Source organism: Novosphingobium soli (assembly GCF_042432915.1).
GTDB classification, from domain to species: domain Bacteria; phylum Pseudomonadota; class Alphaproteobacteria; order Sphingomonadales; family Sphingomonadaceae; genus Novosphingobium; species Novosphingobium soli.
The window spans coordinates 1-53984 of sequence record NZ_JBHLWK010000009.1 but is presented as its reverse complement, the minus strand read 5'-3'; the positions used below and the strand labels follow the sequence as shown (position 1 = coordinate 53984).

55 protein-coding genes, 1 tRNA gene and 1 other RNA gene (1 of these 57 running past the window's edge) are annotated in these 53984 nt (G+C 68.4%); 29 read left to right on the top strand and 28 right to left on the bottom strand.

What is annotated here, in order from left to right; genetic code table 11:
- From ACFFJC_RS05675 to ACFFJC_RS05665, 3 genes are all read left to right on the top strand, one after another.
- A protein-coding gene (locus ACFFJC_RS05675; RefSeq protein WP_379486530.1) for a TetR/AcrR family transcriptional regulator crosses the window boundary here: on the top strand, positions 1-382 show its 3' portion. It extends 323 nt beyond the left edge of the window; 382 of the gene's 705 nt are visible here — the last part of the coding sequence; the start codon falls outside the window, past its left edge; it ends in the stop codon at positions 380-382.
- A gap of 115 nt (positions 383-497) precedes the next feature.
- On the top strand, positions 498-1184 hold the full coding sequence (locus ACFFJC_RS05670; RefSeq protein WP_379486529.1) for an SDR family oxidoreductase: 687 nt from the start codon (positions 498-500) through the stop codon (positions 1182-1184).
- A gap of 11 nt (positions 1185-1195) precedes the next feature.
- On the top strand, positions 1196-1639 hold the full coding sequence (locus tag ACFFJC_RS05665; RefSeq protein ID WP_379486528.1) for a nuclear transport factor 2 family protein: 444 nt from the start codon (positions 1196-1198) through the stop codon (positions 1637-1639).
- A 25-nt stretch (positions 1640-1664) separates the two neighbouring features.
- Here ACFFJC_RS05665 and ACFFJC_RS05660 read toward each other — a convergent pair whose 3' ends face one another.
- On the bottom strand, positions 1665-2438 hold the full coding sequence (locus ACFFJC_RS05660; protein WP_379486527.1) for an SDR family oxidoreductase: 774 nt from the start codon (positions 2436-2438) through the stop codon (positions 1665-1667).
- Between the two features lie 154 nt (positions 2439-2592).
- Here ACFFJC_RS05660 and ACFFJC_RS05655 point away from each other — a divergent pair, with 154 nt between their 5' ends.
- The gene (locus ACFFJC_RS05655; protein WP_379486526.1) at positions 2593-2778 is read left to right on the top strand and encodes a hypothetical protein; all 186 of its coding nucleotides are present in this window, start codon (positions 2593-2595) and stop codon (positions 2776-2778) included.
- Between the two features lie 54 nt (positions 2779-2832).
- Here ACFFJC_RS05655 and ACFFJC_RS05650 read toward each other — a convergent pair whose 3' ends face one another.
- Both ACFFJC_RS05650 and ACFFJC_RS05645 read right to left on the bottom strand, forming a co-directional pair.
- Entirely contained in the window at positions 2833-3183 is a 351-nt protein-coding gene (locus tag ACFFJC_RS05650) for a PilZ domain-containing protein (protein WP_379486525.1), read from the bottom strand.
- Positions 3184-3291: 108 nt separating this feature from the next.
- Entirely contained in the window at positions 3292-5397 is a 2106-nt protein-coding gene (locus ACFFJC_RS05645) for a malate synthase G (protein ID WP_379486524.1), read from the bottom strand.
- Positions 5398-5683: 286 nt separating this feature from the next.
- Here ACFFJC_RS05645 and ACFFJC_RS05640 point away from each other — a divergent pair, with 286 nt between their 5' ends.
- A complete protein-coding gene (locus ACFFJC_RS05640) occupies positions 5684-5977 on the top strand; it encodes a hypothetical protein (RefSeq protein WP_379486523.1) in 294 nt (97 codons plus the stop codon).
- Positions 5978-6061: 84 nt separating this feature from the next.
- Here ACFFJC_RS05640 and ssrA read toward each other — a convergent pair.
- Both ssrA and mscL read right to left on the bottom strand, forming a co-directional pair.
- Positions 6062-6423: a transfer-messenger RNA gene (gene ssrA, locus ACFFJC_RS05635) on the bottom strand.
- Between the two features lie 18 nt (positions 6424-6441).
- Positions 6442-6912, bottom strand: coding sequence for a large conductance mechanosensitive channel protein MscL (gene mscL, locus ACFFJC_RS05630; RefSeq protein ID WP_379486522.1), 471 nt, complete (start codon positions 6910-6912; stop codon positions 6442-6444).
- Positions 6913-7099: 187 nt separating this feature from the next.
- Here mscL and ACFFJC_RS05625 point away from each other — a divergent pair, with 187 nt between their 5' ends.
- The 5 genes from ACFFJC_RS05625 to ACFFJC_RS05605 are packed head-to-tail and all read left to right on the top strand — an operon-like array spanning position 7100 to position 9951.
- Positions 7100-7705 (top strand): LemA family protein, encoded by a 606-nt coding sequence (locus tag ACFFJC_RS05625; protein ID WP_379486521.1) that lies wholly within the window; start codon positions 7100-7102, stop codon positions 7703-7705.
- Positions 7706-7711: 6 nt separating this feature from the next.
- Entirely contained in the window at positions 7712-8515 is an 804-nt protein-coding gene (locus ACFFJC_RS05620) for a TPM domain-containing protein (RefSeq protein ID WP_379486520.1), read from the top strand.
- A gap of 4 nt (positions 8516-8519) precedes the next feature.
- Positions 8520-9203 carry a TPM domain-containing protein gene (locus ACFFJC_RS05615; RefSeq protein ID WP_379486519.1) on the top strand — a complete coding sequence of 228 codons (684 nt, stop codon included), beginning with the start codon at positions 8520-8522 and terminating at the stop codon, positions 9201-9203.
- Positions 9200-9748 (top strand): NUDIX hydrolase, encoded by a 549-nt coding sequence (locus ACFFJC_RS05610; RefSeq protein WP_379486518.1) that lies wholly within the window; start codon positions 9200-9202, stop codon positions 9746-9748. Before ACFFJC_RS05615 ends, ACFFJC_RS05610 begins: the two co-directional genes overlap by 4 nt.
- Positions 9748-9951, top strand: coding sequence for a hypothetical protein (locus ACFFJC_RS05605; RefSeq protein WP_379486517.1), 204 nt, complete (start codon positions 9748-9750; stop codon positions 9949-9951). Before ACFFJC_RS05610 ends, ACFFJC_RS05605 begins: the two co-directional genes overlap by 1 nt.
- A 107-nt stretch (positions 9952-10058) precedes the next feature.
- Here the strand turns inward: ACFFJC_RS05605 and mmsB are convergent, their stop codons facing one another.
- The 6 genes from mmsB to ACFFJC_RS05575 all read right to left on the bottom strand — a co-directional run bounded on the left by mmsB (position 10059) and on the right by ACFFJC_RS05575 (position 16207).
- Positions 10059-10928: a 3-hydroxyisobutyrate dehydrogenase gene (gene mmsB / locus ACFFJC_RS05600; RefSeq protein WP_379486516.1), complete on the bottom strand. Its 870-nt coding sequence runs from the start codon at positions 10926-10928 to the stop codon at positions 10059-10061.
- Positions 10929-11025: 97 nt separating this feature from the next.
- Complete coding sequence (locus ACFFJC_RS05595) at positions 11026-11811, bottom strand: enoyl-CoA hydratase-related protein (protein WP_379486515.1); 786 nt, start codon at positions 11809-11811, stop codon at positions 11026-11028.
- Positions 11808-12851, bottom strand: coding sequence for an enoyl-CoA hydratase/isomerase family protein (locus ACFFJC_RS05590; protein ID WP_379486514.1), 1044 nt, complete (start codon positions 12849-12851; stop codon positions 11808-11810). Before ACFFJC_RS05590 ends, ACFFJC_RS05595 begins: the two co-directional genes overlap by 4 nt.
- 17 nt (positions 12852-12868) lie before the next feature.
- Entirely contained in the window at positions 12869-14011 is a 1143-nt protein-coding gene (locus ACFFJC_RS05585; protein ID WP_379486513.1) for an acyl-CoA dehydrogenase family protein, read from the bottom strand.
- A gap of 180 nt (positions 14012-14191) precedes the next feature.
- Entirely contained in the window at positions 14192-14695 is a 504-nt protein-coding gene (locus ACFFJC_RS05580) for a hypothetical protein (protein WP_379486512.1), read from the bottom strand.
- An 87-nt stretch (positions 14696-14782) separates the two neighbouring features.
- On the bottom strand, positions 14783-16207 hold the full coding sequence (locus tag ACFFJC_RS05575) for an aldehyde dehydrogenase family protein (RefSeq protein WP_379486511.1): 1425 nt from the start codon (positions 16205-16207) through the stop codon (positions 14783-14785).
- A gap of 384 nt (positions 16208-16591) precedes the next feature.
- Between ACFFJC_RS05575 and ACFFJC_RS05570 the strand changes: the two genes are divergently transcribed.
- From ACFFJC_RS05570 to ACFFJC_RS05560, 3 genes are all read left to right on the top strand, one after another.
- Positions 16592-17083 carry a flavin reductase family protein gene (locus ACFFJC_RS05570; protein ID WP_379486510.1) on the top strand — a complete coding sequence of 164 codons (492 nt, stop codon included), beginning with the start codon at positions 16592-16594 and terminating at the stop codon, positions 17081-17083.
- A gap of 120 nt (positions 17084-17203) precedes the next feature.
- Positions 17204-17956, top strand: coding sequence for an SDR family NAD(P)-dependent oxidoreductase (locus ACFFJC_RS05565; RefSeq protein ID WP_379486509.1), 753 nt, complete (start codon positions 17204-17206; stop codon positions 17954-17956).
- 55 nt (positions 17957-18011) lie between these two features.
- Positions 18012-18803: an alpha/beta fold hydrolase gene (locus tag ACFFJC_RS05560; RefSeq protein WP_379486508.1), complete on the top strand. Its 792-nt coding sequence runs from the start codon at positions 18012-18014 to the stop codon at positions 18801-18803.
- On the opposite strand, the gene ACFFJC_RS05555 is transcribed toward ACFFJC_RS05560, so the two are convergent.
- The 4 genes from ACFFJC_RS05555 to ACFFJC_RS05540 all read right to left on the bottom strand — a co-directional run bounded on the left by ACFFJC_RS05555 (position 18791) and on the right by ACFFJC_RS05540 (position 23971).
- Positions 18791-21145 (bottom strand): TonB-dependent receptor, encoded by a 2355-nt coding sequence (locus ACFFJC_RS05555; protein WP_379486507.1) that lies wholly within the window; start codon positions 21143-21145, stop codon positions 18791-18793. The two genes, ACFFJC_RS05560 and ACFFJC_RS05555, sit on opposite strands and share 13 nt — an antisense overlap.
- 72 nt (positions 21146-21217) lie before the next feature.
- Positions 21218-22075: an SDR family NAD(P)-dependent oxidoreductase gene (locus ACFFJC_RS05550; RefSeq protein ID WP_379486506.1), complete on the bottom strand. Its 858-nt coding sequence runs from the start codon at positions 22073-22075 to the stop codon at positions 21218-21220.
- A 77-nt stretch (positions 22076-22152) separates the two neighbouring features.
- Positions 22153-23484: a cytochrome P450 gene (locus tag ACFFJC_RS05545; protein ID WP_379486505.1), complete on the bottom strand. Its 1332-nt coding sequence runs from the start codon at positions 23482-23484 to the stop codon at positions 22153-22155.
- 151 nt (positions 23485-23635) lie between these two features.
- Entirely contained in the window at positions 23636-23971 is a 336-nt protein-coding gene (locus ACFFJC_RS05540; RefSeq protein ID WP_379486504.1) for a 2Fe-2S iron-sulfur cluster-binding protein, read from the bottom strand.
- Between the two features lie 295 nt (positions 23972-24266).
- Here ACFFJC_RS05540 and ACFFJC_RS05535 point away from each other — a divergent pair, with 295 nt between their 5' ends.
- The 8 genes from ACFFJC_RS05535 (at position 24267) to ACFFJC_RS05500 (ending at position 32846) form a co-directional block, all read left to right on the top strand.
- Positions 24267-25553 carry an amidohydrolase family protein gene (locus tag ACFFJC_RS05535; RefSeq protein WP_379486503.1) on the top strand — a complete coding sequence of 429 codons (1287 nt, stop codon included), beginning with the start codon at positions 24267-24269 and terminating at the stop codon, positions 25551-25553.
- Positions 25554-25575: 22 nt separating this feature from the next.
- The gene (locus ACFFJC_RS05530) at positions 25576-27006 is read left to right on the top strand and encodes an aromatic ring-hydroxylating oxygenase subunit alpha (protein WP_379486502.1); all 1431 of its coding nucleotides are present in this window, start codon (positions 25576-25578) and stop codon (positions 27004-27006) included.
- A gap of 77 nt (positions 27007-27083) precedes the next feature.
- Positions 27084-27839: an SDR family NAD(P)-dependent oxidoreductase gene (locus ACFFJC_RS05525; protein ID WP_379486501.1), complete on the top strand. Its 756-nt coding sequence runs from the start codon at positions 27084-27086 to the stop codon at positions 27837-27839.
- Positions 27836-29020 carry a CaiB/BaiF CoA transferase family protein gene (locus ACFFJC_RS05520; RefSeq protein ID WP_379486500.1) on the top strand — a complete coding sequence of 395 codons (1185 nt, stop codon included), beginning with the start codon at positions 27836-27838 and terminating at the stop codon, positions 29018-29020. Before ACFFJC_RS05525 ends, ACFFJC_RS05520 begins: the two co-directional genes overlap by 4 nt.
- The gene (locus ACFFJC_RS05515; protein WP_379486499.1) at positions 29007-30215 is read left to right on the top strand and encodes a CaiB/BaiF CoA transferase family protein; all 1209 of its coding nucleotides are present in this window, start codon (positions 29007-29009) and stop codon (positions 30213-30215) included. Before ACFFJC_RS05520 ends, ACFFJC_RS05515 begins: the two co-directional genes overlap by 14 nt.
- Positions 30216-30254: 39 nt before the next feature.
- Positions 30255-31175 (top strand): TIGR03619 family F420-dependent LLM class oxidoreductase, encoded by a 921-nt coding sequence (locus ACFFJC_RS05510; RefSeq protein WP_379486498.1) that lies wholly within the window; start codon positions 30255-30257, stop codon positions 31173-31175.
- Positions 31176-31275: 100 nt separating this feature from the next.
- The gene (locus tag ACFFJC_RS05505; protein ID WP_379486497.1) at positions 31276-31680 is read left to right on the top strand and encodes a Zn-ribbon domain-containing OB-fold protein; all 405 of its coding nucleotides are present in this window, start codon (positions 31276-31278) and stop codon (positions 31678-31680) included.
- A complete protein-coding gene (locus ACFFJC_RS05500; protein WP_379486496.1) occupies positions 31680-32846 on the top strand; it encodes a thiolase family protein in 1167 nt (388 codons plus the stop codon). Before ACFFJC_RS05505 ends, ACFFJC_RS05500 begins: the two co-directional genes overlap by 1 nt.
- Positions 32847-32899: 53 nt before the next feature.
- On the opposite strand, the gene ACFFJC_RS05495 is transcribed toward ACFFJC_RS05500, so the two are convergent.
- The 4 genes from ACFFJC_RS05495 to ACFFJC_RS05480 form a co-directional block, all read right to left on the bottom strand.
- Positions 32900-34087, bottom strand: coding sequence for an acyltransferase family protein (locus ACFFJC_RS05495; protein ID WP_379486495.1), 1188 nt, complete (start codon positions 34085-34087; stop codon positions 32900-32902).
- 204 nt (positions 34088-34291) lie between these two features.
- On the bottom strand, positions 34292-35503 hold the full coding sequence (locus ACFFJC_RS05490; RefSeq protein ID WP_379486494.1) for an MFS transporter: 1212 nt from the start codon (positions 35501-35503) through the stop codon (positions 34292-34294).
- A gap of 79 nt (positions 35504-35582) precedes the next feature.
- Complete coding sequence (locus ACFFJC_RS05485) at positions 35583-36065, bottom strand: VOC family protein (RefSeq protein WP_379486493.1); 483 nt, start codon at positions 36063-36065, stop codon at positions 35583-35585.
- Positions 36066-36145: 80 nt separating this feature from the next.
- Positions 36146-36928 carry an SDR family NAD(P)-dependent oxidoreductase gene (locus ACFFJC_RS05480; RefSeq protein ID WP_379486492.1) on the bottom strand — a complete coding sequence of 261 codons (783 nt, stop codon included), beginning with the start codon at positions 36926-36928 and terminating at the stop codon, positions 36146-36148.
- A 156-nt stretch (positions 36929-37084) separates the two neighbouring features.
- Here ACFFJC_RS05480 and ACFFJC_RS05475 point away from each other — a divergent pair, with 156 nt between their 5' ends.
- On the top strand, positions 37085-38326 hold the full coding sequence (locus tag ACFFJC_RS05475; RefSeq protein WP_379486491.1) for a CaiB/BaiF CoA transferase family protein: 1242 nt from the start codon (positions 37085-37087) through the stop codon (positions 38324-38326).
- 96 nt (positions 38327-38422) lie between these two features.
- On the opposite strand, the gene galE is transcribed toward ACFFJC_RS05475, so the two are convergent.
- The 3 genes from galE to ACFFJC_RS05460 form a co-directional block, all read right to left on the bottom strand.
- The gene (galE, locus tag ACFFJC_RS05470; protein WP_379486490.1) at positions 38423-39442 is read right to left on the bottom strand and encodes a UDP-glucose 4-epimerase GalE; all 1020 of its coding nucleotides are present in this window, start codon (positions 39440-39442) and stop codon (positions 38423-38425) included.
- Positions 39443-39580: 138 nt separating this feature from the next.
- Positions 39581-40363, bottom strand: coding sequence for an enoyl-CoA hydratase-related protein (locus ACFFJC_RS05465; RefSeq protein WP_379486489.1), 783 nt, complete (start codon positions 40361-40363; stop codon positions 39581-39583).
- A 27-nt stretch (positions 40364-40390) separates the two neighbouring features.
- Positions 40391-41371, bottom strand: coding sequence for an NAD(P)H-dependent flavin oxidoreductase (locus ACFFJC_RS05460; protein WP_379486488.1), 981 nt, complete (start codon positions 41369-41371; stop codon positions 40391-40393).
- A gap of 190 nt (positions 41372-41561) precedes the next feature.
- Between ACFFJC_RS05460 and ACFFJC_RS05455 the strand changes: the two genes are divergently transcribed.
- Positions 41562-42740, top strand: a complete 1179-nt coding sequence (locus ACFFJC_RS05455) for an amidohydrolase family protein (RefSeq protein ID WP_379486487.1) — start codon at positions 41562-41564, stop codon at positions 42738-42740.
- A gap of 12 nt (positions 42741-42752) precedes the next feature.
- Here the strand turns inward: ACFFJC_RS05455 and ACFFJC_RS05450 are convergent, their stop codons facing one another.
- Positions 42753-43382: a TetR/AcrR family transcriptional regulator gene (locus ACFFJC_RS05450; protein ID WP_379486486.1), complete on the bottom strand. Its 630-nt coding sequence runs from the start codon at positions 43380-43382 to the stop codon at positions 42753-42755.
- Between the two features lie 130 nt (positions 43383-43512).
- On the opposite strand from ACFFJC_RS05450, the gene htpX reads away from it, so the two are divergent.
- Positions 43513-44430 carry a zinc metalloprotease HtpX gene (gene htpX / locus ACFFJC_RS05445; RefSeq protein ID WP_379486485.1) on the top strand — a complete coding sequence of 306 codons (918 nt, stop codon included), beginning with the start codon at positions 43513-43515 and terminating at the stop codon, positions 44428-44430.
- Between the two features lie 37 nt (positions 44431-44467).
- Here htpX and ACFFJC_RS05440 read toward each other — a convergent pair whose 3' ends face one another.
- Positions 44468-45889, bottom strand: a complete 1422-nt coding sequence (locus ACFFJC_RS05440) for a DEAD/DEAH box helicase (RefSeq protein ID WP_379486484.1) — start codon at positions 45887-45889, stop codon at positions 44468-44470.
- A gap of 196 nt (positions 45890-46085) precedes the next feature.
- On the bottom strand, positions 46086-46688 hold the full coding sequence (locus ACFFJC_RS05435) for a hypothetical protein (RefSeq protein ID WP_379486483.1): 603 nt from the start codon (positions 46686-46688) through the stop codon (positions 46086-46088).
- Between the two features lie 150 nt (positions 46689-46838).
- Between ACFFJC_RS05435 and ACFFJC_RS05430 the strand changes: the two genes are divergently transcribed.
- Positions 46839-48269 (top strand): FAD-binding oxidoreductase, encoded by a 1431-nt coding sequence (locus ACFFJC_RS05430; RefSeq protein WP_379486482.1) that lies wholly within the window; start codon positions 46839-46841, stop codon positions 48267-48269.
- Between the two features lie 131 nt (positions 48270-48400).
- Positions 48401-49186: a SapC family protein gene (locus ACFFJC_RS05425; protein ID WP_379486481.1), complete on the top strand. Its 786-nt coding sequence runs from the start codon at positions 48401-48403 to the stop codon at positions 49184-49186.
- 271 nt (positions 49187-49457) lie between these two features.
- Here ACFFJC_RS05425 and ACFFJC_RS05420 read toward each other — a convergent pair whose 3' ends face one another.
- Complete coding sequence (locus tag ACFFJC_RS05420) at positions 49458-50411, bottom strand: N-formylglutamate amidohydrolase (protein ID WP_379486480.1); 954 nt, start codon at positions 50409-50411, stop codon at positions 49458-49460.
- 178 nt (positions 50412-50589) lie between these two features.
- On the opposite strand from ACFFJC_RS05420, the gene cpdR reads away from it, so the two are divergent.
- On the top strand, positions 50590-50964 hold the full coding sequence (gene cpdR, locus ACFFJC_RS05415; protein WP_379486479.1) for a cell cycle two-component system response regulator CpdR: 375 nt from the start codon (positions 50590-50592) through the stop codon (positions 50962-50964).
- Between the two features lie 99 nt (positions 50965-51063).
- A tRNA-Val gene (locus ACFFJC_RS05410) sits at positions 51064-51138 on the top strand.
- 252 nt (positions 51139-51390) lie between these two features.
- Here ACFFJC_RS05410 and ACFFJC_RS05405 read toward each other — a convergent pair.
- Together ACFFJC_RS05405 and ACFFJC_RS05400 are read right to left on the bottom strand one after the other, a co-directional pair.
- Positions 51391-51567 carry a ribosome modulation factor gene (locus ACFFJC_RS05405; protein ID WP_379486478.1) on the bottom strand — a complete coding sequence of 59 codons (177 nt, stop codon included), beginning with the start codon at positions 51565-51567 and terminating at the stop codon, positions 51391-51393.
- Positions 51568-51683: 116 nt separating this feature from the next.
- Complete coding sequence (locus ACFFJC_RS05400; protein ID WP_379486477.1) at positions 51684-52445, bottom strand: crotonase/enoyl-CoA hydratase family protein; 762 nt, start codon at positions 52443-52445, stop codon at positions 51684-51686.
- Positions 52446-52589: 144 nt separating this feature from the next.
- On the opposite strand from ACFFJC_RS05400, the gene ACFFJC_RS05395 reads away from it, so the two are divergent.
- Positions 52590-53813 carry an NADP-dependent isocitrate dehydrogenase gene (locus tag ACFFJC_RS05395; protein WP_379486476.1) on the top strand — a complete coding sequence of 408 codons (1224 nt, stop codon included), beginning with the start codon at positions 52590-52592 and terminating at the stop codon, positions 53811-53813.
- Positions 53814-53984 lie beyond the last annotated feature (171 nt).

Genomic DNA, 53984 nt, shown 5'->3' with positions numbered 1-53984 from the left:
CGTGGAGCGGCGGTGCGACGAGCCGATGATCGAGCTCGCCTGCGAGGCGCACTGGCGCTCGGTGCAGACGCGCGACTACGCGGCGTGGCTGGAGCTCGCCCTGGCGGCGCGCACCGATGGCGAGCTCGCCGCGATCTTCGAGCCGGCCGCGCGCCGCTACGACGCGGTCTGGACCAGCGAGATGATCGAGGCCTTCCCCCAGTGGCGCGAGGACTGGGAGAACCTCAAGCTGGCGCACGACTTCACCAGCGCCATCCATGCCGGCATGCTGCTGCACCAGCCGATCTTCGCCAGCGAGCCGCGCATGGACCGCCTGCGCCGGTTCGCGGCTCGCACGATGCAGGAACTGGCGGAGAGCAGCAGGCCCAGGCACGCGGGCTGAGAGGGCGAACCGGGCGACGTTCTCTCCAAAGTCACAGGTGTCCCCACGCGCGCCGCTCTTCCAGACTTGGCCCGACAGCGAATCCCGGGAAGCGGGACCGAATGGAAGGAACCTGATGGCGAACGTGGCAATCACCGGAGCGGGACGCGGCATCGGCCTCGAACTCGCCAGACAGCACTTCGACCGCGGCGACCGCGTCTTCGCGCTGGTTCGCAATCCCGAGAGCGCGCGCGCGCTGCAGGATCTTGCCGCCGGGGCGGGCGGGCGGCTGAGCGTGCATGCGATGGACGTCGCCAGCAACGCCTCGGTGGCGTCGGGGGCGGCCGACACCGGTGAGGCGGCGATCGACCTGCTCTACAACGTCGCGGGCGTGTCCGGCCGGACCGAGCCCCAGCTGGACGGCATCGACTGGGACGACTTCGACCAGGCGATCGAGATCATGCTCAAGGGCCCGTTGCGCGTGCTCAGTGCCTTTCTGCCGCGGCTGGGTGCCGGATCGAAGGTCATCAACTTCTCCAGCCAGCTCGGCGCTTCGACCTGGCCTTACGGCGGCTACTGGCCCTACGCGGCGACCAAGGCCGGGCTCAACCGGCTGATGCGCTCGGTCGCGTTCGACTTGCGCGAGCGCGGCATCGTCGTCGGCCTCGTCCATCCCGGCTACGTGCAGACCGACATGGGTGGCCCTGGCGCCGACATCACCCCACAGGAAAGCGCCGCCTCGATCGTCCGCCTCGCCGACGGCTGGACACTCGAGGAGACGGGCGAGTTCTACAAGTGGAACGGCGAAAAGCACGCCTGGTAGGGAGAGGCAGCATGGCGTTCACCGGCCCGCTGGAGGACCGCGTCCTCATCCGCGAACTGCTCGATACGTATGCCCACGGCGTCATGACGCGCGACGTGGAGACCTGGGCCTCCACCTGGGCCGACGACGCCTTCTGGGCCCTGCCCGAGTTCCCCGATCTGGGCGGGTTCTCGGGCAAGGCGGCAATCGTCGCCGGTTGGTCCGAATCGATGAAGACCTATGGCCTGGGCGGCCAGGCCGCGAAGCCGATGGTCTACGTCGCCCATCCCGGCGAGATCCGGGTGGAGGGCGACCGCGCGACGGCGATTTCCTACACCTCGGAGATCTTCGAGGATCCCGCCTCGGGCAAGACCCTGCGCCTGCGCGGCCGCTACGTCGACGAGCTGGCGAAGCAGGACGGGGCCTGGCTGTTCACCCGCCGCGAATACACGACCTTCGACGCGCGCGAGGACTGACCCCTCGCGCGCGTCGCGCCTTCGCTCACATCCCGAGCTGGTCGAACATCTGGGCCGATAGCCCGGTGAGATGGTCCATGAACTGGGCGTGGGTGCCTTCGGCCTCGGCCTTGCGGAAGCCCTGCACGCGCTCGACCAGGACCTCTTCCGGGGTGGGCTCGCGCGCGAACAGCGCCATCACCTCGTCCGCGAAGGCGTCCAGGGGTTGGTAGCCTTCGCGCGTGCGCTGGCCCGGGGTGAGGTCGGTCTGGACCGCGGGCGGCGCCAGCTCGATCACCTCGACCCGGCCGCGCAGCATCTCGCGAAGGGACTGGGTGTAGCTGTGCATCGCCGCCTTGGTCGCGCTGTAGGTGGGTGTTCCCGGCAACGGCACGAAGGCGAGGCCGGAAGTCACGTTGACGATCACTCCGTCGCCGCGCGCGACGAGGTGATCGACCAGCGCGTCGATCAGGCGGATCGGGCCGAGCAGGTTGGTGGTGATGGTCGCCTCGGCGTCGGCGAGGTCGCGCGCGCGGTCCAGCCGCTCGTAGCGCATGATGCCGGCGTTGTTGACCAGCACGTTGAGGTCGGGGAACCGCTCCCGCACTTGCGCGGCGAAGGCTGCGACCCCCTCGGCACTCTCCACGTCGAGCGCGATCGCATGCATGTTGGCGCGGCCGGCGCAGGCGGCTTCGAGCGCGTCCAGCCGGCGCCCGGCGACCACGACGGTGTTGCCCAGGTCATGGAAGCGCTGCGCCAGCGCCTCGCCGATGCCCGACCCGCCGCCGGTGATGAGGATGGTATTTCCGGTGCTCTTCATGGGACGCTCCCTTGGTTGACGCCCCCATGTAGCGCTGCGTCGCCGATCGGTAAGGAGGGGCCGGCCATATCCGGCGAATTTTTCATGGCTGGCAGGCGCGCTGGCGTATGAGGCGGACTGGTGTTACCCTTCGCCCGAGAACGGGAGCGAGATCATGCCAGCCAAGCACGTGTTCTTGTGGATTGCCACCGCCTTTCTGATCGCGTTCAATGGCGCCGCCGCCTTGGCGCACGCCCCCGACCTCACGCGACTCGCACTGGGGCTGACCGGGCTTATTGCCACCGCCGTCGTCCTGATCGGCATCTGGAGTGGCCTGCGGGCCATCCGCCCCGCCTCCTAGCCACCGTCGGACCCGCTGCTTTGCCGGCGCAGTTCGGGGCCAGCCAGGCCGCCCTCAGCCGAGCAGGCCGCGCAGCCGGTCCATGGCGCTGCGCCGGGCGAGGCGCTCGGGAACGAAGACCACCGGCACCGCCCTGCCCTCCAGCAGGTCGGCCACGCTGATCTGCTCCTTGAGCGCGATGCCGCAGCGGTCGGCACTGCGCCAGCGGACTTGGCCCCGCAGGACATGGCCGCCGATGTCGAGCTCTACCATCGTGCCGCGCGGCGGCGGCGCTTCCACGGCGGCCAGCACGCCCCGTGCCGAGGCATTGGTCAGCGTCGCTTCGGCGAGCCGGTCCCCGATGCGCAAGGTCGCCTTCACCGCGACGACGGTGCGCGTTTCCATGCGCTGCCTGTGAATGAACATGCTCGCCGTCCCCCATCGAACCCGTGCGAGCGTGCTAGGCGCGAGTACCTAATATGCCGTTAAGCCGCCGGCGGGAGCGCGCCCGAAGGCTGCCCCCGCCACGACCGCTCAGGCCGCCTTCTTGCGCAGTCGCCAGGCGTGGAGCAGCGGCTCGGTATAGCCGTTGGGCTGCTCGACACCCTTGAACACCAGCTCGCAGGCCGCCTGGAAGGCCATGCTCGTCTCCCAGTTGCCCGCCATCGGCTCGTAGAGCGGATCGCCCGCGTTCTGCGCGTCGACCTTGGCCGCCATGCGGCGGAGCGAATCCATCACCTGGTCGGGCGTGCAGACGCCATGGAGCAGCCAGTTGGCCATGTGCTGGCTGGAGATCCGCAGCGTCGCGCGGTCTTCCATCAGGCCGACGTCGTTGATGTCCGGCACTTTGGAGCAGCCGACGCCCTGGTCGATCCAGCGCACGACGTAGCCGAGCAGCCCTTGCGCGTTGTTGTCCAGCTCCTCGCGCACCTCCTCCTCGGACCAGTTGGTCCCGTCCGCCAGCGGCACCGAGAGCAGCAGGTCGAGACCGGGCACCGCCTCGGCGGCGATCTCCTCGCGCAGCCCGAACACGTTGACCTCGTGATAGTGCATCGCGTGGAGCGTGGCCGCGGTCGGCGACGGCACCCAGGCGGTGTTGGCGCCGGTGCGGGGATGGCCGATCTTCTGCACCATCATGTCACGCATCATGTCGGGTGCGGCCCACATGCCCTTGCCGATCTGCGCCACGCCCGACAGCCCGTGGCGCAGGCCGATGGCGACGTTGCGCTTCTCGTAGGCCTGGATCCACGCCGAGCCCTTGATCGCGGCCTTGCGGATCATCGGCCCCGCCCGCATCGAGGTGTGGATCTCGTCGCCGGTGCGGTCGAGGAAGCCGGTGTTGATGAACACGATGCGATCGCGCACCGCGTGGATGCAGGCGGCAAGATTGGCCGAAGTGCGCCGTTCCTCGTCCATCACGCCCACCTTGATGGTGTGGCGCGAGAGGCCGAGCAGGTCCTCGACCGCATCGAACAGATCGTTGGTGAAGGCGCATTCCTCGGGCCCGTGCATCTTGGGCTTGACGATGTAGATGCTGCCTTCGCGGCTGTTGCGGTAGGTCGTCAGGCCCTTGACGTCCTGCGCCGAGATGGCGCTGGTGATGACCGCATCCATGATCCCCTCGGGAATCTCCGAGCCGTCCGCCAGGAGGATTGCGGGATTGGTCATCAGGTGGCCGACGTTGCGCACGAACAGCAGCGAGCGGCCGGGCATCAGCGCCTCCTCCCCGCTGGGCAGGGTGACCACCTTGTCGGGTGCCAGCGCGCGCGTCATCGACGCCCCGCCCTTCTCGAACGTGTCCGTCAGGTCGCCGCGGATCACGCCCAGCCAGTTGGCATAGGCGGCGCGCTTGTCCTCGGCATCGACCGCCGCGACCGAATCCTCGAGATCGACGATGGTGGTGAGCGCTGCCTCCAGCACGATGTCGGAGATGCCCGCCCTGTCGCTGCTGCCGACGGGGCTTTCGGGGTCGAACACCACTTCCAGCGTCAGGCCGTTGTTGCTGAACAGCAGCCCCTTCTCGGTCTCGCCCAGGAACTGGCGCTCGTCGGCGAGTTCGAGCACCTCGGGGTCGTCAAGGTCGGCCCAGGAGCCGGCCTTGAGCGGCACCGCCCGGTCGAGGAAGGTGCGCCCCGCGGCGATCACCGCCGCGCCGCGGACCGGATCGTAGCCCTTGCCCTGAGCCGGCGCGGCGTCGAGCGCGTCGGTGCCGTACCAGGCGTCGTAGAGGCTGCCCCACCGGGCATTCGCCGCGTTGAGCAGGAACCGCGCGTTGAGCACTGGCACGACCAGCTGCGGGCCGGCCATCGTCGCGATTTCGGGGTCGACCCCGGTGGTGCCGATGGTGAAGGCGCCGGGCTCGGGCACGAGGTAGCCGATCTCGCGCAGGAAGGCCTGGTACGCGCCCGGGTCGATCGGCTTGCCGGCGCGCTCGCCGTGCCACGCGTCGATCTGCGCCTGGAGCCTGTCGCGGGTTTCCAGCAGCGCCCGGTTGCGCGGGGCGAACTGCGCCACCAGCGCCGCGAAGCCCCGCCAGAACGCGGCGGCGTCCTGCCCGATGGGGGGCAGCACCTGCTCCTCCACGAACCGCGCCAGCTCCGCGTCGACCTGGAGCCCCGAACGATCAATCCTGTCCGTCATACCTTCCTCGCACTGATTCGACTGCCGCGCCCATGTTCCGGCGCGCGGCATTCACGACAATCGTCATACTGACCTGGGGAAGGATCGGGAGCGATATGGCCCATGGCGTCGGCCTTGGCAACATCGGTCGCTCGCTGGCGGCACTGCGTCCGATCCGGGGATAACCCGGATTTACCCGGAGCGTCGGTCGGCCTTACACCAAGGCCCCGGTCGAGCATCGCCGGTCAAGGGAACAGCCCCTTGGCACGGACGTTGCTTAACCCTGACCAGTTCACAGGGATTGGCTATGCTCCGCAAATTGGGTCGCCTGTTCATCATCAAGACGAACTGGGAAGCCTACATGATCATCTACGCCCTGGCCCTCGGCGCGGTGGAGCGCGGCAGCGTCTATCTCACCCGCTTTCCCGGCTGGGGCGGACGGCTGCTGTTCCTCGCCTGCACGGGCGCGGTGTTCATGGCCGGCGCCAAGATCCTCGACTGCCTCAAGTTCGAGAAGGCGGCCCGGCTCGCCCGGATCGACACGCCCGCACTCTCCTCCCTGCCGGAAGGTGGGCAGGCACCGGCGCGCGAGGTCGCCTGACACGCGCCCGCTGCGCGGCGGGTCCGATCCTGGAACATGTTGGAAGGTGGGGTGATTCTGTTGACAGGCTCACCCCGGGCCCCTGGAATCCGCTTCTGTTACCCGGTGGGTCCAACCGTGTTCTGGCTTTGTAACGTCAGGGCGTTAGCCCCTAGAATTACGCTGCGAGAGCAAGTGCTTCGTTGTCGTTGGCACTTATGAGTTTTGAGCCTTGAACGGGTTACTCAGCCCGGACGAAAACACCGCTTTTCAACACACGTCGATCCTAGTTCGGCCCCGTCATCACCCCTGCGACAACAGGGTTGTCCCGTTCGGGACGGGTGATGGTGGAGCCGCCGGGTACCGCCCCCGGGTCCGCTGCGTCTATTGCACGGGGCAATTTATCGTCATAGCCGACCGAGGCCGGCAAGGACCCATATAGGCGATCGTCGCTGAATGTGAAGTGACTGCGTGGACAGGCGATTTCACGCCTTCGGAGTGCGGCGCAGCTCCTCGAGGATCTCCTTCAGCGTCTCCAGCTGCGGGTCGACCGGAGCCGCCGGCGCGGCCGCCTCGGCCGCCTGCTTCTGCTCCTTGTGGACCGCGTCGACCATCTTGTTGACCGAACGCAGCAGCAGGAACAGCACCATCGCGATGATGAGGAAGTTGACCACCTGCGTGACGAAGTCGCCGTAGCCAATCATCGGCACGCCGGCGGATTTCAGCGCCGCATAGTCGGTCAGGCTGCCCTTGTAGTCGGGTGGCACCTGCCCCAGGCGCACGAAGTACTTGGAAAAGTCGATGTCGCCGAAGGCCCAGCCGATCACCGGCATGATCATGTTCTCGTTGAGCGCGGTGACGATCTTGCCGAACGCCGCGCCGATCATCACGCCGACCGCGAGATCGAGCACGTTGCCACGGGCGATGAACTTCTTGAATTCGTCGAACAATGCCATGCGGGTAGAGGTCCTTCTTGGGAGCGGGAGGGGAGGTGCAGCCTGCGATGTGGCATAGTCGCCGCAGCCCCTCAAACGTTTGTTGCCCCTCGGCTCGGGCGGACCCGCTTGATCCGACAGGGCGGCGCGCTATCTATCGCGGGTGGAAGCGCCGGTGCCGCCGGCGTCCAGAGGAGGAACGAAGCCGATGACGCTCTCCAACGCCGCCCGCCGTGGCCGCACCGTCCTGGTCCTTGCGGGCGCGATGGCGCTGGCCGCCTGCGGCTTCAACTCGGTGCCGACCAAGCAGGAAGCCGCCAAGGCCAAGTGGGCCGACGTCGAGGCCGCCTTCCAGGAGCGCGCCAACCTCGTCCCCAACCTGGCCGCGGTGGCCAAGGGCGCGGCCGAGCAGGAGAAGTCGATCCTCGTCGGCGTGACCGAAGCGCGCGCCAAGGCCACCTCGATCCAGGTCACGGCCGAGGATCTCGACGATCCGGCCAAGATGGAGCAGTTCCAGCAGGCCCAGGCGGCCCTGGGCGCCAACATCGGCCGTCTGCTGGCCAGCGTGGAAGCCTATCCGGACATCAAGTCGAACACCAACTACCAGATGCTCCAGAGCCAGCTCGAAGGGCAGGAGAACCGCATCCGCGTCGCCATCCGCGACTACAATGGCGCGGTGCAGGACTATAACACCGAAGTGCGCACCTTCCCGTCGATGATCGGCGCGCGCCTGCGCGGCGCGGAGCCGCTGGTGCCGTACAAGTCGGTCACGCCCGGAGCGAACGTCGCTCCCGACCTCCAGGGGAAGCTCTAAGCCGCGATGGCCCGGGTCGGGGCCGTCTGGCTGGCCGCATTGCTGGTCGTCTGCGCTCTGCCGGGGGGCTCCTCCCCGGCGTGGGCGCAGACGTTCCCCAAGCTCACCGGCCGCGTCGTGGACGCCGCCAACATCATCCCCGATGCCGAGGAAGCGCAGCTCACCCAGAAGCTGGCGGCGCTCGAGACGCAGTCGCGCCGCCAGCTCGTGGTGGCGACCGTGCCGGACCTTCAGGGCTACGAGATCTCGGACTACGGCTACCGGCTGGGCCGCGCCTGGGGGCTGGGCGACAAGGCCCGCAACGACGGCGCCGTCCTCCTGGTCGCGCCCAACGAGCGCAAGGTGCGCATCGAGGTCGGCTACGGCCTGGAAGGCACGCTCACCGACGGGCTCAGCGTGCTCATCATCAACGGTCAGATCCTGCCGCGGTTCAAGGCGGGCGACATGCCGGGCGGCATCGCCGCGGGCACCGACGCGATCATCCGCCAGCTCACCCTGCCGCCCGAGCAGGCGCAGAAGATCGCCGCCGAAGCCGACCGCCAGCGCGAAGCGCGCGGCGGCGGCGTGCCGATCGGGACGATCATCTTCCTGCTGTTCATCCTCTTCTTCTTCGTGCTTCCCGTCCTCCGCTCCGTCGGCGGAGGCGGCCGACGTCGCCGGCACCGCGGGTTCGGCGCCCCGATCGTCTGGATTCCCGGCGGCTTCGGAGGCGGCGGCAGCAGCTGGGGTGGCGGAGGCTGGGGCGGCGGCGGCGGCTTCTCCGGCGGCGGCGGCAGCTTCGGCGGCGGCGGCGCGAGCGGGAGCTGGTAAGACCATGGCGAATCCCAAGTACCTCACCGAGGCGGATCACCAGCGCGTCAGCGCCGCGGTGGCGGAGGCCGAACTGCTCAGCTCGGGCGAGATCGTGACCATCCTGGCAGACCGCTCGGACGGCTATACCGACGTGGCGCTGGCCTGGTCGGCACTGGTCGCGTTGCTCGCCCTCGCCGCGCTGGCGATCGCGCCGGACTTTGCGATGGGGCTTTACGACCGCCTCCTGGCGGACTGGGGGCACGAGTGGACCCCGCGCATGATCCTCTCGCTGGCGCTGGGCGTCGCGACGATCAAGTTCGCGGCGATGATGCTGCTGCAGCTCTGGCAGCCGCTCAAGTTCTTCCTCGTCCCCGCGCCGATCCGCACCTTGCGCGTCCACGACCGCGCCCAGCGCGCGTTCCGGATCGGGGCGGAGCGGCGAACCACCGGGCGCACCGGCATCCTCATCTACCTGTCGATGCGCGAGCACCGCGCCGAGATCGTCGCCGACGAGGCGATCGCCACGAAGGTCGATCCGGGCGTATGGGGCGACGCGATGAGCGCCATGCTCGCCGAGCTGCGGCAGGGCCGTACCGCCGACGCCATGATCGCGGCCGTGGGCCAGGTCGGCGCCGTCCTTGCCGCGCACGTCCCCCGCCGCGAGGGCGACATCAACGAACTTCCCGACAGGCTGATCGAAGTATGACCACGACGCTTTCCGACCACCACGATGCCGACAAGCCCGAAGAGGTCATGTGGGAAGGCCGCTTCATCACCGCCAAGCGGCGCGGCCGGTGGGAATACGTCAGCCGCTCGCGCGGGATCCACGCGGCGGTGATCCTGGCGATCGACGAGGCGGACCACGTCATCCTCGTCCAGCAGTACCGCGTGCCGCTCGGCAGCTTCAGCATCGAACTGCCGGCAGGGCTGGTCGGCGACAACGAGGACGGCGAGGATGCCGCGGTCGCCGCCGCGCGCGAGCTGGAGGAGGAGACCGGCTACCGCGCCGGCCGGATCGAGAAGGTGGGCGAATTCCATTCCTCTCCGGGCATGGTCAGCGAGAGCTTCACCCTGTTCCGCGCGCACGACCTGGTGAAAGTCGGCGAAGGCGGCGGGGTCGAGAGCGAGGACATCGTCGTGCGCCGGGTGCCGCTCTCGGGCATCACCGAAGCGGTCGCGGGCTGGCGGGCGGAAGGTGTCGCCATGGACGTCAAGCTGCTGGCGCTGCTGGGCCCGTCCCTGCTCGCCTGATGCGCACGCGCCCGGGCATCTGCCGGCGCAAGCGACGCTTCGCCACCGAGGACGCCGCCCTGCAGGTGGCGGCAGGCGCCACTGTTGCGCTGCGGCCCTACAAGTGCGGGCTGTGCCGCCAGTACCACCTCACCAGCCGCACCAAGGGCATGAAGCTGCCCGGCTTCGAGCGCGAGCGACGGGCAGTTCAGGGCCGGGCTTGACGGGCGAACACCAGGGCATTCCTCAGCGGGGCGATGTGCCATGCCGGCCTGTTTCCCCTCACCGCCTGCGAGGAGGGGCAGGCGGTGAGGGTGGCCGGCCCCCCGCCTCAAAGCGTGGTGAAGATCGCGCCGAAGTCCTTGCCGCCGTTTCCGGCCTCCACGAAGGCCTCATAGATCCGGGTGGCATGCTCGCCCATCGGGACCGTCGCGCCGGCGGTGCCCGCACCGGCCATCGCGAGGCGCAGGTCCTTGAGCATCAGCGCCGAGGCGAAGCCGCCGGCGTAGTCGTTGTCCGCCGGGCTCGCGGCGCCGACGCCGGGGGCGGGCGTGTAGTCGTTGAGCGACCAGCAGTAGCCGGTGGACTTGGAGCTGATCTCGTAGAACTTCTGCGGATCCAGACCCGCCTTCCCGGCCAGCGCGAGCGCCTCGCAGGTGCCGATCATGTGGATCGCCAGCAGCATGTTGTTGCACATCTTGGCCACCTGCCCCGCGCCGGTCTCGCCGGCGTGGATCACGGCCTTGGCCATGGGCTCGAGCACGGCCTTGGCCCGCTCGAAGGCCGTCTCGCTGCCGCCGACCATGAAGGTCAGGGTGCCGCCATTGGCCGCCGCGATGCCGCCCGAGACGGGCGCATCGACCATCTCGTGCCCCGCCGCCTGTGCCAGCCCCGCCACTTCGCGCGCGGTCTCAAGGTCGATCGTCGAGCAATCGAGGAACAACGCGCCCTGCGGCGCCTTGCCGATCACGTCGGCGGTGTAGACGGCGCGCACGATGCCGCCGTTGGGCAGCATCGTGACCACCGCATCGACGCCCGAAACGGCTTGCGGGACGGTGGTGAACGTTGCGCATCCGCTCTCGCCCGCCCGGGCCAGCGCTTCGGCGGACAGGTCGAAGGCGCAGACCTCGTGCCCCGCCTTGACGAGGTTCGCGGCCATGCCGCCGCCCATGTTGCCAAGGCCGATGAATGCGATCTTCATGTCCGTCTCCCGCTGAAAATGCCGGGCACCTAACCCGGCGGGCCGCGAAGGATAGCCCGCCAAAAGGCCAGCCGCCCTCGCCGCGCCCTTCGGTTCGTTACTTGCCCTTCCACACCCCGGCGCGCTTCTCGACGAAGGCGGCCATGCCTTCGGCCTTGTCCTCGGTGGCGGTGAGGACCTGGAACATGCGGCGCTCCAGCACCAGCCCGGTGTCGAGCGTGGTCTCGAACGCGAGGTTGACCATTTCCTTGTTCATCATCGCCGCCAGCGGCGGCATCGCCGCGATCGTCTCGGCCGACTTGAGCGCGGTCTCCAGCAGCGATGCGAGCGGCACCACCTGGCTCACCAGCCCGGCGCGCTCGGCCTCGGCCGCGTCCATCATGCGTCCGGTGAGGCACATGTCCATCGCCTTTGCCTTGCCGACGGCCCGGGTCAGGCGCTGCGATCCGCCCATGCCCGGCGCGACGCCGAGCTTGATCTCGGGCTGGCCGAAGCGCGCGTTTTCCGAAGCGATGATGAAGTCCGCCATCATCGCGAGCTCGCAGCCACCGCCCAGCGCGAAGCCGTTGACCGCGGCGATCCAGGGCTTGCGCGTGGTCTTGACGATGCGGCTGGTCCAGCCGGCGAAGAAATCCTCGGCGTAGAACTCGGCGCTGGGCTTGTCCGACATCTCCTTGATGTCCGCGCCCGCGGCGAAGGCCTTCTCGCCCGAGCCGGTCAGGACCGCGCAGCCCTGCGACGGATCGGCCTCGAACGCCGCGAAGGCCTCGATCAGGTCGGCCAGCACTTGCGAGTTCAGCGCGTTGAGCGCCTGCGGACGGTTGAGCGTGATGAGCGTGACGGCGCCCTTCTGCTCGACCAGGATCGTTTCGTACGTGCTCATAGGGGCTTCCATTCCTCTTCGGGGGAAAGCGGCGCGAAGATCGCGTCCAGCATGTCTTCGGTCACGCCCTCGGGCGCGGCGGGGCTCCACTTGGGGTTCTGGTCCTTGTCGACGATCACCGCGCGCACGCCCTCGGCAAAATCGGGGAGGACGAGAACGCGGCTGCCGATGCGGTATTCCATCGCCATGTTCTGGGCGAAGGTCTCCAGTGCCAGCGATTCCTCCAGCTGGCGCAGCGAGACCTTGCAGGCCTGCGGGCTCTTGGTGCGCAGCGTGGCAAGCTCCTTCGCCGCCCACTCGCCGTCGTCGCTCTCCAGCGAGGCGAGAACCTGTTCCAGCGTGTCGAACGCGAAGTGCCGGCGGATCGCCCCCGCCTGTGCCGCGATCCGCGGTTCGGGCGCCTTGGTCGCCAATGCCGCCAGGACGCCGCCGGCCTCATGCCCGGCGGCGATCCGGCTCTTGGCTTCCGCGAGTGCCTCGGACGGCAGGTAGTGCGTGGCGAGCCCGGCCCACAGGCACTCCGCCCCGTCGAAGCGGGCGCCGGTCAGCGCCAGGAACCGGCCGACGCGGCCGTCGAGGCGCGAGAGATACCAGCCGCCGCCGACGTCCGGGAACAGGCCGATGCCGGTCTCGGGCATCGCGTAGCGGGTGTTCTCGGTGGCGACGCGGAAGCGTGCCGGCTGCGAGATGCCGACGCCGCCGCCCATGGTGATCCCGTCCATGAAGGCGACGATCGGCTTGGGATAGGTGAAGAGCTGGTGGTTGAGCCGGTATTCCTCGTGGAAGAAGCGGCGCCCCGCCGCGCCCCCGTCGGTCAGCGCCGACTGGCGCAGCAGGTTGATGTCACCGCCCGAGCAGAAGCCGCGGCCCTCGGCGTGCTCGATCAGCACCACCTTGACGGCATCGTCGTCCACCCACGCGGCCAGTTGCGCGATCATCGCCTCGCACATGTCGAGCGTCAGCGCGTGGATCGCCTTGGGCCGGTTGAGCGAGACGATCCCCGCCACGCCTTCGCGGCGGAACAGCACTTCGTCGGTCATGGGTCCCCCTTCCCCGGTCATTTTAGCAGGTCGCGGCCGATAATCATGCGCATGACCTCGTTGGTGCCCTCGAGGATGCGATGGACGCGCAGGTCGCGCCAGAAGCGCTCGATCGGATAGTCCTTGAGATAGCCGTAGCCCCCGAAGACCTGCAGCGCACGGTCCACCACCGAAGAGCCGGTGTCGGTCGCCATCAGCTTGGCCATGGCCGAGAAGCGCGTCTTGTCCGGCGCGCCGGCGGAGACCTTGGCGGCGGCGAGGTAGAGCAGCGCGCGGGCGGCCTCCAGCTCGGCGGCCATGTCGGCCAGGCGGAACTGGGTGTTCTGGAACTCGGCGATGGGCTGGTCGAACTGCCGGCGGTCCTTGGCGTATTGGATCGCCTCGTCGAGGCAGCGCTGCGCCCCGCCCAGCGAGCAGGCGCCGATGTTGAGACGCCCCCCGTCGAGGCCCGCCATCGCGAACTTGAAGCCGTCGCCCTCGGCACCGACCCGGTTCTCGGCGGGGATGCGCGCGTCCTCGAAGATGACCTGCGCGGTGGGCGAGGCGTTCCAGCCGAGCTTCTTCTCCGGCGCGCCGAAGCTGACGCCGGGCGTGTCCTTGTCGACCACGAAGCAGGAGATGCCGCGCGACTTGTGCTCGCCGGTGCGCGCCATCACCACGTAGACGTCGTTGACGCCGCCGCCCGAGATGAACTGCTTGGTGCCGTTGAGAACATACGCATCGCCCTCGCGCCGCGCCGTCGTCTTGAGCGCCGCGGCGTCGGACCCGGACCCGGGTTCGGTCAGGCAGTAGGAGACGATCTTCTCCATCGTCACCAGCGCGGGCAGGTAGCGATCCTTGAGCTGCTGGTCGCCGAAGGTGTCGATCATCCACGCGCCCATGTTGTGGATCGAGATGTAGGCGCTGGTCGCCGGGCAGCCGTAGGACATCGCTTCCATGATGAGCGCCGCGTCGAGCCGCGACAGGCCGATGCCGCCGCTCTCCTCAGTGACGTAGATCGCCCCGAAGCCCAGCTCGCCCGCCGCCTTCCAGACGTCGACCGGATAGTGGTGCGCCTCGTCCCACTCCGCCGCAAAGGGCGTGATGCGGTCCGCGGTGAACTTGCGCGCGGTGTCCTGGATGGCGAGCTGGTCTTCGGTGAGTCCGAACTGTTCGGTCATGGTGCCCTACGGTTGTGAAGCGTCACTACCCACAAGTGACGTCGGTGATGGTGCCGGTCGCGTCCGGGGCCACGGTGCCCCGGCCGAACTGGTACACGGTTGTTGCGATCGGCTGCGATCGGCTGCGGCGGCGCGAAGCCCCGCAGCGTCCTGGCTTGCGTGTAGCCCCCCGCCGCCGCATCAGCCGCAGCGCGTGTACTTGAGCGGACCGGGCAGCGCGTCCTTGCCGTAGTCGCGCCGGGTCATGGTGCGGCCGTCGTCCGCGACGTCGAGTACCACGTCCTGGGTCCAGCTCTGCCCCTCGCCGGTATAAGCGAAGGTGGCGCGGATGCGGCTTTCGCCCGCTTCCTTGATCTCGCCCAGCTTCGCCACCGATTCGTAGAACTTGAGCTGGTCGGCAGACACCTCCAGCAGCCCCTTGGCGTCGCCCCTGGTGCTGGTGCAGTCCGCCGGGACGAGGCCCCAGCGGCCACGGATGGCGTCGGGGATCTCGGACATCGCGGCCGCCTCGGCGCCCGCGTCCGCCTCTCCGGTTTCCGTCGCCTCCACCGGTGCCGGCGATTCCTGGAACACCTCCTCGGTCTCGGTCGGGGCCGCGGAGGTCGCGGAACCGTCAGGCTCCTTCGAGCAGCCGGCAAGCGCCAGCGCGGCGGCTACTGCGACGAGGGGAAGCGTGCGGGTCATCGGTCGTCTCCATTCACGGCACCGGATAAAGGTGGAGGAACGCCCCGCCACCCTCTCCGGTTGCCCCGAACAGCTCAGCCGAACAGCTCAGCCGACCAGCTCGATGATGTCCTTGCCGAAGAGCGCCTCGTCGGAAGGGAGCACCTTGTTCTGCGCCAGCGGCTTCGACACCCAGGTCTCGTTGATGAGGTCGCGCCAGGTGACGTTGTTGTTGGTGGCATTGCCGCCCCACGATCCGCAGCCGAGCGAGAAGGTCTGGCGCATGCCGTTCCACAGGTTGCCCGAATTCGACGCCGACTGCGGCTGGTTGACCATCACGCGGCTGGTCTTGGTGCCCTCGGCCAGCTTCATGATATTGGCATCGCTGTTCGAGTAGATGCCGCAGGAATGGCCCTGCCCCTGGTAACCCTGAATCGCATTGGTCAGGCGGATCGCCTCGTCGATGTCCTTGGCGCGGTACAGCGCCATGGTGACGGTCATCTTCTCGCCCGAGAACTTGTAGTCGGGACCGTAGCCGGTCTCGGGCACGATGAAGAAGGCGGTGCCCTCCGGGATCGCGAAGCCGGCGTAGTCGGCGATGAACTGCGGCGACTGGGCGACCACCTTGGCGTTGATGTGCTCGCCGTCCTCCCAGATCGCGTTCTGGAGCTTGGTCTTGTTCTCGCCCTCGATGATGAAGCCGCCCTTGGCCTTCAGCTTCTCGAGCATGGCGTCGTAGATGGCGTCAAGCAGGATGACCGAGTTGTCGGACGAGCACGAAGCGGCATAGTCCAGCGTCTTCGACAGCAGGATCTTGGCCGCGGCGTCATCGAGGTCGGCGGTGTCGTCGACGGTGATGACCGCGTTGCCCACGCCCACGCCCAGCGCCGGGGTGCCCGACGAATAGGCCGCCTTCACCATCGGCGTGCCGCCGGTGGCGAGGATGCGGTCGCACTGCTTCATCACCTCGTTGGTCTTCTCGACCGAGGGTTGCTCGATCGGGATCACCAGGTCGGCCGGCGCGCCCATCTTGACCAGCGCGTCGCGCATCAGGTTGCAGATCTTGGCGTTCACGAACTTCGCGCGCGGGTGCGGGCAGATGATGATCGAGTTGCGGCCCTTGACCGCGCTGATCGCCTTGATGACCGGCGTTGCCTCGGGGTTGGTCGAAGGCGAGAGCGCGCCGATCACGCCGACCGGCTTGGCGATCTTGACGATGTTGCGCTCGGGAATCTCGTCGATCACGCCAACCGACTTGTCGTCGATGATGTCGTAGAGGGTGGCGCGGGTCTTGATCGAGATCTTCTTGAACTTGCCCTCGTAGTTGCCCAGCTGGGTCTCTTCGACGGTCTCGCGGGCGATCTCCTCGTCCATGCCGGGCTTGCAGACGGCGTAGACCATGCCGCGGATCCAGCGGTCGACCTGCTCCTGGGTGGCGTGCTCGATCTGCGCCTGCGCGGCGCGGGACCGGGCGACAAGCTCCGCCACTTCGGCGGCGACGGGCGTTTCGGCGATCAGTTCGGCAGTGGCCATGTCCATCTTCCCTCGTGTTTCTGCGCGCAAGTGTCCGGTCGAAGCGGCCCCGCGATTTCAGCTGACACCGGATCGACCCCTCGCTGCCGAGTTAGGCCATCCGTCACAGCTACGTCCCCTGCACCTTTGGGGAGGCGGAGGCAAGATTGATTAAGCGCGCGATTAAACCTTGGAGTTGCGAAATTCGTCGTCCGCCCGGCACCCTGATGGTCGCCAGGAGGACACGGCGAAGCGATACCCGTGCCCTCTTGCCGGGCACAGGGCTAACGGGCACTAGAAGGCCGCATATCGCGATGGCGTATTCCGCCCGGGCGGACGACGCGGCCGCGGTCGCAACCCGGCACGCGGCCTTGCGCGCCGGGGCAAATCGAGGGGTGAATGCAGGTGAGTGAGATGACCATCGATCCGGCAGAGTTCCGCAAGGTGCTCGGCAGCTATCCCACCGGGGTCTGCGTCATCACGGCGCTGGACCAGGGCAAGCCCGTCGGCATGGTCGTGGGCAGCTTCACCTCGGTGTCGCTGGACCCGCCGCTGGTGGGCTTCTTCCCCGACAAGTCCTCCACCTCCTGGCCGCTGATCGAGAAGGCGGGGCACTTCTGCGTCAATGTCATGGGCGCGGACCAGGGCGAGGTCTGCCGGGCGGTGACGGCGAAGGGCGAGGCCAAGTTCGTGGGCGTGGAATACGTCATCTCCGACCACGACCTGCCCGTGATCGCCAACTCGCTCGCCTCGATCGAGTGCCGGCTCTATTCGGTGACGGAGGCCGGCGACCACTGGTTCGTGCTGGGCGAGGTGCTGCGCATGGAGACCGTGCGCGAAGACGATCCGATGCTGTTCCACCGCGGCCGCTACGGCGGCTTTGCCGAGCGCATGTAGCGCCTTCCGCCTGCCGCGGCGGCTGCGCGCCATGACGGGTATCGCGCCTGCGGTTTGACTCTCACGGCAACGATGCTGTTCACGCGTTCAGCAGACATCATCCGTGGGAGAGCCATTCACATGACACGTTCGCTCGAAGGCAAGGTCGCCGTCATCACCGGCGCCGGCTCCGGCATCGGCCGCGGCATCGCGCTGCGCCTGGCCGAGGACAAGGCGGCCATCGCAGTCTGGGACCTCAACCCGGAAGGCGCCGCCGAGACGGTGAAGCAGATCGAGGCCGCCGGCGGGAAGGCGCTGGCCGTCGTCGCCGACTGCTCGGACAAGGCCGCGATCAAGGCCGCCGCGGACGAGACCCGCGCCAAGCTCGGGCCGATCACGATCCTCGTCAACAACGCCGGCATCGCCCCGTTCACGCCGTTCATGGACGTGGACGACGACGAGTTCGACAAGGTCATCCGCATCAACCTGCGCGGGCCCTGGCTGGTCACCAAGGAGATCGTGCCCGACATGCTCGCCGCGAAGTGGGGCCGCATCATCAACATCACGTCGTCCTCGACCCAGTCGGGCTCCTTCGCCCAGACCCACTACGTCGCCTCCAAGGGCGGCCTGCTCGGCCTGACCAAGGCGCTCGCCCTGGAACTGGGCAAGACCGGCATCACCGCCAACATGATCCCGCCCGGCTCGATCGACACTCCGATGCTGCGCGGCGCGCCGATCGACCCGGAGGCCTACGGCGCCTCGCTTCCGGTCGGCCGGCTCGGCCAGGTGGCGGACATCGCGGCGGCGGCGGCGTTCCTCGCATCGGAAGAAGCGAGCTACATGACCGGCCAGACGATCAGCACCAACGGCGGGCGCTACATGGGCTCGGCCTGACACCGGGGACGGGCGGGCTCTTTCCTCACCCGAAGACCCGCCCTAAGCTGCCGGCATGACCCGCACGTTCCGGATTCCCGTCGCAGGCGCCGTCCTTGCCGGCGAACGCCGGGACGGCCATGGCACGCCTCTGGTGCTCGCCCACGGCTTCGGCGGCAGCCGAAAGGACTGGCAGGCCGTGCTCGCCGCGCTGCCCGGCGAGCGCTCCCTGGTCGCCTACGACTTGCGCGGCTTCGGCGAATCCGCCGCCGAGGCGAGCGTCGCCTATTCGCACGCCGACGATCTGCTCGCTCTCCTCGATGCGTTGGGGATCGCGCAGGCCGACCTGTGCGGGATGTCGCTGGGCGGCGCCAGCGTGCTCAACTTCGCGCTCGATCATCCGGAGCGGGTCCGCCGCCTCGTGCTGGTCAGCCCGCTGATGGTCGGCTGGTCGTGGTCCGCCGACTGGATCGCGCGCTGGAAGGAGATCGGCCGCGCCGCGCGGGAGGGCGACATGGACCACGCGCGCGCGCTCTGGTGGGACCACCCGCTGTTCGACGCAGTCCGCGCCGGACCCGGAGCGCCGGCGCTGCGCACATCCATCGCCGCCTTCCACGGCGGCCAGTGGGTGCGCGACGAGCAGCGCCCGGCCTTTCCCGACATCGACCGGCTGGGGAGCCTCCAGGCGCCCACGCTGCTCCTCACCGGCGCCCGCGACGTCGAGGATTTCCGCCTGATCGCCCAAGTGCTGGAGGCGATGGTGCCGGACCTGACCCGCATCGACCATGCCGACGCGGGCCACATGCTCAACTTCGAGACGCCGGCGACGATCGCCGGGCAGATCGACGCCTTCCTTCAGAAGCGGTAGCTCAGCTCCAGTCCGTAGGTGCGCGGCTCTCCCACCGCAGCAGCGTTGTGTCCCAGCGCCGCGGCGAGGGTCATGCCGCCCACGAAGTACGCCTCGTCGGTCAGGTTCTTGGCGAAGAGGGCGGCGGAGAAGCCGGAGCCGGCGATCTCGCTCCAGTCGAGCCGGGCGTGAAGCAGCGCGTAGCCCGGCAGCCGGGTCCCGGGCGCGATCGAGGCCGAGGCATTGGAGAAGTACTGCGCCGTCTGCCCGTAGACCTCGCCCCGCAGCGACAGGTCGCCCATGTCCTCTCCCACCGGCAGCGAGACCTGCGCGTAGGCGGTGCCGGAGAACTTGGGCGTGTCGCCCACCGGACCGTAGGCGTAGGGATTGCCGAACAGCGAGATCGCGCCGTCGGTGAACTTGGCCTTGGTGTAGGCGGCGGAGCCGCCCAGCTCCAGCCAGTCCACCGGCCGCACGTTGCCCTGCGCCTCGAAGCCCCAGATGCGGCTGGACGGCACGTTCGCGGTGACCGCGATCGAGGCCAGCCCCCCCGGTCCGTCGGGATCGGGGAACTCGACGCGCTGCACGTCCTGGATCCACTGCACGAAGACCGCGGTGGCGAAGCTGGCGGGTCGGCCGAAGGCGAGGCCTGAAAACTTCACTCCGCCCTCGATATCCTGCGTGTGCTCGGAATCGAACAGGTTGCCGCCATCGGTCGCGGTGGCGTTGACCGGCGGGGCGGCGCCGTTGAACCCGCCCGAACGGAAGCTGCCGCGGGTCTTGAGGTAGGCGAACCAGGCGTCGGTCACCTTGTACTCCAACCCCACGTCCCACGAGGGATCGGAGAAGGTCTTCTTCTGGTCCGGGGCGCCGTAGGTATAGGTCGCCTCGGGGCGCTGTGCGATGGAGACCCGCTCCCAGGTGTAGCGCAGGCCCCCTGTCAGCTTGAGGTCGGGCGCCAGCTCATAGGAGAGCTGCCCATAGAGCGCGTCGGTCTTGTTGCGCAGGCGGAAGGCGTTGGTGACGGAGTTGGGCTGCATCACCGGGCGGACGTCGAAGTAGGTCTGCGGCCAGATCGTGTCGCTGCGCTGGCGCTGCATGTAGTAGCCGAAGATGTAGTCGAGCCGCCCGTCCATGGCTTCGCCCACCAGTTGCAGCTCCTCGGAGAAGGATTTCACCCGCAGCTGGTTGCCGTACTCGCCGGCGGGCTCGTTAGCGGTCAGGATGGTGACGAAGGGTGCGCCGAGCTGCGGCTGCTCCGAGCGGGTGCGCGAATGGGAATAGCCGAAGATGTTGCGGACCGTCGCGTCGCCGCCGAGCTCGAACTCGGTGGTGTTGGTGACGAACCAGTCGCGCCCGCGATGGCTGGCGCCGCCAGGGTGGCGCGTGCGGTAGGGCCCGATCCGGCGCTGCTCGTCGACATAGGCGATGAGGCCGGGGGCATAGGCCTCCGGATGCGCGGCGAGGTAGGCGGCCCAGGCGCCGGGGCCGGCGACGCTGTCCAGCCCCGGCCCGAACAGCAGGCCGGCGCCGCAGGTCAGCGCGAAGCCGTTGTTGGTGTCGCCGCAGCCATAGACGCTGTAGGTGTACGAGGCGCCGGTGTTGGTGCCGCCGGACTTGGTATACTGCACCATGGTGGTGTTGCTGATCGCCTCCGTCGGCCGGACCGTCAGCGTGAGGCGGCCGCCGTCGCGGCGGATGTCGCCCAGGCGCTCGCCGTTGAGCAGGTTGCGGATGTAGCCGTCCCGCCGCACGAGGTCGAAGGCGCCGCGCAGCAGCACCTTGTCCTCGACCAGCGGCACGTTGAGCATGCCTTCGACTTCGCGCAGGTCGTAGTTGCCGATGCGCCCGCGAACGAGGCCCTCCAGCGTGTCGGTGGGCTTGGCCGAATTGTAGAGCACGGCGCCGCCGGTGGCATTGCGTCCGAACAGCGTGCCCTGCGGCCCCTTGAGCACCTGCACGTTCTCGAGGTCGTAGAACGAGGAGGCACCGTTGATCGTCAGCGGCACTTCGTTGAGGTAGGCGATCACCGCCGAGGGCGAGCCGGAGAACGTGTCGGCGGTCTGCCCCCGGATCGAGTAGGTCAGCGAATTGTTGCCCTGCGTCTGCCGGATCGTCAGCCCCGGCGCGACGGCCTGGAGGTCTGAATCCGTCCGCACGCCGCGCTGGACGAGGTCGTCCGCCGCCAGCGCGGTGATCGCGGCCGGCACGGTGGACAGCGTCTCGTCGCGTCGCCGCGCGGTGACGACGATGTCGCCCTCGTTGATCTGCGTCGCGCCGGTGGCCGCGGACTGCGCCCAGGCGCTGCCGGCGGGCGAAAGCATGGTGCTCGCCGCCAGCGCGGCGAGGTAGATCGTCCTCATCGTTCCTCTCCCCGGAGCCCTTGCGACTCCTGTCTTTCAGTCCTCCTCCCGCCCGGGCAGGAGCGGCTTCGTTCAGGCCTCGGCGCTCTCCACCGCCATCGCCGAGGCGCGGGCGTCCAGGATGTCCTGCAGGTGATTGACGGGATCGCCGACCGTCACCCCGCCCTCGACGGGAAGCACCGCGCCGGTCATGTGGCGCGAGCGGTCGCTGGCGAGGAAGAGGGCCACCTGCGCCACGTCGTCCGGCTCGCCGCGGCGCTTGATCAGCTGGTTGGACAGATAGACGGCGTTGACGCCCGCCTCGATCCGCGCCGCGAGCGCGGCATCCGCGCCGGCCTGCCCAAAGGAGGACAGCTCGGTGCGCACGTGGCCTGGGACTATGCAGTTCACCCGGATGCCATGCTGCGCAAGGTCGATGGCCGAGGACTTGCTGAACTGGATCAGCGCCGCCTTGGAGGCGCGATAGGTCATCATCCCCAGCCCCGCGAGCGTGCCCGCGATCGAGGCGTTGTTGAGGATCACGCCGCCCCGTCCCTGCGCCTTCATCGCGCGCGCGGCATTGCGGGTGGCGAGCATCGGGCCCAGGACGTTGACCCGCATGACCCGGTCGAAGTCGTCCAGCCGGTCGTCGAGGAAGCTCGGGTACGGCTGGGTGGAGATCCCCGCGTTGTTGAACAGGATGTCGATCCCGCCGAAGCGCTCCACCGCGGTGTCGATCATCGCCTGCGCCGCGCCCGGCTCGCTGACGTCGGTGCGCAGGTAGGAGGCCGCAGCGCCGAGCCGCTCCGCCAGCGCCTTGCCGGCGTCGTCGGCGACGTCGGCAATGACGACCTTCGCGCCCTGCGCGACGAACAGCTCCACCGTCGCCCTGCCGATGCCGCCGGCGCCGCCGGTGACCACCGCGACCTTTCCGGCCAGTTCCTTGTCCACGTTCCTCTCCCCTTCCCTGTCAGGGCCTCGGCCCGCGACGGGCCGACAGCCATCCGGAGCCGACGGCCCCGGCGCGTTCAGCCCTCGCGCTTCTCGAAGGTGATCGGCAGCGATTCGATCGTGCGGGTGGCGACGGTCGGCACGTAGCGGATCTCCTCCGGCCGGATCGCCAGCCGGATGTTCTTCATCTGCCGTGCGATCTCGCGCGCCGCGACCTTCACTTCCATGCGCGCCAGGGCGAGGCCGATGCAGCGGTGCGGGCCGCCCCCGAAGGCCACGTGCCGGCCCAGGTTCGGCCGGGTGATGTCGAACTTGCGCGGTTCGGGGAACACCGTCTCGTCGTCGTTGCCCGATCCATAGACCAGCAGCATGTGCGCATGCGCCGGGATCGTGGTGCCGTTCACCGTCACTTCGCGCGTGGTCATGCGCGAGAGCGCCCGCACCGGCGGTTCGTTGCGCAAGTGCTCCTCGATGAAGCGGTTGAGCTGGCGCTCGTCGTCCACCACGCTTTCCAGCAGCTCGGCCATGCCGGGCTTGGTGGTGAGGACGTAGAACAGGTTGCCGATCGCGGTCGCTGTGGTGTCGTTGCCGGCGATCAGCGTGGCGCGCACCAGCGACACGGCCTCGGCGAACGTCAGCTTCTCGCGCGAGCCGTCTTCGTTGGTGACTTCGGCGTGGACGAGGTCGGACAGCATGTCCTCGCTCGGCGTCGCCTCGCGCTCCTTCATCTTGGCGATGAGGTACTGCTGCAGTTCGGCGATCTGCGCGGCATTGGCGAGCATCGTCTCACGGCTCTGCATCGCGCCGATCTGCGCGGTGACCGCGACCGACCAGCGCGAGATCTGCTCCTCCATCCCGTGGTCCAGCCCGAGCTGCTCGACGATCACGCGGATGGTGAGCGGGATGGCGATGTCCTTGACCGCGTCGCAGCGGTCACCGCCGCGGGCGATGGCTTCCGCGATGACGCCGCGCACGACCTCGGTGATGCGGGGCTCGAGTTCCTTGACCCGGTGGGCGGTGAAGGCCTGTTCCATCAGCTTGCGGATGCGCGTGTGGTAGGGCGGGTCCGACATGATCGCGTCGGGGAAGTAGCCGCCGCCGTGCTCGCGCAGGTAATTCTCGAACTCCTCGCGCATGCCGCGCGCCTGCTGCTCGGAGTAGCCGTGCTGGACGGAGAAGGTCACCGGGTCCGACTGGACAGCGGAGATGTCCTCGTGGCGCGTCACCAGCCAGGAACCGAGCCGCGCGTCGTAGTGGATCGGGTCGCCGTGACGCATCGCGGTATAGTAGGCGTTCGGCTGCGCCTGGACCGCGGTGTCGGCGAGCGAGCCTTCCGCCAGCAGCGTCTCCTGCTCGGGCGTCAGCGCCTGCCGCTCGGAAGTGCGGTCCTGCGAAATCTGCGTTGCCATCGTATCCAGTCACCCTGCTCGGCGTCCGCTCGACGGCGGCCGCTCATGAATCCGTGCGCCGCTTATGGACGGCCCCGGGCGGAGCGGCCATGCTTGCCCTCGAAGCGATGCTTGCCCCAGTGTGCACTGGGGCCTGCCCCCGTAGCGGCGATCAGTAGGACGAGGCCGGCGCGACGGTGACCTCGAGACCGTCGAGCTCGGGCGTCATGCGGATCTGGCAGCCGAGGCGCGAATTGTCCTTCATGACGTCGGCCACCATGTCGAGCATGGCGAACTCGATGTCGTCCGGGCCGCCGACCTTGTCCCACCAGGCATCCTCGACGTAGACGTGGCAGGTGGCGCAGGCGCAGCCCCCGCCGCAGTCCCCCATGATCCCGGCGACGCCGCGCTGCTTGGCCAGTTCCATGAGGCTGATGCCGTCCTCCACGTCCTCGAACGTGCGGGTCTCGCCCTCGACGTCGGTCATGGTGACTTTCAGGTTGCCCATCGCCTGCGATTTCCTCTCGATCCAGTTCATTCTTGCGAATGGCGCTTCGCCATTTCCGCCGCTGCTGCCTCTTCATGCCCCGCTCCCGCGCGCTTTGCAAAGCACCAGCGCTGCGGCGGCACTTGACTGCCCCGGAAGCCGGCGCCGGCGCCCGCCGTCAGGGGACACCGGTTCTGCAGGGCCAGTCATTTGCCGCCGGGCGCCGCCCGCCTAGTCTCGGCAGCACACGAGATGAAGGGCAGCGACCGGGACCGCAGGCAAGGCGCGCCTCCCGGACGCCCTGAGGAGAGGAAACGTGGGCCGCACAGTGATCCGCAATGCAAGGCTGTTCCCCGCCACCGGCGCGGAGGCCGCCATCGGCGACCTTGTGGTGGAAGGCGAGAGGATCGTCTCGGCCGGCGGCGCCCCTGCGCAGATCCGCGGGGACGATACCGTGATCGAGGCGGCCGGGCTGTTCTGCATGCCGGGCATGACGGAAGGCCACGCGCACCTCTCTTTCGAGAACGTCTGCGCGACCGAGGACCTCATCACCCCCAGCCCCGAAACGCAGGTGTTCGCCGCCGCGCGGGGCGCCAGGGCGCTGATCGAGGCCGGCTTCACCAGCGCCTACGGGGCTTCGGAGGCCAAGCTCAAGCTGGCGGTCGCGGTGCGCGACGAGGTGAACGCCGGGCGGCTGCCGGGCCCGCGGATCCGCGCCGGCGGCCTGGAGATCTCCGTCACCGGCGCGATGGGGGACGAGAGCAAGGCGCACAATCCGCGGGTCGGGCCCTCCACCATCGTCGACGGTGTCGAGGAGATGCGCCGGGCGGTGCGCCTGCATTGCCGCGAAGGCGTGGACAACATCAAGCTCGACGTCTCGGGAGACCCCTTCTACCCCAGCACGCCCGCGCATACGACGCCGATGACCTTCGAGGAGATCCGCGTCGCGGCCGAGACAGCGCATGCCTACGGCCGCAAGATCAACGCTCACACCCGCTCGATCGAAGGCTCCAAGCACTGCGTGCGGGCCGGCGTCGACGGGCTGTTCCACACCGAGTACGCCGACGCGGAACTGCTCGACATGATGGAAGAGGCGAAGGATCGCATCTTCGTCGTGCCCACCGTCGGGCTCTTTGCGCAGATCATGGCGGGCGAGGCATCGGCGCATGGGCTCACCCCCGAAGTGGGCGGCTACATGAACATTCCCGAGCTGCTCGAGAACTCGATCAGGACCCATACCGAGCTGCGCAAGCGCGGCATCCGCCACCTCATCGGCGGCGACTACGGCTTCGGGTGGAGCCAGCAGGGCACGCAAGGACGCGACCTCGCGTTCTTCGTCGACCATTACGGATACAGCCCGGCGGAGGCCCTCGCCTGCGCCACGCGCAACGGCGGGATGGCGATGGGCTACGACGACCTCGGCACGCTGGAAGCGGGCAAGCTGGCCGACCTGATCCTGGTCGACGGCGACCCGCTCGCGGACATGTCCGTGCTCGCCGGACCCCAGAAGGTCGTCTTCGTGATGAAGGGCGGCGCGGTCCAGAAGTCCACGCTGGTGGCGCAGGCCGGCGCCGGCACGCCGGTGCTGCAGGCGGCAGAATGAATTCGATCAGGAGTTGCAGGGAATGAACGTCGAAACCGGCATGTTGCAGCCCGGCGAGGCCCGGTGCCCGGCCGAGACCACGCAGGAGATCATCGCCCGCGACAAAGTCGCCGCGCCCGGCTGGGCGGCGAGCGAAAGCTACGCCTATCTCGGAAGCGAGGACGTGTCCAAGGACCGCTACGTCGATCCTGCCTTCGCCGAGGCCGAGTTCACCCGCATGTGGACGCGCACGTGGCAGATGGCCTGCCGCGAGGACCACATTCCGGAGGCTGGCGACTACTACGTCTACGACATCGGCCCCTATTCCTTCATCGTCACCCGCGACGACGAAGGCGCGATCCACGCGCACTTCAACGCGTGCCTGCACCGCGGCACCAAGCTCAAGCCCTCGGCCACCGCCGGCTTCGCGGCGAACCTCAAATGTCCCTTCCACGGCTGGACCTGGAACCTCGACGGCTCCTTGAAGGAGATCCCCGAGAAGTGGGACTTCGCGCATACGGCGGGCAAGAAGATGTGCCTGCCCGAAGCGCGGGTGGAGCTGCTCGGCGGCTTCGTGTGGCTGAACATGGACCCCGAGGCGCCCGGCCTGGCGGACTACCTCGGCCCCGAGATCATGGCGCACATGGAGGCCTGGAAGCTGGAGGACCGGTACATCTACCTCCACGTCCAGAAGAGCTATCCGGCCAACTGGAAGCTGACCATGGAAGCGTTCATGGAGGCCTACCACGTCGGCGACACGCACCCCCAGGTCGCGCCGGCGAATGGCGACGTGAACTCGCAGTACGACGTCTACGGCGAGCACGTGAACCGCTTCATCTCGACGCTGGGCGTCGTCAGCCCCAAGCTGCGCGACAGGTATTCCGAAAAGGACATCATCGACAACTTCACGCTGGGCGACAGCTCCTCGCTGGGCGGCTCCCGGCCCGAGCTGAAGGAGGGCGAGCGGGCCCGGCAGGTCATGGCCGACATGTTCCGCGCCATGTTCGAGAACGCGACCAAGGCCGATCTCTCGGGCATCTCCGACACCGAGCTGCTCGACACTTACAGCTACACCTTCTTCCCCAACCTGTTCCTCTTCCCCGGCATCTCGCTGCCGATGATCTACCGCTTCCGTCCGGATGCGAAGGACCATCGCCGGACGATCTACGAAGTCATGTTCATGCGCCCCAAGCCGCGCGACGGCAGCTACGTGGAGACGGCCGAGGTGCAGGTGCTGGAGGACCACCAGTCCTTCGCCGAGGCGGAAGGCATGGACCCGGGCTTCGGCGTGATCCTCGATCAGGATACCGACAACCTCTACGCCCAGCAGGAAGGTCTGGAAGCCTCGGCCAAGCCGGGCCTCACCCTGGGCGACTACCAGGAAATCCGCATCCGGCACTTCGAGCTGGCGATCGACAAGTACGTCGCCATGCCGCCCAAGCTGCCCGACTGGCAGGCGCTGCAGAACCGGTGAGGCGGCCGAACCTGCCTGCCACCCGCCGCCCCGGCGGGATCGCCTGCTCACTCGCGCCGGCCCGCTAGGGAATGTCGATGCAGATCTCCCTCAAGGGCCGCACCACGCTCGTGGCCGGGGCGTCCTCCGGGATCGGCGCCGGCTTCGCGCGCGCGATCGCGGCGGCGGGCGGGCAGGTCGTGCTCGGTGCCCGTCGGCGCGACCGCACCCAGGCGCTGGCCGAGGAGATCGGCGGGCGGGCGCTGGCGGTCGCGCTGGACGTGACCGACGAGGGCTCCGTCATGGCGGCCTTCGATGCCGCCGAGGCGCACTTCGGGACGGTACACGGGATCGTCGCCAATGCGGGCATCGGCACCGGCGGGCGGTCGACCGACGTGGCGGCACAAGGGCTGGCCCTCGTGCTCGATACCAACCTGCTCGGCAGCTACCTCGTCGCCCGCGAAGGCGCGCGGCGGCTGATGGCGGCGGGCAGCCGCGAGAGGGGTGACGGGCGGGTCGTTCTGATCGGCTCGATCACGGCGCACCAGAACGGCACCGGAGACGCGATGTACGCCGCCACCAAGGCCGGCCTCGCGCACCTGGGCCGGCAGCTCGCGCGCGAGTGGATCCGGCAGGGCATCAACGTGAACACCCTGCAGCCGGGCTGGATCCCCTCCGAGATCAACGCGGCGTGGTTCGCCAGCGAACGGGGCCGTGCCGACATCGCCGGGCTGCACCGCCGCCGGCTGCTCGATGCCGACGCGCTCGATCCGATGCTGCTCTACCTCCTCTCCGACGCCTCGGCCCAGGTGACCGGCGCGACCTTCACCATCGACGACGGGCAATCGCTATGAACCAGACCCCGGGCGCCCTCGCCGGCCTCCTCATCGTCGAGACCGCCGAGCGAGTCAGCGGCGAATACACCGGCAAGCTCCTCGCCGATCTCGGCGCGCAGGTCGTCAAGGTGGAGCGGCCCGGCGGCGCCCCGACGCGCGGCATGGGCCCGTTCCGCGAGGGCGAGAGCGCGCTGTTCGCGTACCTCAATGCCAACAAGCAGTCGGTGGTGCTCGATCTCGACCAGCCGGAAGACCGCGCCCTGCTGGACCGGCTGCTGGAGCGCGCCCACGCCCTGGTGGACGATCACGCGGAGGCGTGGCTCGAACGCAGGGACCTGGCGCCCGATGCCGTGGCCCGGCGCCACCCGGCTCTGGTCCACACCCTCGTCACCCCGTTCGGCCAGGGCGCTCCGGCGACGCTCCAGACGCTGCACCCGATCAACGTCGTCAATGCCGGCGGCTGGGCCTACCACAGCCCCAGCGAGACCCCGCGCGACAAGCCGCCGCTCAAGGGCGCAGGGCGGTTCCTGCCGGACTACGAGGCGGGGATCGACGCGGCGATGTGCACCATGGCCTCGCTGCTGCGCCTGCGCCGCACCGGCCGAGGGCAGTTCGTCGACGTCTCCGAGGTGGAGGTGCAGCTCAACCGCATAGACTGCGTGCTCGACCGCATGCTCGCCGGCGAGGCCGAGCCGAGCCAGGAGCGCACCGCCTACGACATGGGCGGCCCCGGCACCGCGTTCGCCTGCGCCGACGGCCACGTCTTCCTGTTCATGACCACCCGCCAGCACTGGAAGGCGCTTTGTGCCTTGATGGGCGATCCCGCATGGGCCGGCGCCTTTCGCGAGGATTGGCTGGAGTTCGACTGCACGCCGGCCAACGTCGCGCAGTTCCGCGACCGGTTCGGGCCGTGGATCGCGCTCCAGCAGAAACTGCCGATCACCGAGGCGGCGCAGAAGGCGGGCGTGGCCATGGTCCCGGTCAACACGGCGGCCGACCTGCCCCGCCACGAGCAGTTCATCCACCGCGGCTTCTTCCAGCAGGCCGAGCATCCGGTCTTCGGCACCGTCGCCTACCCGGGCGCCTGCTACCGCATGAGCGCCACCCCCGTGCGCGTGCGGACGCCGGCGCCCGCGCTCGGCGCCGACCAGCAGGAGGTGAAGCGCATGACGAAGGAGGTTCCCCATGCCCCCGCGTGATCGTGGCGGCCCTCTCGCGGGCGTGCGCGTGGTCGAGCTCACCAAGGTCTGGGCCGGCCCCTACGCCGGCAAGATGCTCGCCCATCTCGGCGCCGAGGTCATCAAGATCGAGAGCCGTTCGAACCTTGACGAGATGCGCGCCTATGGCGGCGTCGACATCGACGCGGCGCCCTACTTCCTGTCCATCAACCAGGAGATCCTCTCGGTCCAGGTCAACATGAAGACCGCCGAGGGGCTCGACCTCGTCAAGCGCCTGGTCGCCACCGCCGACATCCTGATCGACAACATCCGCCCCGGGGCGATGGAACGCTCCGGCCTCGACTACGAGAGCCTGAAGGCGGTCAAGCCCGACCTCATTCAGTGTGCGATCAAGATGTGGGGCAGCGACGGACCGCTCGGCTACCAGACCGGCTATGCCCCCTGCTTCGCCGCGCTCTCCGGCCTCACCGCGCTGGTGGGGCACGAAGGCGAGACGCCCAAGGGCATGAACATCCGCTACGGCGATTCGAGCGCGGGCGCCTGCGCCGCGCTGGCCTGCATCGCCGCGCTTCATCACCGCGAGAGCACCGGCGAGGGCCAGTTCATCGACCTCTCCGCGGTCGAGACGATGACCAGCCTGGTGGGCGACAGCCTGTTCGCCTCCACCGTCACCGGGAAGGTGCCCGAGAGCGACGGCAACTTCCACCCGGAGATCTGCCCGCACGGCGCCTACCCTTGCGCCGGCGATGCCTGGACAAGTATCGCAGCGGCGAACGAGCCGGAATGGCAGGCGCTCTGCCGCGTGCTGGGCGCCCCTGCCCTCGCGGCCGACGCGCGCTTCGCCACGCTGGACGAGAGGCTTCGCAACCGCCACGCGCTCGATACCGAACTCGCCACGCTGACCCGCTCCCGCGACGCTGGCGAACTGGCCGAAACTCTGCGCCAGGCGGGGGTTCCCGCGTTCCGGTCGATGAGCTCGATGGACCTGTGCGCAGACGGCTTCCTGTGGGGCCGGGAGGCCTTCCGCATGGTCTCCGATCATCGCAACGGCACCCGCCCGATCATCGGCCCATCCTGGCGCATGAGCCCCGATCCGCCCCTCGTCGAACGCGGCGCCCCCCTGCTTGGCGAGCACAACGCCTATGTCTATCGCGACCTGCTGGGCTTGCGCGAAGAGGAAATGAACGATCTGATCGCGCGCAAGGTGATCGACTAGCGAAAAGGCGCGGTCGATCCTGCACGACGGGAGGACGCCATGAAACTGGGCTTCGCGATGCCGCACCTGCTGCGGCTCAAGGCGACGACGCAGCCCTGGGAGGCCGACGTCACCGGGGCCGACCAGACCCGCCTCGCCCAGTGGGCCGAGCAGCTCGGCTACGAGATGATCGCGGTGCCCGAGCATCACGTCATCCCGCGCAGCCACGTCGACCTGTCCGGCCCGTTCTACTTCAACGCCTATGCCGCCATGGCCTATATCGCGGGCGCCACCGAACGCCTGCGCGTGAACTCGTGCATCGCCATCCTGCCGGCGCAGCATCCCATCGTCACCGCCAAGGCGCTCTCGACGATGGACTGGCTGTCGAGCGGGCGGGTGACGATCACCTTCGCGGTCGGCTGGCTGGAGGAGGAGTTCGCGCTGCTCGGCGTCCCGTTCCACGAGCGCGGCGCCATGGCGGAGGAGTACATCCAGGCGATCCTGGCGCTCTGGACGCAGGAGGAACCCGAGTTCGAGGGCCGCTACGTGCGCTTCCGCGAGGTCGCCTTCGAGCCCAAGCCGGTGCAGAAGCCGCACATCCCGGTCTGGTTTGGCGGCGATGCGGACGCGGTGCTGCGGCGCGTGGCCCGTTATGCGCAAGGCTGGTGGCCGTTCCTGACGAAGCCGGAGGACATCCCCGCGCGGATCGACTTCATCCGCTCGCAACCCGACTACAACGGCCAGCTGGCGGACATCTACTACGGCATGTCCACCAGCCGCGTCGGCGAGGGTCATGCCGTGATCGACGATCCCACCGCGCGTCCCGGCCAGAGCCGGCAGGAGATCCTCGACCGGCTGGGCTGGTTCCGGACGCTGGGCGTCACCTGGAGCTCCATTCCGATCCCGCCCCTGCCCAGCATCGAGGCGTACTACGACTACACGCAGTGGATCGCCGAGGAGATCATGCCGGCGGTAAAGTGAGCCACCGCGGCTCGAACGTCGCCGCGATGAGTGGCTGAGGACGTATTGACGCCGGCCCGCCAAGGTCGGACTGATCGCCCACAAACCGGGAGAAGCGATCATGAACCCACCGCGGCCCAGGCCCAGGCTGGACCAGGAGAACACCGCGTTCTGGACGGGGGGCGCGGAGGGCAAGCTCAACATCGTCCTTTGCGGTGACTGCGGCCAGTACACGCACCCTCCCCGCATGCTGTGCCGGCACTGCCAGTCGGAAAACGTCGCGCCCCACGCAGTCGCCGGCACCGGCGTGATCGACACGATGACCGTCAACTACCAGCCTTGGGCGAAGGACCTGGAGGTCCCCTACGTGATCGCCCGCGTGGCGCTGGACGGGGTTCCCGGGGTCTACCTGACCACCAACATCGTCGACTGCCCCGTCGATGCCGTGGCCTTCGGTGATCGCGTGCGCGTGGTGTTCGAGGAGCAGCAAGGCATCTTCTACCCTCTGTTCGAGAAGGCACAGTAATGGGCGGGGAAGCCTACATCACCGGCATCGGCCAGTCCGAGGTGGGCGTGCGCCTGCCGCGCCATCCGCTGCTGCTGACGGTGGACGCCGCCAAGGAGGCGATCGCCGACGCCGGCCTCAGCTTCGACCAGATCGACGGCGTGTTCTCGTTCCCGGGCAAGAGCCACGGCTACCTGGCCTTCTCGCCCGTCGGCACCGACGAGATCATCGAGGCGCTGGGTATCAAGTCCAAGTGGCAGATGGGCGGTCTGGAGCAGCCGGCGCAGCTCTCCGCCATCGGCATGGCCGCCTGGGCGGTGAAGGAAGGCATCTGTCGCCACGTCCTGTGCTTTCGCACCGTCTACGAGGCGGGCGGCATGGCCGATCCCGCGCAGTACATGGCCGGGACGAAGCAGGACACGGTTTCCGGCGCCTCGCAGTGGACCAGCCCGTTCTGGGCCACCTCCGCGGCCTGCTGGACCGCGCAGTACGCCGCGCGCCACGTCCACAAGTACGGCATGACCCGCGAGCAACTGGGCCAGATCGCGATCAACGGATCGAAGAACGCCATGCTCAACCCGCGCGCCCGCGCGATCACCAAGGAAGAGCTGACGCTCGACAAGTACATGGGCGCCCGGATGATCTCCACGCCGCTGTGCCTCTACGACTGCGACCGCTTCTCCGACGCCTCCACCGTCATCATCGTCTCGGCCGGGGACGCGCTCGACGAAGTGACCTGCCAGCCGATCCGGATCGCCGCGATGTCGGGCTCGGTGGACCGCTACTCCTGGGACCAGGTCGAATGGCCGGCCGCCTACGACGCCGGGCGCGATCTCTGGCAGCGGACCGACTACACCGCCGCCGACGTCGACGTGGCGCAGTTCTACGACGGCTTCGCCTTCCTGCCGATCACCTGGCTCGAAGGCCTGGGCTTTTGCGAGCCGGGCGAAGGCGGCCGCTTCATCGAGGGCGGGACCCGCATCGCGCGCGATGGCGAACTGCCGCTGAACACCGCCGGAGGGCAGCTCGGCGCCGGGCGCCTCCACGGCTTCGGCTTCGCGCACGAGGCGGTCACGCAGCTGCGCGGCAAGGCCGGCGAGCGCCAGGTTCCCGGCGACCCGAAAGTCGCCGTGGCGACTTCGGGCGGCGGACCGCTGGCCGCCGCCTTGCTGCTGGCGCGCGACTGAGGCTTACGGCTCCGGCCTCGCGGGCTCTCCTCCCGCGAGGTCGGAGATGGCGGTCAGCGCGCCGGGAAGGCCTGCGCGACCGCCTTGGGACGGGGCCGGGGCTTCGCGCGCTTGAGGCCGATCAGCGGGCGCAGCGGCCCGATCTCGCGGCCGGCCAGGTAGAAGAGCCAGGAACCGAACGTCACCGAAGCACAGAGCAGCAGGAACTCCGGCAAGGCCGACAGCCCCTTGTCGCGCAGCCAGTAGCTGACCAGGACCATCACCGTCTGATGTGCGATGAACACCGGGAACACCGCCTCGGCCAGGGTCGCGCGCCAGCGGGCGTCGCGGTTCCAGAAGCGGTCGGCGATCCCGAACAGCGCGATCACGGTGCCCCAGCACTGGACCGCCTTGGCGAAGTCCAGCGGCTCGATCCAGGCCGCCGGCGTGCGCACGTTCCCCGGGAAATGCCACGCCTCCAGCGCCACGAAGGCGTAGCCGGCCAGCCCCGCCGCCAGCGCCGGCCGCCACGCACGGGCGATGGTCCGCCGCAGCGGCTCCGAGCCGCGCAGAAGGAAGCCGAACAGGAACATGCCGCCGTAGTGAAGGTGCGCCGCCAGGTCGGTGAACAGGGCGTGGGTATCGGTCCAGCCGTCGCCCGGGGCGCGCACGGCGTAGATCGCCACGCAGCCCGCGGGCAGCAGCCAGCGGCTCGCCAGGATGCTCTCGGCCCGGTGGGCGATCGCAGCCGCGGTCCCGGCCGGCAGCAGCATTCGCGTCAGGCACAGGGCCACGGTATAGGCGAGCAGGTAGATCACGAACCACAGGTGCATGACCGCCGGCAGGTTCTCGTGGATCACGCGGCGGAAGCTGAACGCGTCGTGGATCAGGAAATAGCCGTAGCCATGGGCATAGCCGCTGTGGAGCAGGCCCATGTAGGGCTGCGGCGGCACGATCACCGTCAGCCCGAACAGCAGCGGGATGCCCAGCCGCAGCAGCCGGCTCCGGAGGAACGTGCCGGTGTCCCCGTCCCTGGCGAGAAGCGCGGCGCTGGCATAGCCGGAGATCGCGAAGAGCAGCGCCAGCCGCCAGGCGCTCAGCCCCAGCAGCGGGATCTCGGCCCAGGGCACGACCCCGCGCGAAGGGGTCTGGTACCCCCACGGAGTGAACGAGAAGCCGACGTGATAGAAGATCAGGAGGACGAAGGCCCCGATGCGCAGCCAGTCCATTCCATAGTGGCGCTGGGTGGAGGCGGGCTGCATCGACGTTCCGTTGTAAAGGCGGGCCTCCGTGCGGGGCGCGCTGGCGAGTGCCCGTTTAGTCCCGATGGCACCGCTCTGCAACGGCCCGCTTGTATCAGGGCGGATCGGGTCCGCGCCCTCTCCGTCCTGCGTCCCTATCGCGCTGCTAATGCCACGCTAAGGGCACCTTGCGCAATCGCCCTCGGCACATATCCCGGCTCCAGACTAGCTCCGTCCGGGCGCCTTCCAGTCGGGATAGGGCGGCAGGCCCAGGAGCAATCCGGCGCTCACCAGGGTCAGCACCACACCCGCCCAGAGCCCCGGCGCATAGCTGTGCCAGGTATCGAAGATCCATCCTCCGAGCAAAGGCCCCAGCCCCGATCCCGCAGCAATCAGGCTGGCCATGAAGCCGAAGATCGTGCCGAACTTGCGCATTCCCGTATAGGCCGCGGTGACATAGCCGACGATCTGGAGCTTCGTCCCGCTTGCATATCCGTTGACGATGAGCGCGGCGACCACGGTCCAGACCGGCGCCTGCGGCCAGACCAGGATGAGGAAGGTGACCGCCGTGGCGCCTATCGTCAGCCCACCGACCCAGCGCGCCGGGTAGCGATCCAGCAGCCAGCCGGTGATCAGCTTGCCCGCGATCCCCGCCAGCCCCGCGGGCAGCGCGGCCAGCGCCGCCGTCTGCGCGCTGAAGCCGGCGCCCGTGAGTATCCGGAACTGGTGGACCACCAGGCCGATCGTCACCATCATCACGAGGAACGTGGAAATGGCGATCCGTATCACCGCCCCGTCGCGCAGCGCCTCGCCCACGGTGAGGCCCGGCACGTCGAGCAGCGACTCGGACGCGCCGGTCCCGTCCTGTTCCCGCCGGGCCTTGCGGCTCAGTTCATAGCCGTCGCGCAGCCAGAACAGGCACGTCCCGATCGCCAGCGACCCCCAGCCCGCCGCCAGCCAGACGAAGGCCATGCGCCAGCCGTGATGGCGGATGAGGTACTCGGAAATGAGGGGTGTGAAGGCTTGCGCCAGCGCACTGCCTGAGAGCACCAGCCCCAGCGCCAGCCCGCGGCCGGCCTGGAACGTGCTGTTCGCGGATGCGGTCCAGACCGTGGACTTGGTCATGAGCGCCGCCACCGAATAGGCGATCCACACCGCGAACCACTGCCACACCGCACCGGTCAGCAGGCTGAGCGAAGCGATGACGCCGGCCTTCAGAACCAGTCCGGGAAGCGCCATGCGGCGCACGCCCCACTTGTCAATGAAAAGACCGAACAGCGGCGAGAACAGGAACGTGAGCACGGCGGTGATCGACACACCGGAGGATGCCAGCGTGATGCTCCACCCGAACTCGCGGCTGATCGGACCGATGAACAAGCCCATCGCCGCGGTGATGACGGAGGTGAACGAGAAGCCGATCATCGCCGCCAGCACCATCGGCCAATGGCGACGGAACTCCTGCCCCGCCGTCAATGCAGCCGCTGGCGCACATGCTGGCGCTGTCGCCGCTGCCGTATCAAAGCGCAGGTGCACGCTCCCGCAGTTCCTCGAGCGTGAAGCCGTTGGCGGGCGCGCATTGCTGCACTTCGATAACGTTGCCCTCCGGATCGTAACCGTAGAGCGTGCTGACATGACCGACGTCGACGAAGGTGCGATCCCCGAACGTCATCCCGCAGGCTTCCAGATGCGCGATGTCAGCCTCGATGTCGGTCACGTCGATGCAGAAGTGCGTGTAGCCCCGGTCATTGGGCCGCAAGGGACGGCTGAGGTCGGACGGGGGAGACGAGTACTCGAACATCTCGATGTAGCAGCTCCCCGCCCGCAGCATGCAGCCACGGGCGGCCGACCCGGGCACGTCGACGATATGATCCATCACTGGCTCGCCGGCCCATGCGAACCCGTCGTCCACAGGCTCGAACCCGAAGGCGTCGCAGTAGAAGCGCTTCATCCGCTCCAAGTCACGGCAATTCATGCCGATGTGGTGTATGCCGCGGATCATGGTGCTCTCCCGTCTGCTTTTCCGGGCACTATCCGCCCCGGGAACGGCCATGACAATGGCCGATCCTTGCCCCGAGAGGATCAAGCTTCGTCAGGCTCGATCCACTGGGTCCGCGTCACGCGCGGAGAGAGGTACTTGGTGGCCGTCCACCCGCCGTCGACGACGATCGACTGCCCGTTGATCATCTCGCTGCCGGGCAGGCAGAGAAAGGCGATCACAGAGGCGATGTCCTCCGGCTGCGCCAGTCGCGGATAGGGCGTCGTCTCGACATTGTTGCGCTTGAACCCCTCGTCTTCGAAGCGGTGGCGGACCATGTCGGTCATGGTCACACCGGGCGCGACGCAGTTGGAGCGGACGCCGCGCGGCCCGTACTCGCACGCCATGTGCTCGGTCAGGGACTTCAGACCGCCCTTCGCGGCCGAATAGGCACCGCCGCGGCGGCCGCCGATGTGCGCGAAGGTACTTGTCACGTTCACCACGCTGGCCCCTTCGCCGAGGTGCGGGATCACGTCTCGGCACAGGCGGAACGGCGCCACCAGCATGATGTCCAGAAAATCGTCGAGCGTCTCGTCGTCCGTCTCGTCGAGCGGCTTGGGGCTGCCGACGCCGGCGTTGTTGACGAGAGCGTCGATCCGGCCGAACCGCTCCAGGGTCTGGGCCACGATCGCCGCTGGTGCGGCGGGGTCGGTGACATCGGCGCTGATCGCCAGCACGTGATCGGGGTTGCCGATCGCGGCTTCGAGTGTCGCCAGCTTGTCCCTGCTCCGCCCGACGCCGACGATGGCAAAGCCTTCGCCGTGGAGGATCTTCGCGGTCTCAAGGCCGATGCCGCTGCCCGCACCCGTGATGATCGCTACCTTCACCTCGACGTTCCTTCCCCTGCATGCCTGTCTTCCGCATCGTGGTAGCCGCGGCTCCGGCGAGCGTCGAACCGCCCCGGCGGTATTGCCCGGGCGCAGCTTTGCCACACTCGCCCGGCTGGGTAGGCAGGAGCCGTTCCAATCCCAAGCGAAGAGCCCATGACCACCACCAAATCCGCCCTCGAGGGCATCCGCGTCATCGACATGAGCCGTGTCTTCGCTGCGCCGGTCGGCGCGCAGATCCTCGGCGACCTCGGGGCGGACGTCATCAAGATCGAGCGCCCGGGCGTGGGCGACGATGGGCGCGGCTACGGCTTCTCCTGGATCCCCGGCAAGGACGGCGTGGAGACCCGGCATTCCAGCTTCTTCACCGTCTCCAACCGCAACAAGCGCTCGATCACGCTCAACCACGCGAAGCCCGAAGGGCAGCAGGTGCTGCGCGATCTGGTGAAGACGGCGGACGTCCTGATCGAGAATTACAAGGTGGGCGATCTCAAGCGCTTCGGCCTGGACTACGAGAGCCTGCGCGCACTCAACCCGGGCCTTATCTACTGCTCGGTGACGGGCTTCGGACAGACGGGCCCGATGGCGGCGCTGCCCGGTTACGACGGTCTCTTCCAGGCGACCGGCGGCATGATGGCGGTGACCGGCATCCCTGATGGCCAGCCCGGGGCGGGCCCGCTCAAGACGGGCCCGAGCCTCGTCGACTTCGTCACCGGCCACAACACTGCGCTTGCGATCCTGGGCGCGCTGATGCACCGCAATCGCACCGGCGAGGGCCAGTACATCGACATCGCCCTGCTCGACAGCTCGGTCGCGATGGTCAGCCACATCATGCAGGACTACCTCATCAGCGGCAACGCGCCGCCCCGCCTGGGCAACGGCGGCAACGGAGGGGGCCCGGCAGACCTCATTCACTGCGCGGACGGCATCATCTATCTGACCGCCGGCACGGACGAGCACTGGCGGCGGCTGACGGTTCTGATGGAGCAGCCCGAACTCAACGAGGACCCCCGCTTCGACTCCAACCTCAAGCGCGGCAAGAGCAACAGGGCCGAACTGATGGAGATCATCAACGCCTGGAGCCGCCGCTTTCCGACGACAGAGGTGCAGGCGATGCTGGACGGCGCGGGCATCCCCGCCGCGCGCTACAATGAGCTGGCCGACGTCTGGGAGGACCCGCAGGTGCAGCACCGCGGCCTTCGCGCGACCACGCCGCATGCCTGGGCCGAAAGCGGCTCGGTCGACCTGATCGCCAGCCCGCTGGCAAAGATGTCGGAGAGCCCTGCGACGATCCGCATGCCGCCGCCCATGCTGGGCGAGCATACCGACGCGATCCTGGCCGAGCTCGGCTACGACGATGCCCAGGTCGCCGCGTTGCGCGAGGCCCGGGTCATCTGAAGGCTTAAGCGGCGGTACCGCCGGGGTCTGGCGGCGCGATTTGGCAGATCGGCTGCCGCACTGGCATCGACCTCCGTCACCGCCCCTGCCCTTCGTCTAGCGTCCGGGCGCCAGTTCGCTGAGCCGGCGCTCCCACGCCAGCGCATGCTCGACCATGGTGGGCAGATCGTCGTAGCGCGGTACCCAGGGGAGCATGGCGCGGATGCGGCTGTTGTCGGAGATCAGCGAGTCGGGATCGCCCGCGCGCCGTCCGTCGAGCCGACGCTCAAGCTTGCGGTTGGTGACGCGGTCGACGGCGTCGAGCACGTCCAGCACGGAGAAGCCACGGCCATAGCCGCAGTTCATCGCCAGCGAGCGGTGAGGCTGTGCGATCAGCGCTTCCAGCGCCAGGACGTGCGCCGCGGCGAGATCGGAGACATGGATATAGTCACGCACGCCCGTGCCGTCGGGGGTGTCGAAATCGGTGCCGAACACCACGACGTGGTTGCGCTTGCCGAGCGCAGCCTCGACCGCCACCTTGATGAGGTGGGTCGCGCCTGCAGTCGACTGCCCCGTGCGGCCCTGCGGGTCGGCGCCGGCCACGTTGAAGTAGCGCAAGGCACAGTAGTTGAAATCGTGCGCCCGCGCGACGTCGGCCAGCATGGTCTCCGTCATCAGCTTGGACATGCCGTAGGGATTGATCGGGACCTGCGGACTGTCCTCCGTCACCGGTGAGACTTTCGGGATGCCGTAGGTCGCCGCGGTCGAGCTGAAGATGAAGTGTGGCACGCCGGCAGTGACGGCGCTCTCCACCAGCGCGCGGGTCTTTGCCGTGTTGTTTCCATAGTACTTCAGCGGATTTTCGACGGATTCGGGAACGACGACCGAACCGGCGAAGTGCATGATTGCACCCTTGCGATTACCCATGCCCTGTTCGGCAAAGATGCGTGCGAGCAGCCCAGCATCCTCTATGTCGCCTTCGTAGAAGGGCACGCCGTCCGGAATGGCGAAGCGAAAGCCCGTCACCAGGTTGTCGATCACCGCCACATCCCACCCGGCGTCCCGCAGGGCGAGGACGGCATGGCTGCCGATGTAACCCGCACCACCGGTGACGAGGACTGGCTGCTTGGTGGTCATGATTGTCCTGCGCTCGCTGGTGCCGTCAGTTGGATATGGCCGATGCTGCACCGCGTCAATCGACGCCACCCGCATTTGCCTCCACGCTGAACCCAACCACTCCCGCGGCGAAACCGCAGTCCCCGCCAGAGGTGGGGATCACTGCCCCTCGAAGGCCGGCTTGCGCTTTTCGACAAATGCGGTGACGCCTTCGAGGAAGTCCTGCGTCCGCCCCGCTTCGCGCTGGCCCCGGCGCTCGGCCTGGAGCGCGGTCTCGAGGCTGGAGTCCAGCGCATCCCAGGCCATGCGCTTGATCAAGCCCAGCGAGCGCGGACCTCTCGCCAGGCTGCGCGCCAGCTTCATCGCTTCGTCCTCCAGGTCCGGCTCAGCCACGACGCGGGTGGCGAGGCCCCAGTCGAGGGCGGTCCGGGCGTCGATCTTCTCGCCCAGCAGCATCATCTGCATGGCGCGCACCCGCCCGACAGCCTGCGCCAGCAGGTAGGTCGCGCCGCCGTCCGGCACCAGGCCGACATGGCAGAAGGCACAGAAGAAGTAAGATCCCTCAGCCATGAGCACGATGTCGCCAGCCGCTGCGAGGCCGGCGCCGAAGCCTGCCGCTGGACCGCGGATCGCGGTGATGACCGGTTGCTCCATCCGCTTGATCCCCATGATGACGGGATTGAACGCGCGGTCGAGCTGACCGCCGATGTCGCGCATCGGATCGGACAAAAGGTCCTGCGCCGCGGACAGGTTGGCGCCGGAGCAGAACGCCTTCCCCTCGCCCGTGACCAGCACCGCCCGGGCGTCGCGCGCGGCCTGGTCCAGAGCGTCGACGATCTCATGGCCCATCGCCTCGGTCACGCCGTTCATGGTCTTCGGGTCGTTGAGCGAGACGCGGGCGACGCCGTCCTCGAGAGTGTAGAGGATGTGCTCGTAGCTCATGGAAATCTCCTCGGGGCCGGACCGACGTCAGGCAAGCATGCCGCCCAGCCGTGCCTTCACGATTTCCTCGGCCTCGCCAACAATTCTTTCGATCAGTTCGCGGCAGGTGGGGACATCATGAATCAGCCCCTGCACCATGCCGGCCCAGAAGATACCCTTGGACAAGTCGCCGGTCTGGAGCAGTTCGCGCCCGACTGCTCCCGCGACGAGAGGGCGGATGTCCTCGAACGTGGACTCCGGCCGGGCCGATATCTCGACCACCTGATCCGACACCTCGTTCTTGCCCACGCGCGCGGTGTTCTTGAACTTGCGGAAGATCAGGTTGGTCCCGCGCTCGTCGTTCTCGACGTACTTGGCCTTCACGTTGTCGTGGATCGGGGCCTCCTGCGTGGCGCAGAAGCGGGTTCCCATGTTGATGCCCTCCGCGCCCAGTGCCAGCGCGGCGACGAGGCCGCGGCCGTCGCCGATGCCGCCGGAGGCGAGCATGGGGATCTTCACCTTGTCCGCGGCAGCGGGAATGAGGATCAGGCCGGGAATGTCGTCTTCACCGGGATGGCCGGCACACTCGAAGCCGTCGATCGAGATGATGTCGCAGCCATGCTTTTCGGCCGAGAGAGCGTGGCGGACCGCGGTGCACTTGTGCAGGATCTTGATGCCGTGAGGCTTCACCATCTCCCAGATCTCGCGCACCTGCTGGGTGCCGGCGGTCTCGATGATCTTCACGCCGCCGTCGATCGCCGCCTGGGCATAGCCCTTGTAGTCGGGCGGAAGAATCGTGGGGAGCACGGTGATGTTCACCGCGAACGGCTTGTCGGTCATCGCGCGGCAGCGCTCGATCTCCTCGCGCAGCGCTTCGGGGCTGGGCTGGGTGAGCGCGGTCAGCGTACCGAGGCCGCCGGCGTTGGAGACGGCGCTGGCCAGTTCCGCGTAGCCCACGCCCTGCATGCCACCCTGGACGATCGGGTGCTCGATACCGAGCATCTCTGTGACGCGGGTCTTAAATGGCATGGTTCTCGCTGCTCCCTCTCCGGCCGGCACGGCCCCTCCCCCGGCTATGCCATGGCGACCGCCCCATCAAGGCAGCGAAGACCACCGTACGGCCATCGAGCTTGACCATCGTGGCAGCGAACCAATACCAAGCGCTTGCTACATAAAGCGGCAAGCGTATGCTGCGGGATAAGCGAAAGGGAGAATCGCCATGGCCACCGCCGCTCTGCAGCGTCCGAAGGATCGCATCGAAGAACTTGGCATCAAGCTCATCAGCGCCGACAACCACATCAACGAACCGCGCAACCTCTTCATCGATCGCTTCCCGCAGCACCTGAAGGACAAGGCCCCGCGCGTGGTCGAGGGACGCGACGGCGGCGAGGGCTGGAGCATCGACGGAACGCCGCCCAAGCGCACGTACGGGCTCGAGTGCATGGCGGGCTTCGACAAGAGCGAGTACCGCATGTCGGGCCTGCGCCATGCCGACTTGCGGCAGGGCAACTACGACGGTGCCGCGCACCTCTCGGACATGGACGTCGACGGCGTCTGGGCCTCGGTCACCTATCCGGGATTCGGCCCTTCGCTCTACACCCATCCCGACCGGGAGGTCGCAGCCGCCGGCTTCGTCGCCTACAACGACTGGATCCTCGACGATTTCCAGGCCGCCGACCCGCGCCGGCTTTGCGGCCTGGCGATCAACCCCACCGAGTTGGGGATCGAGCACGCCGTCGCCGAAATGAGGCGCTGCGCGAAGAAGGGCGCGCGGGCGATGTACGTCCCCGGCAACCCGACGATCCCCTACAATCACCCGACGCACTATCACCCCATCTGGCAAGCGGCGGACGAGCTGGGGCTGACCTTGTGCATGCACCGCAACCACGGCGGGCCGCCGGATGCCACCGACTGGGACCGGCTGCAGGAGGACAAGGTCTCGATCGGCGGCATCGTGACGCGCTATTTCTCGTGCCTGAAGCCGTTCTCGTACCTGATCTTCGCCGGCATCTTCGACCAGTACCCCAATCTGAAGATGGTCGGCGCAGAGGTCGATTGTGGGTGGGCGCCGTTCTGGGTCCAGACCATGGAGCACCACTGGGACATCCAAAAGTCGTGGTTTCCGGTGAAGCTCAAGCACAGCCCGGTCGAGTTCATCGGCAAAAACGTCTTCACCACCAACGTCGACGACTACTGCGGATACCAGATGATCGAGACCGGGCGGTGGCCGTGGATGTCGAGCATGACGATGTTCTCGTCGGACTACCCCCACTCGGCGACCATCTGGCCGCGCTCGCGCGAGGTCGCGCTCAAGATGACAGAGGCGCTGTCGGTGGAGGATACGCGCAAGACGCTGTCGGAGAACGCCGCCCGCGTGTTCGGCTTTGACATCGGCTGACCGGGACCCGGCTCAGACCGGGCCGTTGGCCTCGATGCCCTGTATCACGAACGCGGCGATGGCGTCGCGGATCTCGGCGTCGCTGGCCAGTCCCGGCGGGAAGAGCCAGTCGCGGAACATGAGGTTGGCGAGGACCGCCGCAAAGGAGACGCGCACCATCAGCTCGGGTGCGATCGGCGGGTCGCCTTCGATCCGCGCGCGCGACATCGCTTCGCCCTTGCCGAAATAGTCCTGCAACCCATCGAGTGCGTCGATCCCGCCGGTCGCCTCGGGCGAGTAGGCGTGCGCCACGACCAGCGACAGGAACATGCGCGAGTGGCCCGCCATGAAGTCCAGCAACTCGCCGATATAGGCGCGGGCAAGGTCCCTCCCCTCGCCCGAGGCAGTGCTGCTGCGCGCCTGGAACGCGGCGAAGTGGCGGTTCAGCGGCGTGAAGATGGCCGCGCGGAACAGGTCCTGCTTGGACGCGTGAAGGCGGAATATCTGGGCCTCGGTCACGTCGGCGCGGCGAGCGATGGCCGCGGTGGTGGCTCCTGCATAGCCGTACCGCTCGAACTCATCGGCAGCCGCCTCCAGGATGCGATCGGCGACTTCCGCGGATGATCGACGGCGCCGCTTCGCCTGGGGTTCGGAGCTCGCCAATCCGCTCTCTTTCCTGCCGGTTGCGGTGAAGTTACCGCCTGTATCGGTCCGCGTACCCGGTGCCAAGCGCCATTGAAAGCCGCCGGTTCCCACCTAGATTTCCGGAACATCGCAAGGGAGCGTACGCGAAGTGAACGGAATGAAGACGGCCATGCTGCTGGCGGCGCTGACGGCGCTGTTCATGGGGCTGGGCTACCTGTTCGGCGGCACCGGGGGCGCCGTCATCGCGCTCATGGTGGCGGCAGGCATGAACCTGTTCACGTTCTGGAACGCGGACTCGATCGTTCTCAGGCTTCACAACGCACGCGAGGTGGATGCGCGCAGCGCGCCCGAGTTCCACGCGCTCGTCGCCGGGCTGGCGCAGCGCGCCGGCTTGCCGATGCCGCGCGTCTACCTGATCGACACCGCCGCGCCCAACGCCTTCGCCACCGGCCGCGACCCGCAGCATGCCGCGGTGGCGGCCACCACGGGGCTGCTCGACATGCTCACGCGCGAGGAAGTGGCGGGCGTCATGGCGCACGAGCTCGGCCATGTGAAGAACCGCGACACCCTGATCATGACGATGGTGGCGACGATCGCCGGCGCCATCTCCATGATCGCTAACTTCGGCCTGTTCTTCGGCGGCCGTGGCGAGGACCGTCCCAACCCGCTGGCGGCGCTCGCGGCGGTGTTCATGGCGCCCTTTGCCGCCATGATCGTGCAGATGGCGATCAGCCGCACGCGCGAGTTCAGCGCGGACCGGGCGGGGGCGGAGATCAGCGGCAATCCGCGTGCCCTCGCCTCGGCGCTCGCCAAGATCGCGGGACCGGCGGCGCGGCTGCACAATCCGGCCGTGATGCGCAACCCGGCCGCCGCGCAGCTCTACATCGTGCCGTCCTCGGTGTCGGACCTGTTCTCCACCCATCCCGCGACCGAGAAGCGCATCGCCGCGCTGATGGCGATGGAAGACCAGCGCGACATACCGCCCGCTGCGCGGCCCCGCAGCGCCACGGCCGAACTGAGGCGGCCGGGCCGCGGCCGCTCGGCGCTGGATCCGAACCGGCGCTGATCCGCGCCGATCTTCGGGCGCGATCCGCAGGCCCGGCTCAGGTCAGCGCGGACACGCTCAGGAACTGCGGCACCGGACCGTTCCAGCCGCCTTCGTCGGGCGCATCGAACGGCGCAGGCTCGCGGCGGCGCCCCTTCGGCTCGGCGCGGCGGTCGCGGCGCGGCGCCTCGGCCGTCTCGCGACGCGGCTCCTCGGGCTGCTCGCGGCGCGGCGCGCGTTCGGCGCGCTCCTCGCGCGGCGCACGTTCGGCGCGCGGCTCCTCGCGGCGGGCGCGCCGGGGCTTTTCTTCGCGGCGCGCGGGCTTCTCCGCGGCAGCCGCCTCGCGCGGCTCGGCACCGGCGTCGCCCGCCAGCTGGTAGACCGGGATCGGGCCGCCGGTCAGCTTCTCAACATTGGCGATCGCCTCGGCGTCTTCGGGCGCGACGAAGGTGAAGGCGCGGCCGGTGGCACCGCCGCGGCCGGTGCGGCCGATGCGGTGGACGTAGTCGTCCGGATGCCAGGGCGTGTCGAAGTTGAAGACGTGGCTCACGCCCTTGACGTCGAGTCCGCGCGCGGCGACGTCGGACGCGCACAGGATGCTGATGTCGCCCGCCTTGAAGCGCTCCAGCTCGGCATTGCGCGCGGGCTGGTCCATGTCGCCGTGGATCTCGCCGGCCGAGAAGCCGTGCTGCTTGAGGCTCTTGGCCAGTTCGCGGACGGTGGTCTTGCGGTTGGCGAAGACGATCGCGGTGGTGACGTTGTCGGTGCGCAGCAGTTCGCGCAGCGCCTCGCGCTTCTTGCGCGCGGGCACCGCCACCTTGTGCTGGACGATGTTGAGGTTGGTCGTCGCCGGCCGTGCGACCTCGATGTACTTGGGATTGGTGAGGAAGCGGTCGGCCAGCTTCTTGATCACCGGCGGCATCGTCGCCGAGAACAGCAGCGTCTGCCGGTTGGTCGGCAGCTTCGAGCAGATCGTCTCGATATCCGGGATGAAGCCCATGTCGAGCATGCGGTCGGCCTCGTCGATGACGAGCAGTTCGCAGCCGGTGAGCATGATCTTGCCACGCTCGAACAGGTCCATCAGGCGCCCCGGGGTGGCGATCAGCACGTCCACGCCGCCGGCCAGCGCCTTGAGCTGGTCGCCCATCTGCACGCCGCCGATCAGCAGCGCCATCTTCAGGTCGTGGTTCTGGCCGTACTTCTCGAAGTTCTCGGCCACCTGCGCCGCCAGTTCGCGCGTCGGCTCCAGGATCAGCGAGCGCGGCATCAGCGCGCGGCGGCGGCCGTGCCCCAGGATGTCGATCATCGGAAGCACGAAGGCGGCGGTCTTGCCGGTGCCCGTCTGCGCGATGCCGATCAGGTCCTTCATCATGAGGACCGGCGGGATCGCCTGCGCCTGGATCGGAGTCGGCTCGCTGTAGCCCGCGGCCTCTACCGCTTGCAGCAATTCGTCTGACAGGCCGAGATCGGCGAAGCTCATAGGCGTTTGATTTTTCCGGAAAAGTTACGGTCCACGCAGCGGCATGAGGCCGGGGCGGAGCACACAGCCCACCGCCGACGCCAGACGCGCGACAGCGCCGCCTATGCGGGAAATCGCAGGAAAGTCAAGGAAAACCGGGAAGCACCGGCTGTTCGATACGGCGAGAGCTGCGGGCGCACCGCGCGGATACCCGCCGTCAGTGCTCCTCCTCGACGAGCTGGCGGATCCGCGTGAGCTTGCAGTTCATGCCGCTGCGCGAGAGCAAGGTGTCGCGGTCCACGCACAGACGCCCGTCCTCGCTCCGTTCGAGGTAGAAGCCCGAGTAGAAATCGCGCGCGCGGCAGGAGCGGTCGAGCTCGGCGCTCACCACCCGGCGGTCGCGCATCACCAGCAGCAGGCGGTTGGCGCGATCGGGATAGACCGAGGCGATGCCGGAGATCGACAGGCACTTGCCGATCTTGCGCTCCGACACTTGGGCCGGACCCTCGCCCGGTATTCCCACGAACATGTTGGGCGGCGGGGCGGCGGCGCGCGGGCTGATGCGGATGGTCATGCGCTGTTCGATCCGCACCTGCCACGCATCCTGCGGCACGGCATCGGGCAGCAGCCCCAAGCCGAACACCGCCTCCGGCGCGTCTGCAGGGATCGCCAGCGCCGGCCAGGAGGGGCTTGCGCCCGCTTCCTCGGCAGCATGCCCTTCGCCGCTCGCGCCATCCTCCTCCGGGCGTGACGCAAGGTCGCCGGCGGCTGCGGGAAACAGCAGCAGGATGGGATAGAGCAAGGCGGAGGTGAAGCTCATTCGCGATCGGGTCCCCGGACTCGGCCATGCCGACTTGTCCCCCTTAGGGCAAGAGCTTGAACCGTCGCTTAACTCCCGCCGCGCCCTTGCGATGGCACCGCGTCCCACTGCGAGGATGAAAGCGGCCCCGCGCTGTGCCATAGCGGCGCCATGGACACCGCCCCTCCCGCAAGCCCGTTCCTCGATGAAGCGGCCGCGCTGCTCGGCCCGCGCGGACTGACCACCGACCCCGAGCTGGTCGGCCCGTGGCTGACCGACTGGCGCGGGCGCTACTCCGGCAAGGCCTGTGCGCTCGCCTCCCCCGCCGACGCTGCCGAGCTTTCGGCGCTGGTGCGGCTCTGCGTCGACCACGGCGTTCCGATCGTCCCGCAGGGCGGCAACTCCGGCATGTCCGGCGGCGCCACGCCGGATGCCTCGGGAACCGCGCTGCTCCTCTCGCTGCGCCGCATGAACGCGATCCGCGCGATCGATGGGGAAGCAAGGCGGGTCACCTGCGAGGCCGGGGTGATCCTCCAGACCCTGCACGAGGCGGCGGCGGCGCACGACCTGCGGTTTCCGCTCACGCTGGGCGGCAAGGGCTCCGCCACGGTGGGCGGCCTCATCTCGACCAACGCCGGCGGCTCGCAGGTGCTGCGCCACGGTTCGATGCGGGCGCTGGTGCTGGGGCTGGAGGCGGTGCTGGCGGACGGGCAGATCTTCTCGCAACTGACGCCGCTAAAGAAGGATAACCGCGGCTTCGATTTGAAGCAGCTCCTCATCGGCTCGGAAGGCACGCTGGGCATCGTCACGGCCGCGACGCTGCGCCTGCTGCCGGCGGTGGCGGAGCGGGTGGTGATCTGGGCCGGAGTCAGCTCGCTGCACGCCGCACGGGCGCTCCTGCTCCATTGCGAGGGAATGGAGGGCGAAGCGCTGGAAGGCTTCGAGGTGATGCCCCAGGCCAGCATCGACGCGGTGCGCGAGCACCTGCCCACCGCCCGCCCCCCGCTCGCCGGCCGTCACCCCTGGCATGTCCTGGTCGAGGTGGTTTCGGACCGGAGCGGCGCCGAGACGCTGCGCGAGCGCTGCGAGACGATGATGGCAGCGGCCTTGGAGGCGGACCTCGTCGAGAACGCGGCGATGTCGGCCAGCGACGCGCAAGCCGAGGCGTTCTGGCTGATACGCGAGACGGTGCCCGCCGCCGAGCGCGCCCGCGGTCCCGCCGTGCAGCACGACATCTCGGTCCCGGTCGAGGCGATGCCGGCCTTCGTCGAGACCACCGCGCCGATGATCGAGGCCGAGTTCCCCGGCACCGAGGCGATCGCCTTCGGCCACCTGGGCGACGGCAACGTCCACTACCACGTGATCGCGCCGTCGGTCACCGACGGCCCCGGCTGGCAGGCACGCGACGGCAAGGCGATCAGCCGGCGGGTCCACGATCTCGTCACCGAATGGGGCGGGTCGATCTCCGCCGAGCACGGCATCGGCCAGCTCAAGCGCGACGAGCTGGCGCGGCTCGGGGACCCGGTGGCGCTGCATATGCTGCGCGCGGTCAAGCGGGCGCTGGACCCCGCCGGGTTGCTCAATCCCGGCAAGCTGGTCTGACGCCGCGACCGCTGCCGCCCTCCGGCTAGGCCGAATCGCCGCACGGCGGCGGGCGCGCTTGCGCGGCTGCGGTCCAGCCACTAAAGCGGGCGCCTTCCCAAGACTGCCCCATCCTCGCGGAGAGTAACGCAATGGCCAGCGCGCCTCAGAATCCAGCCCTGCCCCTGTTCTACAAGGACCTGATTCCGCTCAATTCGCAGCAGCATGCGAACTGGAAGACGCGCACCACCGACAAGGCGACCTGGCTGGCCGGCATCAATTCGGTGCCTCTCACCGTCGAGGAGTTCCCGCAGGCGCAGCGCTTCTACCCGATCATCTTCACCGCCGGCGAGAACCCGGTTCCGCTGGTGCTGATGGGCATGAACGAGGGCGCGAACGTCTTCGTCGAGGACGACGGCACGGTGAACTCCGCGGCCTACATCCCGGCCTATGCGCGCCGCTATCCCTTCATGCTCGCCAAGTTGCGCCCCGACGCGGACGAGCTGTCGCTGTGCGTCGACCCGACCAGTGACCTGGTCGGCGAGATCGAGGAAGGCGAGCCGCTGTTCGTCGACGGCGAGCCGAGCGAAGCCACGCGCAACATGCTCAAGTTCTGCGAGAACTTCGAAATGGCCGGCAGCAAGACCGCCAGCTTCATGGCCGAGCTTGAAAAGCACAAGCTGCTGATGGACGGCGAGCTCAACATCGACATCGGCACCGGCCAGCCCTTCACCTATCGGGGCTTCCAGATGGTCGACGAGAACAAGCTGCGCGAAGTGCGCGGCGACGTCCTGCGCCAGTGGAACCAGAGCGGCCTGCTGCCGCTGATCTATGCGCACCTCTTCTCGCTCGAACTGGTCCGCGACATCTTCAGCCGCCAGGCGACCCAGGGCAAGGTGCCGAACTTCACGCCGCCCCCCGCCTCGGTGAACGGCTGATTCACCTTTACGAGCGGCAGCTTATGACACTTTTGTCACAGTGTCGCTCGAATCGATGGGTGGTCAAAACTGAGCTCTGGACTTTCCACCATCGCTCTGCATCACGAATCGCTTGAATGTCGAACCGGGTAGGCCTATGTAAGCCCTACCCGGTCGGCGCTACCCTCATGGCCCGGTCGGGCTGGTGCACATCGTGCACCTCCTCCCTGAACCTTGGCCACCTCGCGCATCGCGCGAGGTGGTTTTTTCATGGCCCAGGCCAGTGCGCGGCTCACTCGGCGGCGAGCGGCCAGTCCCGGTTCGCCTCCTCGCCGCCCAGCTCCACGACCACCCCGGCAAGCCGCCGCACCAGCGCCGCGAGGTCCTCGATCATCGCCGCCATGCCCGGGCCGGGCTCGACCATGTCCGCGTCCAGGTAGCGGCTGCGATCGATCTCGACCTGCAGCGCGTGGACACCCTCGTCCGGAGCGGCGTGCCGCTCCAGCACGTAGCCGCCTGCATAAGGGCGATTGTGCGCCGCCTCGCGCCCGGTGCGCGCGAGGTGCGCAAAGGTGGCGGCGACGATGCTGCCATGGCAGGTGGCGCCGAAGCGGTCGCCGATGACCACCTGCGCGCCGGGGGTGCCCGGCCGGGGCGAGAGCGGCGGCATCGAATGAAGGTCGATCAGCAAAGCGGCGCCCCACCGCTCGCGCAGCCGCGCCAGCGCGCGATCCAGCGCCGCGTGGTAAGGCTCGTGGACGCCGGAGAGCCGCTCGCGCAAGTCCTGCGCCTGGAGTGGCCGCCGCCACAAGTCACCGGTGCCGGGCAGGCGCCGCGGGATCACGCCCAGCCCGCTGCGCACCCGGCGACTCGGCTCGGGCAGGCTGCCGGCCGGCCGCGCCGCGCGCGCGAACATCTCCCAGTCGACATCGTCGGGTGCGCGGTTGAGGTCGATCATCGCCCGCGGCGCCAGCGCCACCAGCAGCGCCGCGCCGGTCGCCCGCGCGACGCCTTGCGCCAGCCGGTCGACATAGCGGTCCTCCAGCCTCAGGGTCACGCCCTCCCCCTGCCGCAAGTCGGCCAGGAGCGGGCGCGGATAGGTGCGGCCGCCGTGCGGAGCGGCGATCAGCACGGGCAGCGCGGAAGGCGTGGAGGAGACGAGGGAGAAGGCTGGCAGACCCGGAGCGCCGGGAATCCACCCGCCCCGCTCCTCGTGCGAATCGTCCTCGCCGGATGGTTCGATCATGGCGCGAAGCTGTGCCTTTCGGTTCGTCGTGTCAAAGCGTCCCGTAACTGGTCAGCGCCAAAACGGGTCGAGAATTTTAACCCGTTCGCCTTTATGCCCGCGCCCCGGGAGGCTACGGACCTACGGACAGCCCGCCTCACCCAGGCAATAAGACCGTACGGAAAACTGGATACCCGCGATGATCCGCATCCTCCTCGCAGAAGACGACGACGCCATGCGCACCTACCTGGCGCGGGCACTGCAGAATGCGGGCTACAGCGTCGTCGCGGTGGACCGGGGCACCGCTGCGCTGCCCCATCTCGCGAATGACGAGTTCGATCTGCTGCTGTCCGACATCGTCATGCCGGAGATGGACGGCATCGAGCTCGCCCAGCGCTGCGCCGAGATCTCGCCCGCCACCAAAGTCATGTTCATCACCGGCTTCGCCGCCGTCTCCCTGCGCGCCAGTCGTGAGGCTCCGCATGCCAAGATCCTGTCCAAGCCCTTCCATTTGCGCGACATCGTGATGGAAGTGCAGCGCGTCTTCGGCCTGAGCGAACACGCCACGCTGTAAGTGAATTTTTTCTCCGCAAGGCGCTTGCATCGGAAAACAACCGAGGCTAGAGGGCCAGTCCTCCGGCGGGGACACCTGCCGGGGACGCTCGAGTGGAATGGGCGTATAGCTCAGTGGTAGAGCACTATGTTGACATCGTAGGGGTCGCAAGTTCAATCCTTGCTACGCCCACCATTCCAGAAGCCCCGCAAGTCTCAGGACTTAGCGGGGTTTTTCTTGGGAACGCAACGCCGCGATCTCGCCACCTGCGGCGCGAGTCTGGCGTGATAGATTGGGCGCAGAAGGACGCGCCTGACAGGATGCTGGCCGAGGAGTACCGGAGCGCTCGACGCCCCGGTCGGTCGCTCAAACAGAGATCACGTGTCCGCTGATCGGGTTGTCGGAAGCACCGCCCGGCTTTCACCCGAGCCGGCTGTCACCCCTGCTTCAACAGCGGCACTTGCTCGCGGCCGCGTGGCTGGTCCTCTCCAGGACGAAGACGGATTCGTATCCCGACGACCAGGCAGCGCGGGCGCTGGCGTTCAGGTACGGGTTGTCCGAAGGGCCGAGGCCGCCCTGCGCGGCCTTGACGCCCCAGGCATAAGCGCGGTGGTGCAGAGTCAATGCGAAACCTTGGATCGTGTTTTGCGCAGCGCAACGCAACCTGTGTTGCCATCGTTCCTCCTGAGCGGATCGGCCGACCTCCTGCCGCGGTGAACCGTTGGACAGAAAATCCGCCGTCAGCGGTTCTTCCACTCCGGAGCGCGCTTTTCCGCGAACGCCCGGGCGCCTTCGCGCGCGTCCTGCGATTCGAACACGCGCGCTACGTAGGGTGCCTGCAGCGCGTTCGCCTCCTCCGCTGGCCACAGCCAGGAATCCCGGACGATCCCCTTCGATGCTGCAACTGCGAGCGGGGCGTTGGCGGCGATCACTTGCGCGAGGTCGCGTGCGGCGTGGATCGCGGGTCCCTCGGTCACCCGGTTGACGAGACCGAGCTCCCGCGCCCTTCGCGCCCCGATCGGCTCGCCGGTCAGCGCCAGTTCCATCGCCAGTGGCCGCGGCAGCAATCGCGGCAGCTGGATCGCGCCTCCTCCCGCTGCGACGAGCCCACGCTTGACCTCGGGGATGCCGAAGCGGGCGTCCTCGTTCGCGACGATCAGGTCGCACGCGAGCGCGAGTTCGAACCCGCCGGCGAAGGCGGCGCCGTCGACCGCGGCGATGATGGGCTTGTTCGGCGTCCAGGTGCAGATGCCGCCGAAGCCGCCGCGCTCGTCGACCGGCAGCTCGCCGCGCAGGAAGCCCTTGAGGTCCATGCCGGCGCAGAAGGTCCCGCCGGCGCCGGTCAGGATCGCGCAGCGCAGATCGTCGTCCGCGTCGAGGCGATCCATCGCCCGACCGATCGCCTCGGCCGCCGCCCTGGTCATGGCATTGCGCTGCGCGGGACGGTTGATCGTCACCTCCAGCACGGCCCCGGCTGCGGCGACCAGCACCTCTTCTTCCATCACCTGCTCCTCTCCTGCGACAAGTGACAGGCTGGAGCGGCAGACCCGGCCTGTAAAGCCGCCACGCTGCCGTCCATGGCCTTGCCATGCCGCCCTGCCCTGCTAGAGACGGCGCAATTCTCACCCCAGGGGAGTGTTCCTAGAATGGCGAAGATCAAGGTTGCGAACCCCATCGTCGAGATGGACGGCGATGAAATGACGCGGATCATCTGGCAGTGGATCCGTGAGCGTCTCATTCTCCCCTACCTCGACGTCGACCTCAAGTACTACGACCTCTCGGTCGAGAAGCGCGACGAGACCGAGGACCAGATCACCGTCGACGCCGCGAACGCGACGAAGCAGTACGGCGTCGCCGTCAAGTGCGCCACGATCACCCCGGACGAGGCCCGCGTCGAGGAATTCAGCCTCAAGAAGATGTGGAAGTCGCCCAACGGCACGATCCGCAACATCCTGGGCGGCGTCGTCTTCCGCGAGCCGATCGTGATCTCGAACGTCCCCCGCCTGGTTCCGGGCTGGACCGACCCCATCGTCGTCGGCCGCCACGCCTTCGGCGACCAGTACCGCGCCACCGACACCCTGATCCCGGGCGCCGGCAAGCTGCGCCTGGTGTGGGACGGTGAGAACGGCGAGAAGATCGACCTCGACGTGTTCGACTTCCCGGCTCCGGGCGTCGCCATGGCGATGTACAACCTCGACGAGTCGATCCGCGACTTCGCGCGCGCCTCGTTCAACTACGGCCTCAACCTCGGCTGGCCGGTGTACCTGTCGACCAAGAACACCATCCTCAAGGCCTATGACGGGCGCTTCAAGGACCTGTTCCAGGAAGTCTTCGACAAGGAAGGCTTCGCCGAGAAGTTCAAGGCGGCCGGCATAACCTACGAGCACCGCCTGATCGACGACATGGTCGCCTCGGCGCTCAAGTGGTCGGGCAAGTTCGTCTGGGCCTGCAAGAACTACGACGGCGACGTGCAGTCGGACACCGTCGCGCAGGGCTTCGGCTCGCTGGGCCTGATGACCTCGGTCCTCATGGCGCCCGACGGCAAGACCGTGGAGGCCGAGGCCGCGCACGGCACCGTCACCCGCCACTACCGCCAGCACCAGCAGGGCAAGGCGACCTCGACCAACCCGATCGCCTCGATCTTCGCCTGGACCCAGGGCCTGACCTACCGCGGCAAGTTCGACGGCACGCCCGAAGTGGTGAAGTTCGCCGAGACGCTCGAGCGCATCTGCATCGAGACCGTCGAGAGCGGCAAGATGACCAAGGACCTCGCGCTGCTGATCGGCCCGGACCAGTCCTGGATGACCACCGAGCAGTTCTTCGAGGCCATCGTCCAGAACCTCGAAGCCGAGATGGCCAACTGGGCCTGACCATGGCCTAGAGGCTGAACAAGAGCCCGCCGCTCGCAAGAGCGGCGGGCTTTTTCTTGTTACCCCTCCACCCCCCGCTGCGCGGGCGGTCCCCCTCCCCATTCCTGCGGAACGGGGAGGATGGGCGCGGGCACTCCTCCCTGTCGCGAAGCGATGGGGAGGTGGCAGCGC

Bases quoted from the DNA above. Each gene is read 5' to 3' on its own strand.
- ACFFJC_RS05670 (WP_379486529.1), top strand. From the start codon at position 498: ATGGCGAACGTGGCAATCACCGGAGCGGGACGCGGCATCGGCCTCGAA.
- ACFFJC_RS05665 (WP_379486528.1), top strand. From the start codon at position 1,196: ATGGCGTTCACCGGCCCGCTGGAGGACCGCGTCCTCATCCGCGAACTG.
- ACFFJC_RS05660 (WP_379486527.1), bottom strand. From the start codon at position 2,438: ATGAAGAGCACCGGAAATACCATCCTCATCACCGGCGGCGGGTCGGGC.
- ACFFJC_RS05655 (WP_379486526.1), top strand. From the start codon at position 2,593: ATGCCAGCCAAGCACGTGTTCTTGTGGATTGCCACCGCCTTTCTGATC.
- ACFFJC_RS05650 (WP_379486525.1), bottom strand. From the start codon at position 3,183: ATGTTCATTCACAGGCAGCGCATGGAAACGCGCACCGTCGTCGCGGTG.
- ACFFJC_RS05645 (WP_379486524.1), bottom strand. From the start codon at position 5,397: ATGACGGACAGGATTGATCGTTCGGGGCTCCAGGTCGACGCGGAGCTG.
- ACFFJC_RS05640 (WP_379486523.1), top strand. From the start codon at position 5,684: ATGCTCCGCAAATTGGGTCGCCTGTTCATCATCAAGACGAACTGGGAA.
- mscL (WP_379486522.1), bottom strand. From the start codon at position 6,912: ATGGCATTGTTCGACGAATTCAAGAAGTTCATCGCCCGTGGCAACGTG.
- ACFFJC_RS05625 (WP_379486521.1), top strand. From the start codon at position 7,100: ATGACGCTCTCCAACGCCGCCCGCCGTGGCCGCACCGTCCTGGTCCTT.
- ACFFJC_RS05620 (WP_379486520.1), top strand. From the start codon at position 7,712: ATGGCCCGGGTCGGGGCCGTCTGGCTGGCCGCATTGCTGGTCGTCTGC.
- ACFFJC_RS05615 (WP_379486519.1), top strand. From the start codon at position 8,520: ATGGCGAATCCCAAGTACCTCACCGAGGCGGATCACCAGCGCGTCAGC.
- ACFFJC_RS05610 (WP_379486518.1), top strand. From the start codon at position 9,200: ATGACCACGACGCTTTCCGACCACCACGATGCCGACAAGCCCGAAGAG.
- ACFFJC_RS05605 (WP_379486517.1), top strand. From the start codon at position 9,748: ATGCGCACGCGCCCGGGCATCTGCCGGCGCAAGCGACGCTTCGCCACC.
- mmsB (WP_379486516.1), bottom strand. From the start codon at position 10,928: ATGAAGATCGCATTCATCGGCCTTGGCAACATGGGCGGCGGCATGGCC.
- ACFFJC_RS05595 (WP_379486515.1), bottom strand. From the start codon at position 11,811: ATGAGCACGTACGAAACGATCCTGGTCGAGCAGAAGGGCGCCGTCACG.
- ACFFJC_RS05590 (WP_379486514.1), bottom strand. From the start codon at position 12,851: ATGACCGACGAAGTGCTGTTCCGCCGCGAAGGCGTGGCGGGGATCGTC.
- ACFFJC_RS05585 (WP_379486513.1), bottom strand. From the start codon at position 14,011: ATGACCGAACAGTTCGGACTCACCGAAGACCAGCTCGCCATCCAGGAC.
- ACFFJC_RS05580 (WP_379486512.1), bottom strand. From the start codon at position 14,695: ATGACCCGCACGCTTCCCCTCGTCGCAGTAGCCGCCGCGCTGGCGCTT.
- ACFFJC_RS05575 (WP_379486511.1), bottom strand. From the start codon at position 16,207: ATGGCCACTGCCGAACTGATCGCCGAAACGCCCGTCGCCGCCGAAGTG.
- ACFFJC_RS05565 (WP_379486509.1), top strand. From the start codon at position 17,204: ATGACACGTTCGCTCGAAGGCAAGGTCGCCGTCATCACCGGCGCCGGC.
- ACFFJC_RS05560 (WP_379486508.1), top strand. From the start codon at position 18,012: ATGACCCGCACGTTCCGGATTCCCGTCGCAGGCGCCGTCCTTGCCGGC.
- ACFFJC_RS05555 (WP_379486507.1), bottom strand. From the start codon at position 21,145: ATGAGGACGATCTACCTCGCCGCGCTGGCGGCGAGCACCATGCTTTCG.
- ACFFJC_RS05545 (WP_379486505.1), bottom strand. From the start codon at position 23,484: ATGGCAACGCAGATTTCGCAGGACCGCACTTCCGAGCGGCAGGCGCTG.
- ACFFJC_RS05540 (WP_379486504.1), bottom strand. From the start codon at position 23,971: ATGGGCAACCTGAAAGTCACCATGACCGACGTCGAGGGCGAGACCCGC.
- ACFFJC_RS05530 (WP_379486502.1), top strand. From the start codon at position 25,576: ATGAACGTCGAAACCGGCATGTTGCAGCCCGGCGAGGCCCGGTGCCCG.
- ACFFJC_RS05525 (WP_379486501.1), top strand. From the start codon at position 27,084: ATGCAGATCTCCCTCAAGGGCCGCACCACGCTCGTGGCCGGGGCGTCC.
- ACFFJC_RS05520 (WP_379486500.1), top strand. From the start codon at position 27,836: ATGAACCAGACCCCGGGCGCCCTCGCCGGCCTCCTCATCGTCGAGACC.
- ACFFJC_RS05515 (WP_379486499.1), top strand. From the start codon at position 29,007: ATGCCCCCGCGTGATCGTGGCGGCCCTCTCGCGGGCGTGCGCGTGGTC.
- ACFFJC_RS05510 (WP_379486498.1), top strand. From the start codon at position 30,255: ATGAAACTGGGCTTCGCGATGCCGCACCTGCTGCGGCTCAAGGCGACG.
- ACFFJC_RS05505 (WP_379486497.1), top strand. From the start codon at position 31,276: ATGAACCCACCGCGGCCCAGGCCCAGGCTGGACCAGGAGAACACCGCG.
- ACFFJC_RS05500 (WP_379486496.1), top strand. From the start codon at position 31,680: ATGGGCGGGGAAGCCTACATCACCGGCATCGGCCAGTCCGAGGTGGGC.
- ACFFJC_RS05495 (WP_379486495.1), bottom strand. From the start codon at position 34,087: ATGCAGCCCGCCTCCACCCAGCGCCACTATGGAATGGACTGGCTGCGC.
- ACFFJC_RS05490 (WP_379486494.1), bottom strand. From the start codon at position 35,503: ATGGTGCTGGCGGCGATGATCGGCTTCTCGTTCACCTCCGTCATCACC.
- ACFFJC_RS05485 (WP_379486493.1), bottom strand. From the start codon at position 36,065: ATGATCCGCGGCATACACCACATCGGCATGAATTGCCGTGACTTGGAG.
- ACFFJC_RS05475 (WP_379486491.1), top strand. From the start codon at position 37,085: ATGACCACCACCAAATCCGCCCTCGAGGGCATCCGCGTCATCGACATG.
- galE (WP_379486490.1), bottom strand. From the start codon at position 39,442: ATGACCACCAAGCAGCCAGTCCTCGTCACCGGTGGTGCGGGTTACATC.
- ACFFJC_RS05465 (WP_379486489.1), bottom strand. From the start codon at position 40,363: ATGAGCTACGAGCACATCCTCTACACTCTCGAGGACGGCGTCGCCCGC.
- ACFFJC_RS05460 (WP_379486488.1), bottom strand. From the start codon at position 41,371: ATGCCATTTAAGACCCGCGTCACAGAGATGCTCGGTATCGAGCACCCG.
- ACFFJC_RS05455 (WP_379486487.1), top strand. From the start codon at position 41,562: ATGGCCACCGCCGCTCTGCAGCGTCCGAAGGATCGCATCGAAGAACTT.
- ACFFJC_RS05440 (WP_379486484.1), bottom strand. From the start codon at position 45,889: ATGAGCTTCGCCGATCTCGGCCTGTCAGACGAATTGCTGCAAGCGGTA.
- ACFFJC_RS05435 (WP_379486483.1), bottom strand. From the start codon at position 46,688: ATGAGCTTCACCTCCGCCTTGCTCTATCCCATCCTGCTGCTGTTTCCC.
- ACFFJC_RS05430 (WP_379486482.1), top strand. From the start codon at position 46,839: ATGGACACCGCCCCTCCCGCAAGCCCGTTCCTCGATGAAGCGGCCGCG.
- ACFFJC_RS05425 (WP_379486481.1), top strand. From the start codon at position 48,401: ATGGCCAGCGCGCCTCAGAATCCAGCCCTGCCCCTGTTCTACAAGGAC.
- ACFFJC_RS05420 (WP_379486480.1), bottom strand. From the start codon at position 50,411: ATGATCGAACCATCCGGCGAGGACGATTCGCACGAGGAGCGGGGCGGG.
- cpdR (WP_379486479.1), top strand. From the start codon at position 50,590: ATGATCCGCATCCTCCTCGCAGAAGACGACGACGCCATGCGCACCTAC.
- ACFFJC_RS05400 (WP_379486477.1), bottom strand. From the start codon at position 52,445: ATGGAAGAAGAGGTGCTGGTCGCCGCAGCCGGGGCCGTGCTGGAGGTG.
- ACFFJC_RS05395 (WP_379486476.1), top strand. From the start codon at position 52,590: ATGGCGAAGATCAAGGTTGCGAACCCCATCGTCGAGATGGACGGCGAT.